We start from the raw sequence: 56,180 nt of genomic DNA, 5'->3' as shown, positions 1-56,180 counted from the left end.
CTTGCGACGTGCGGGCGGGATGTGTTCTTCGTAACGCCAGCGCAATCCCCCGAAGAAATCCAACTGGCGATCTTTTGGGTGGCCATGGTTTTCGATATCGGCACGGGCCAACGCATAGTATCCGGAACGGTCCAGATGTGCGGCATCCAGCGACACCGCATCGGGGTGCCTGTCCAGATCGTCGGCATATAAATCCAACACATATGTGAGCATCGCATCGCGGCGTTCTTCTGTGTGAAACGCCAACATTTCCCCGATGCTGCGGGTCTCGCAGAACGGATGGAACAGATATTCGGCGTTAAAGCAGTAGTAAATCCAGACGCCCGGTGTTGCCGCCGCAATCAAGCGGTTCATCGCTTCGGTGGCCGCTTCAGAGCTGGATAAGGCATGATCTATGCGGTGCACGGTGTTTTGCAAATCGCGCGGAAGGTCGAATTCAGGCGGCATCACGGCGATTATGTTCACAAATCCGGCTTGCTGGTTGTGGCGCAGTGTTGTGGCGACTTCCACCTCATCCTCAACCAAAACGATAGAAATAGGCCCTTTGGCCAAAATCTCTGCCCCGTCTTTGATGAATGTGTCTAAACTTTCGTACTGCATTGCCTGCCTGCTTTTCTTCTTATCGCCTAGAATCGGTTAATTTGCCGTGCATTGCAAGCGTCACACGCGCCTGATAAGTCGTGCCGCAATTGCGCCCACTCCCACATGACCGGATTGCCCCATGACCAGCTCCAAAATGACCGGCCCCAAAAAGCTATTCATTAAAACCTATGGCTGCCAGATGAATGTCTATGACAGCGAACGCATGTCCGAAGCATTGGGCGGGCAGGGTTATGTTGAAACGGACCGTCAGGAGGATGCCGATATGATCCTTTTGAACACCTGTCACATTCGTGAAAAGGCCGTCGAAAAAGTCTATTCCGATCTGGGGCGTTTGCGCAAATTCAAAGACGTGAAGCCGGATTTGAAAATTGGCGTTGCGGGCTGTGTGGCCCAGGCCGAGGGCGGCGAGATTATGCGCCGTCAGCCGCTTGTTGATTTGGTGGTGGGCCCGCAGTCTTACCACCGTTTGCCGGAAATGGAGGCGCAGACCCAAAAGGGCCAAAAAGCGCTGGATACCGATTTCCCCGAAGAGGATAAGTTCGAACACCTCAAGGCACGCCCAAAAGCAAAACGCGCCCCGTCGGCGTTTCTGACGGTGCAAGAGGGCTGCGACAAGTTCTGCGCGTTTTGTGTCGTGCCCTATACGCGCGGTGCAGAAGTCAGCCGGCCCGTGGACCGCATCCTGACCGAAGCCCGCGATCTGGTGGAACGCGGGGTACGCGAAATTACGCTTTTGGGTCAAAACGTCAACGCCTACCATGGTGCCGGACCAGGTGGGTCGGATTATACTTTGGCAAAGCTGATTTGGGACTTGGACAAAGTGGACGGGCTGGAACGTATCCGTTTCACCACATCGCATCCCAACGACATGACCGATGACCTGATCGAGGCACACGGCACCTGTGCCAAGCTGATGCCGTATCTGCATTTGCCGGTGCAATCGGGCAGTGACCGCATCTTGAAGCGCATGAACCGCAGCCACACAGCCGAAAGCTATTTACGACTGATCGAACGCATCCGCGAGGCCCGTCCCGATATCGTCATGTCTGGCGATTTCATCGTAGGCTTTCCCGAGGAAACAGAGGAAGATTTCCAAGCGACCATGGATTTGGTTGAAGAGGTCAAATACGGCTATGCTTATTCCTTCAAATACTCGACCCGTCCGGGCACACCCGCAGCCGAAAGGCCGCTTGTCGATGCGGCGGCCGCTGATGACCGGTTGCAACGCTTGCAAGGGCTGATCACGCATCACCAACGCGCTATTCAGGACGCGATGGTCGGGCGCACCGTTGGTGTTCTTTTTGAAAAGCCGGGCCGCATGGACGGCCAAATGGTGGGCAAATCCGATCATTTGCATGCGGTGCACGTCAAGGATTGCTCTGCTGCAATCGGAGAGGTGCGCCCGGTAAGAATCGTCTCGGCTGGGACCAATTCTCTGGCGGGTGAATTGATCCTGTAAGGTAATATTTTGCCCGATCAGCATGCAATTGTGTTAAATCAGCGGGTTATTGTGGTAACTGCCGCCAATTAAACCACAATATATGGTTAAAGTGACTTCACACGTCAGTCGTTTTTTCATATTGTGGCCCTTATCGTCGAAAGCCAATGACCAACTGGGACAGATGCGAGGCTTTTGTGGGGGGAATAATAAAAGGAACAGGGCTGTGGGATATTCGATTTCCAAAGCAGTGCGCAGGTGTCTAGCCGCAACAGCAACAATTGCTGTTGGCCTGACGGCTGTTGTCGATAGCGCGTCTGCTCAAGGCATTTTTGAGCGCAACAATGGCAAAACGAACGAACGGTATGTGCCAACCATCTGGGTTGATCCCGATGGATGCGAACATTGGGTTATGGACGACGGCTACGAAGGCTACATGTCACCGCACACAAACCGTCAGGGTATTCCGGTTTGCCGCCGAGGCAACGTGTGTGGCGTTATGAACTCCGACCAGTTCTTCAAAACGAACAGCGCACGCATCTCTGCGGATGGCAAAGCGCGTTTGGCCCAGTTCTTCCAGTCTGCCGATGCTGTCAGCTATATCATCGTAGGTCACACAGACAGCCGCGCCTCTGACCAATACAACATGCGCTTGTCCTTCAACCGCGCCTCTGCTGTGGCCGGTGTGGCGAAATCTGCCGGTGCACGTATCGCGGATGTTCGTGGTTACGGCGAACGTTTGCCCGCTGCATCCAATAAAACAGCTGGCGGGATGGCGAAAAACCGTCGCGTCGAAATCATTTGTATCCGCTAAGGGAGAGCTGACATGACATTTCTTAAAACAGCTCTGGTGCTGGGGTGTTGCGGCCTTATTTCCGCATGTGGTGAAGGCGGCGGTGGTAAAGTAAATACCAACAAGACCATCGATTACGGCTTTAAAAAGAAAGACCTGAGCCAGCTTGTGGCAGGTGTTTGGGTTGATCCGAATGGCTGTGACCACTGGATTATCGACGATGGCATCGAAGGTTACCTGTCCCAGCGTCTTGACCAATTTGGCAAGCCTGTATGTTCCGGCATTGCGCCGCCTAACACGGCAACCGGCCCCTACAAAGGCAACCAAACGATCAGCGATACGCTCTAAGCGTGCCGATATCCAAAAAATCGGGCTGGGGTGTTGTACACTCCGGCCCTTTTTGCGTTTTATGGACCTGATAACGGTTCATCCTATTTCCATGGCTGACACGTCTCTTGAGAGGACCTTGATTTGCCGACCAGCGATACGACAACATCCGCCACGACTGTGGCGCGCCCTATTTTGCTTGAATACGCCGACAACCGCCTGTTGATCGACCTATGCGGAGCGTATGATGCGCATCTTGCGGCTGTGGAAGCAGCACTTGAGGTGCAAATCATTCGCCGTGGGAACGAATTGGCGATTATGGGCGAAGATCCCAATCAATTACGCGCCGCCGAAGTGCTGAACGGGCTGTACCGCCGTCTTGAAGCGGGCAAAGACGTAGAACCTGCCGATGTGGACCGCGAGTTGCGCATGGGCACCTCCGAGGCCGGTACAGGCGTGCGGTCCGGTGACCAGCTTGAAATGCCGGTGGGCGCATCGATTGAAATCAAAACCCGCAAAAAGACAGTTGAGCCACGCACCGAGGCGCAAAAAGCCTATGTGCAGTCGCTGTTTGATAACGAACTGGCATTCGGGATCGGGCCGGCTGGTACAGGCAAAACCTATCTGGCGGTGGCTGTGGGCGTAAACATGTTCATCGGCGGACATGTGGACAAAATCATCCTGTCACGTCCCGCTGTAGAGGCTGGCGAAAAGCTTGGGTATTTGCCTGGGGACATGAAAGACAAAGTCGACCCCTACATGCAGCCGCTCTACGATGCATTGAACGACTTTTTACCGGGCAAGCAGTTGGCGAAACTGATCGAAGACAAAAAGATCGAAATCGCACCTTTGGCCTTCATGCGGGGGCGAACACTGGCCAATGCCTTTGTGGTGCTGGACGAAGCCCAAAACGCCACATCAATGCAGATGAAAATGTTCCTGACACGACTTGGCGAAGGGTCGCGTATGGTGATCACGGGTGACCGCACACAGATCGATTTGCCGCGTGGTGTACCATCTGGGCTGTCAGATGCGGAACGGTTGCTGAAAACGATCCCGAACATCAGCTTCAACTATTTCACATCTAAGGACGTGGTGCGGCACCCGCTTGTGGCCGCGATCATCGAAGCTTATGAGGCTGACGACTGAGGCCGACGACGCCTGATTTTCTTTTCGCTCAAAATATCCCGGGGGTCCGGGGGCTGGCCCCCGGGTAACACACCATGTCTATAACGCTCGACATCACGGTTGAAGACACACGCTGGGATGCGCTGTCTTTGGACAGCTTGGCACATAAGGCAGCGCATGAAACTCTGGGGCATTTGGGATTGTCCATGGGCGAAATTTCGCTTTTGGCATGCAATGACAGCCGGATTGCTGAACTGAACAGCGCATTTCGTGAAAAACCGACAGCGACAAATGTACTCAGTTGGCCCTACGCCGAACTGGGGACCGAGATTGCGGGGGGGGCGCCCCTTGCGCCGACGCCGGATTTTGACGGCACGCTTGAATTGGGCGATATTGCGATCAGCTATGATACCTGCGCATCTGAAGCCGCTCTGGCGGGCAAACCAATGTCCGATCATGTGACGCATTTGCTGGTTCATGGAATGTTACATCTTCTGGGGTACGACCATATCCGTGACCTTGATGCCACGTTGATGGAACGAACTGAGGTCGAGATACTTGGCAAACTGGGGTTGGATGACCCATATTGCCTACCACCGGCAGGGTAATCTGCCTTAAGCCACCAAAGGACCCAATGGGCGACACAACTGACGGATCGTCTGACGCGGCGCAACGCGCGCAGCCAGACACAGGCATGACAAACAATGCGATGCACAACGCGCAGGACACTGCGACGACTTCGGACGAATTGGCCCCTGCCTCACAAGGTGAGAAACCGGGCGGTTTCTTTTCGCGCGTCATCGGGGCGCTTAGCCCGACGGATGTCGGTGAAACCATAGCACCGGAACAAGCGCCAGCAATGGGACGCGAAGACCACGGCATGATGAACTTGCGCCGTATGCGTGTGGAAGACGTGGCCATTCCCAAAGCTGACATAACGGCAATTGCGGTCACGGCGTCGCTGGACGAACTGGTTGCGGTGTTCAAAGACAGTGGCATGACACGGTTGCCTGTTTACGATGGGACGCTGGATACGCCTTTGGGGTTTGCGCACCTCAAGGATCTGGCGCTGAACCATGGGTTTAACGGCGGCGGCAAGGGTTTTGATATGCAGGCCATGCTGCGCCCGCTGTTGTTTGTGCCGCCTTCCATGACCATCGGGGTATTGTTGACAAAAATGCAGGCGGAACGTCGCCATATGGCTTTGGTGATTGACGAATACGGTGGTGTTGACGGGCTTTTGACGATCGAAGATCTGATCGAACAGGTTGTGGGGGAAATCGAAGACGAACACGACGTGGATGAAGGCCAGTTCTGGAGCCTTGAAAAAACCGGTTGCTATCTGGCGTTGGCAAAAACGCCGTTGAAAGACTTTGAGGCCGAAATCGGCCGGTCGCTGACCGACCACGAAGACGTGGATGAAGAAGAAATAGGGACGCTGGGCGGGCTGGTCTTTATGCTTGCAGGGCGTGTGCCAACACGAGGTGAGGTTGTTATTCATCCCGAAGGCCCCGAATTCGAAGTCATTGACGCCGACCCACGCCGCATCAAGCGGCTGCGGGTCCGACTGAGCGGTCAAAGCGCGTGATCCAAAGCTTTCGCGCTAAGATCGCGCGGCTGCCTCGAACCCTACAGATGTGTGTGGCTCTGTTGTGTGGCGCCGTTGGCGGGTTGGCGCAGGAACCTTACAATATCCCGGGGACATTGTTGGTGTGCCTGTGTGCGGGGTTCTTTTTACATGCGGGCACCAAAAATCACTGGCACGCCGCCCGCACAGGCTGGTTGTTTGGCACGGGATATTTCCTTCTGTGTCTGACTTGGATCACCGAACCTTTCATGGTGGACGCAGGGCGACACGGCTGGATGGCGCCGTTTGCTCTTGTGCTTCTCGGCGCGGGGCTGGCCCTTTTTTGGGGGTTCGCATTTGGCGTGGCGCGTGCATTTGGGTCATCATGGGCCTTGGTGCTGACTTGGCCTTTGGCCGAAATCAGCCGCGCTTATATTTTTACCGGATTTCCTTGGGCCATGCCGCCACAGGCCACTGTTGATGTGGTGGCGGGACAAGCGCTGGCATGGGTTGGCCCCCATGGGCTGATGCTGGGGGGGTGTTTTGCCGCGTGGGGCATTGTCTGTGTCGGCCATTGGGTGCGTTGGGGTCTTTTGGCGGCATCGTTTGGCGTATTGATAGCACCTGTGCCGAACACGGACATCGCATTGACAGATCATACGGTGCGCCTTGTTCAACCAAATGCACCGCAGCACGAAAAATGGGACGCAGACAAATTTCCGGTCTTCACCAACCGTCTGCTTGACGCCACGGCTGCGGGCGATGCCCCGGATCTGGTGATCTGGCCCGAAACGGCCTTGCCTTATCTTGCCCGACACGCAGGCCCTGTATTTGCCGCTGCAGCGGAACGCGCACGCGGCGCCCCCGTTGTGACAGGTTTGCAGCGCTACGAGGACGGCAAGTACTTCAACAGTCTGGTGGTTGTGCAAACCGGCGGAATTGTATCGCATACATATGACAAACATCATCTGGTGCCCTTCGGTGAATACTTGCCTTTGGCCCCCCTGATGGAACGTTTGGGGCTGCGTGGTTTGGCCGAAAATTTCGGATCGGGGTTCGGCGCGGGGCCGGGGCCTCAGGTTCTGGATTTGGGGGAGCTTGGCAAAGCATTGCCCTTGATCTGTTACGAGGCCGTTTTTGCCCATGACGTGTCAGGTGCGCCGTCGCGGCCCGACTTCTTGGTGCAAGTTACAAACGACGCATGGTTTGGCGCGGGCAAAGGACCGCTTCAACATCTGGCGCAAGCACGGATGCGCAGCATCGAACAAGGCCTGCCAATGGCGCGTGCTGCCAACACTGGCATTTCGGCCATGATCGGGCCAAAGGGCCAGGTTTTGGCATCATTGCCTTTGAACCAGGCGGGTTTTGTGGATGCGCGTCTGCCCGTGCCATTGCCGCCGACCCTGTACAGCCGCACAGGCGATTTGCCGGTTACTTTGACGTTGTTGGTGTTGCTTGTACTCACAGCAGGTTTGAAAAGACGAAAGGCCACCCTATCTAGACGTTGACGCGGACGCTTTGGCCAAGTACCGCAGATGAAACGCGCCACAACGGCTTCCTGACGTGGCGCTTATTTTATATTTGGAGCACTTCATGTCCCGTCAAAACTATACTTTCACCTCGGAATCCGTCTCTGAGGGGCACCCTGATAAGGTCTGTGACCGCATTTCTGATGCAGTTTTGGACGCCTTCTTGGCCGAAGAGCCAGAAGCGCGTGTTGCCGCTGAAACCTTTGCCACAACCAACCGCGTTGTCATCGGGGGCGAAGTGGGCCTGTCTGACCAAGACAAGCTGAAAGACTACATGGGCCGCATTGATCAGATCGCACGCGATTGCATCAAAGACATCGGGTATGAGCAGGACAAGTTCCACTGGAAAACTGTCGAGGTCACGAACCTGTTGCACGAACAATCCGCGCATATCGCCCAAGGTGTGGATGCGTCTGGTGACAAAGATGAGGGCGCAGGCGACCAAGGTATCATGTTTGGCTATGCCACAAATGAAACCGATGCGTTGATGCCAGCGCCGATCCAATATTCCCACGCGATCCTGCGCCGCTTGGCCGAAGTGCGCAAAGACGGCACCGAACCCACGCTTGGCCCAGATGCTAAATCGCAACTGTCTGTACGCTACGAGAATGGCAAGCCTGTGGGCGTGTCATCCATCGTGTTGTCCACGCAGCACCTGGACGAAAACATGACCAGCGCGGATGTGCGCGCGGTTGTAGAACCCTACATTTTGGAAGTTCTGCCTGAAGGCTGGGTCTCTGCGGACACGGCATGGCACGTTAATCCAACAGGCAAGTTCGTTATTGGCGGACCGGACGGTGATGCGGGCCTGACGGGCCGCAAGATCATCGTGGACACCTACGGCGGTGCGGCCCCACACGGCGGCGGCGCGTTTTCGGGCAAAGATCCAACCAAAGTGGACCGTTCGGCGGCGTATGTGGCGCGCTATCTGGCCAAAAACGTGGTTGCGGCTGGCATGGCTGACAAATGCACCATCCAGCTGAGCTATGCCATTGGTGTGTCCAAGCCGTTGTCGATTTATTGCGACACATTCGGCACCGGCGAAGTTCCTCCGGCTGTGATTGAGGCGGCCATCGACAGCGTCATGGACCTGACCCCGCGCGGCATTCGTTCGCATCTGGGCATGAACAAGCCGATCTACGCCCGCACGGCAGCTTACGGTCACTTTGGGCGCGCACCTGAGGCTGATGGTGGCTTTTCATGGGAAAAAGTCGATCTGGTCGAGGCGCTCAAAGCGGCCCTCTGATCGTCAGCTTCTCATCTAGAATGAAAACGGGGCCTTTGGGCCCCGTTTTTGCGGGTGACTGCCACGTGTTTAACGGGCCAAAAGTATCTCGATTACGGCCGCGCCCAATGTACTGACAGCTGCATTACGCGTGTCCCAGTCAGCGGGTGTGTCAGACACGAAAATCGCGACAAGCACCGGTGGTTCTCCGGGTGGCGTGACCATCGCCATAAGGTTGCGTGTGTGGTGGCGACCGCCGCCAGATTTATCTAAAACCTGCCAGCCTTGCGGTGCATGCGCACGGATGAATTGCCCCGTAACGCCGCCATGACTTAACCATGCAGCCAATTGCATGGCGCTTTTTGGCTGCAGAGCATCCCCCAAAAGCAAAGTCGCCCAGCTGCGCGTCATAGCGATTGGGGATGTGGTGTCGCGGGGATCGTTTGGCACAAAGGTGTTCACGTCGGGTTCCAGCCGATCAAGTCGCGTGACGTCATCCCCGATAGTTTGCAAAAACGCCGTCACGTTTTGCGGCCCGCCCAAACGGTTGGTGAGCAGGTTGGCCGCAGTGTTGTCACTTAGATCAAGCGTCGCGAAACACAGATCATGGATGGACATTGAGTGGCCGACATGTGTTTCGGTAACGGGTGCATAGGGCACCATGTCTTGTTCGCGGACGTCAATACGATCTTCAAGGCTGAGTGCCCCTGCATCGGCTTGTGCCAAAATTGCGCCACACAACAAGGGCTTGAAGGTGCTGGCCATCAAGAAACGTTCGGTTTCGCGGTGTCCCCACTGCCACCCTGTGCCGCTGTCGAACAGATAAACACCAACGCGTGCATCCAGCGTCTTCTCTAAGGTTGCGACGGTCCGCGCCACCATAGCCGGATCAGGCACAGTTTGCGCCTGAACCTGAGACACCAAAGGATATGTAAAAGCGAAAGCCGCCCAAAGGACCTTGTTGAACAGACAGCGCAGCAACGACACGATATTTGCGGTTGTCATGATACACAGGCTTCAGGCGTTTTGCATGATATGGATTTTGCGATCCGCCAACATGTCTTTGGTTTGTGCGCCATAAGCCTGCATGTGCGGGGCTGCGGCATGTGCGCCAAGGGCTGCCATGGATGCCCATTTTTCGACCACCACAAATGTGTCTTCACCGTAGGGCGTCTGGAAGGGGCCTGCGTTTGGCACATCAACGGTCGCGCCGTATTCAATGCACCCGTCTTCCGCCAAAACAGCAGGGACGTTGGCGTTGAACATCTCAAGAACCGTGGCGCGTTGACCGGGGTTTGTGGTGATGACGGCGATCACGTGGACCATATCTGACATTGGGTTGCTCCTGTTGTGATGGTGTCAGCTTAACCTTTGACGCGGGCATTACCAGAGCTGGCGCAAGGGACGTTACGGCGCGACGGTGTTCCAAAATCTTGTCAAATTGGTTGTTTAACGACTGAGAAAAAATGTGCGTAATCCAAACGGGGCTACGGCTGCGCCCGCATTGGAATTGATGGAGAACACGCATGGCGGCGGGGTATCAGGCAACGGCGACCGTGTTGAAGCAGGTGCTGGCGATGACATGTCTTTTCAGGTGATGACAACGATACAGTTTACGCAGGCAAAGGCAACGACACGGTTCAAAGTGGCAGCGGCGACGATGAGATTTACGGTCAGGCTGGCAATAATGGTCTTGACGCAAGTGATGGGGCCGGCGTTGTCCATGGCGGGGAGGGTGCAGACATTATCAATGCGGGCCAGGGCAACGATACGATTGATGGCGATGCGGATAACAATGAGATACATGGCGGCACAGGGGCCGATATGTCATCGGGGGGCATGGTTATGACCCGCGATTTTGGTCAACAGCCGGTGCTATGTGCGACACAAACCACCGTTCTGACCAAAGGTGCCAGCCGCGCTGTGCAATTTGCGCCGGGGGCCTGGGGCAACAAAGACACCATTGTCTTGTCGCAAAACCACCGCGTCGTTTTGGCGGGGGCACAAGCGCAGTTGTTGTATGGCACCGAAGATGTGTTGATCCCGGCCGCAGCGCTGTTGGGGCGGCCTGGCATAAGCTTGGGTTCCAGCGGAAGTATCATGAGCTATTATCACTTTGTGCTGCCGCAGCATTCTGTCGTTTTCTCGGACGGTTTGCTGAGCGACAGCTTTTATCCCACCCGTCGCAATCTGCTGAACATCGGGGATCATGCCAGACAGGTGATATTGTCGTCGATGGTAAAGCATGGTCTTGATCCCGACACCTACGGCGACACGGTGCGCCAGACTGCCAAAACGTATGAAGTGTTTTGTCTGGCGGGGTGATCTACAACTCTATGGGCATCTTGCGTCAAACAGATTGCACCGCTACACCCCGCGCCATGACACATCCTGAACGCCCGCATCGCAATTTCTATGGCCGCCTTAAAGGCAAACATCTTAAGAACAGCCAGCGTGGCTATCTGGATGAAGACCTTTCCGCGTTGTCGCCCGGTCTTGTGGACTGGGATGTGAACCCGGATCGCACGCCGCTTGACCTGCAAACCCGCTTTGACGGAAAACCCGTTTGGCTGGAAATCGGATTTGGTGGTGGTGAGCACATGGTGCATCAAGCCGCACAAAACCCTGATGTGGGTATCATCGGCTGTGAGCCGTACATCAACGGTGTTGCGATGCTGTTGGGGAAAATTCGCCGCGCTGGCACAGATGGTGTCGCAGTCTACCCCGGTGATGTGCGTGATATGTTTGATGTTTTGCCGGACGCTTCAATTGATCGTGCGTTTTTGCTGTATCCTGACCCTTGGCCCAAATCACGCCACCATCGCCGTCGCTTTGTCACCGAAGAACATTTGCAGCCCTTGGCCCGTGTTTTGAAACCGGGGGCGACGTTTCGTGTGGCTACGGACATTCCCGATTATGTGCGCCAAACCATGCAAGAGGTGCCGCGCCACGGATTTACTTGGACCGCGCAAGGCCCCGAAGACTGGCGCGTGGCATGGGACGACTGGATTTCGACCCGCTACGAGCAAAAGGCACTGCGCGAAGGCCGCACACCGCACTACATGACTTTTACGCGTGATCCGGATTGAGTTTGGCTGCGTCTCTTTCTAGCGTTGCGCCAAGGAGATTCAGATGAAACGAAGAGACGTGAAAACCCGGTTCGGGGACTTGTGCGTCGTCGAGGAAGACGGCGCGATTGTGGCCTTGGACTGGAAACTGTCCGGCTGCGTTGATCGTTCGGATGTATTGGACGCAGCAGCGTGTCAGCTTCAGCGTTACGATGCAGGCACGCTAGAGGTTTTTGAACTGCCGTTGCGCATCAAAGGCAGCGACTTTCAGCAAGCTGTATGCGCCCAGATGTCGGCCATTCCTTTTGGATATACGGTCACATATGGTGAGATCGCCAAAGCGCTTGGTGCGCCCGCGCAGGCCGTCGGTGGCGCCTGTGGTGGAAACCCCATTCCTATCATTGTCCCGTGCCACCGCGTTATGGGCGCTAAGGGGCTGACGGGATTTTCTGGCGCGGGGGGGATTGAGACCAAGGTGGCCCTGTTGCGTCACGAAGGTGCGGCGGGTTTGTTGATTTGATGTGGCGTGGGGGCGCTGCCCCCGCCTGCGGGCCCCTGTGGCATCTTTAGGAAAAAGACAGGGTTAATCCGCCTTTTCGGTCATTTGCTGTGCAATGCCTGCACCCAACAAGTAGACAGATGTCACGATCAGCCCCCAATGCGCCCAGCTTTCAGGGTGGAAATCCACCCAAGCGGCCCATCCCGCAAAGAAGGTCCACGCCAATGCCATTGGCAAAGTTATGGTGCGCCAGCGTTCCGTGCGCACTGGATGTACAAACTTCAACGGCAAGAACATGGCCACGGCAAGGATTGTGACAAGCCCCAGTGAAACCCAAAAATTCGGCTCCAGTGCAAAGATCACCAGCACCAGCATGTTCCAGCATCCGGGAAACCCCGAGAATGAATTGTCTTTTGTTTTCATGCGGGTATCTGCGAAATACATCGCCGAGGCGAAGGTGATCACGATGATCGCAAACCATCCTGTCCACCCGTCCATCAGCCCGGATTTGAACAAAGCAAAGGCTGGGATAAACACATAGGTCAGGTAGTCGATGATCAGGTCCAGCAGAACCCCGTCGAATTCCGGCGCGTTGTCTTTGACATTGTAGTGTCGCGCCAATGGCCCATCAATTCCGTCCACCGCAAAAGCGACAACGAGCCACAAAAACATAAGATCATATTTTGCATCAACCGCAGCCAGCATCGCCAACATGGCAAAGACAGCGCCTGTGGCGGTAAGCAGGTGAACACTGAGGGCTTTGAATTTTGGTGTCATGTCGCCTTACATGCCGCAACGGCAGGGCGGATGCAAAGCAAAACCTGCCAGTGAAACTGGCAGGCTTGAGATTCTCATGATGCAGGCCTTTGTAACAAGCCTTGCGCGTGCATGCGTGACTTACTGCCCCAAACGCACTTCTTCGATTGGATATGCCAGAAAATCGCTATCCTCATAGGGTTCATGGCAATCATGGCAGAAGGACTGTTTGACCTTCATGGTTTTGCCGTTGGGCTGAATGCCTGTGTACAACCAGTCATTGGTTTCGGGGATAGAACCCGCTTCCATTTTGGTCATCATCAACAAGGGGCCGGGACGCGCCTTTTTCTTTTTGATCGACACTGTGATGCTTTCTTTGGCCAGAATGGAGCCAACAGGCATCGTAAAGCCTTCTTCTTGATACTTCAGATACTGTTCGGCTGCGACGTCATTGGCGAAGGTGTTCAAAATCCGGTTGCCGTGTGCGCCTTGGACTGCAGGGCGCGTTGAGGTTGCGGCCCAACTGCGGAAATTGCTGCCGATTTCGTCGCCTTCCTTGGCGTATCCGGTGGCCATTTTTTCGTTCAGGCAGTCGTACAGGGCAACAATGGCATCTGGTTCCAGATCAAACGAATCTTCGACGGTGATGGCTGCACAGTCTTCTGCGAAGGCTGTTGTGGCGGTCAGTGTAAGCCCGATGGCGGCGGCGCTCAGGCGCGTGAAAAGTGTCATTGATATTTCCTGTGTTTGGCGCATGTTTTTATGCCGCATGTGGCATACTGCGACAAACTGGCACAGAAGGGATCACATTTCATTTAACGGTATTGCACGTTTTCGTGATGTGCGTCTGTCATCCCGCTTTGGGGTGCGCACGATCATAAACTTCCATCAAACGTGCGGTATCCACAGCCGTATAGGCCTGGGTTGTCGACAAGGATGCGTGTCCTAACAGTTCTTGGATTGATCGCAAATCGCCGCCTGCATTCAGCAGATGCGTCGCAAAGCTGTGCCGCATGGCATGGGGCGTGGCTGTGGCTGGCAAGCCAAGTTGCATACGGGCCGAAGCCATCACCTTTTGAATGGCCCGAGGGGACAAGGCGCCGCCCCGAACGCCCCGAAACATTGGCTGATCGTCTTTCAGAGCAAAAGGACAAAGGTTTATGTAAGCGCTGATAGCATCCCGCGCGGCGTCGACCACGGGCACGATCCGTTCTTTCCCACCTTTACCGATGATGCGCATGACTTGTGGCAGGGGGGCGTCGCCGGCAGTAAGCCCCAAGGCTTCGGATATCCGCAAACCGCACCCCCACAGCAGCGTGACCACGGCCACATCACGGGCTGCAATCCAGGGTGTTTGCGATTGTAGCTCGACACAGTCGATGAGGTCTTGCGCGGCATCCACAGCCAAAGGCCGCGGCAGTTTTTGGGTGAACTTTGGACTGCGCGTCAGCAAAACAGCCGTGGGTTCAAACCCTTCACGCGCGGCCAACCACCGATAGAAGGCTTTCACCGCGGACAGTTTGCGTGCCAAAGACCGTGGGCCCACATCTGCAGATCGTGTGTTGGCCATCCACGCCCGCATATCGCTGACTGTTACATCGGACAGGGCCGTCAAACCCTGAGGGGCGGCTTTGTGACCCGTGATAAACGCCAGAAACTCAGTCACATCCCCCTGATAGGCGGTGATTGTGTTGCTCGCAGCGCCTTTCAAAGATTTTTGATGTTCCAGCCACGTTTGCAAAGCATCACGTGCAGCCGGAGAAATCAGGCTCATGACAACCAGCGGCGCATTGCGCGTTCAAAGACGCCCGCAAAGAAGGCCAAAAGGTCTGTGCCTTGTTGTGGGCCAAACATATGCGGGTCTTCTGCGCCCAGAACCAACAATCCGGGCAAACGTCTGTCGCCAAAATCCAGTTTCAAGCAGGATTCTGATCTTATCCAGTCTGCTTTGTCGCCGTAAATTGTTCCTGATGCGTCTTGGACCTGTCGCAAAGTAACTTGGCGGACATGACCACCACGCCCGAACGTCAGATAATCGTCGATGAACCCGGGTTCTGCGACACTCAGGACTTCGCCCAGACGCTGAACTGCCGGATCGTTGTCGTTTTGCACGGATTCCAAGACCAGACGCACGGCATCCACGCGTAGGATCTCGCCCACTTCTCCTGACAGGTTGCGCAAGAAAGGTTCGAATTCGATAGGGTCCAGCATGCGCAAGATGGCGCGATGCACCTGATTTGTGCCAGCCAGGTTTTCATACGCGGCGGCAATCACCGACCGATGTGTGTCTTCAAGCCGGTCAAGACGGCTTTCCAAACGCTCCATCGCGATGCCACGCAGGTCGACGATGTTGCCGCCCATCGCACGTTCATTCGCCGCGATCAAAGCGTGCATGACGTCTTTGTCGTCCAGAATAACGCCGGGCTGCGAAATAATCGCCTCGCGGAGAGTGTCTTCTATTTTCGGGCTACTGCTCATAATGCGCCTCTTTAAATTTGCTAAGTTTTAACATGGCTGTCATTTGAAAGCTGCCCTTTTTTTGTAAGCGCACCGCAAATTCGCCTGTTTTTGTTGTTATTGCGCGTCAGGGTGGAAGAATTGGCGGTTTTTCCCCATCACTTAGGCGTCATATGTGCGGTATTGACAGGCCATGGAACACGTAAATCAAAAAAATGGCGGGGCCGAAGCCCCGCACAACGATCTTTTTCCCCTAAGCCCATCGGCGTTGAAGGACTTGCTAAAAACGCTTTAGACGATGGATTGACCGGTTTTGGCCCAGTCTTTCATGAATTGATCCAGACCGGCTTGGGTCAGCGGGTGTGTCGCCAACTTCTTGATGACTTCTGGTGGGGCCGTGATCACGTCGGCGCCGACAAGTGCACATTGCTGCACGTGGTTCACAGAGCGGATCGAGGCTGCCAGAATTTCCGTTTCAAAACCGTAGTTGTCATAGATTGTGCGGATGTCCTCAATCAGGTCCATGCCATCCAGATTGATGTCGTCCAAACGGCCAATAAAGGGCGAGATGAACGTGGCACCGGCTTTGGCCGCCAGCAGCGCCTGGTTGGCCGAGAAACACAATGTGACGTTGATCATATTGCCTTCACCGGACAGCACTTTGCAGGCTTTCAAGCCGTCCCACGTCAAGGGCAGCTTGATGGTGACGTTGTCGGCGATCTTGGCCAGTTTGCGGCCTTCTTCGATCATGGCGTCTGATTCAAGTGCGACCACTTCAGCGGAAACAGGACCGTCTACAAGGTCGCAAATTTCCTTTGTGACTTCCAGAATGTCGCGGCCGGATTTCAGGATCAGAGACGGGTTTGTTGTGACCCCGTCGACCATTCCAAGGTCGTTCAGTTCGGCGATTGCATCGATTTCGGCGGTGTCGACGAAGAATTTCATAGGGTGGCATCCTTGTGATTGCGCACGGTAACATCTGTCACCGCGTGGTGGTATTGCGTTGGCGATGCGTGTACCTCATTGAGATGAAATCAGCAAACCCCGAAAATCTGTGAAAGCCGCGCTGTGAGTGACCCTGAATTCTTCCATGAAGGTGCCTTGATTGGTGTACTGACAACACAGCCGTTGGACCGGATGTTGGATTACAAAGCCCCCGAAGGCGGTTGCCATTTAGGGGCATTTGTCGAAGTGCCTCTGGGGCCCCGTAAAGTTTTGGGCGTCGTTTGGGGCGCGGGGCAAGGCAATTGGGACATCAACAAGGTGCGCAGCGCATACCGTGTTTTGGATGCGGCCCCCATGCGTTTGGAGATGCGCGAATTTCTGCGCCGTGCCGCAGATTATACGCTGACCCCCATGTCTGCGATGCTTCGGCTGGCCACCCGTGCGCCGGGTCTTGGTGATCCACCGTCGATGCGCAAAATTTACAGACGCGGTGAAGGGGAACCTGACCGCGTGACCGACGCGCGCAAGCGCGTTCTTGAGACTTTGGCAGAGTACGGTGATCTGTCCTTTACCCTAAAAGAACTGGCCGAAATGGCGGGGGTGACGTCATCTGTCATCAAGGGTTTGGTAAAGCAAAACGTGGTCGCCGAAGAAGACAGCCCGCGCGATCTGCCTTTTGCGCGACTGGATCCGTCGCGGCCCAGCAAAACGCTGACCGAAGATCAGGCCGCGGCATCCACCTATCTTGCGTCCGAGATTGCGGGCGCACGGTACGGCACAACCTTGCTGCGTGGTGTGACCGGCTCTGGCAAAACCGAAGTCTATCTTGAAGCCGTGGCCGCTGCACTGAAAGCCGGCCGGCAAGCTTTGGTGTTGCTGCCCGAGATTGCCTTGACTGCCGAGTTTTTGAAACGTGTCGAAGAACGTTTTGGTGCGCGGCCTGCGGAATGGCACTCAGGGGCCACCATGACCGAACGCCGCCGGATCTGGCGTATGGTCGGGCAGGGGCAAGCGCAGCTTGTGATCGGGGCGCGATCGGCGTTGTTCTTGCCCTACCAGAACCTTGGTCTGATCGTTGTCGATGAAGAACACGACACATCCTACAAACAAGAAGAAGGGGTGTTGTACAACGCCCGTGATATGACGGTGCTGCGGGCGTCCATTTGCAGCGCACATGTTGTGCTGGCCTCTGCCACCCCGTCATTGGAAAGCTGGGCCAACGCCGAAAATGGCAAGTACAAGCGCCTTGATCTGACGTCGCGGTTTGGCCCTGCGGTCATGCCCACAATGAAAACCATCGATATGCGGTTGGACAAGCTGCCGTCGGATCGATGGGTGTCGGATCGCTTGAAGGCGGAAGTGGACAAGCGCATCGCATTGGGTGAACAGGCGATGTTGTTCATCAACCGTCGGGGCTATGCGCCGATCACCCTGTGCCGCGCTTGCGGGCATCAGGTCGGCTGCGATGATTGTGACGCACGTATGGTGGAACACCGGTTCCAGAACCGGCTTGTGTGCCATCAATGTGGTGAATCCAAACCAATTCCAGACAAGTGCCCGTCCTGTGATGCGGAAGGGCGCATGGCACCTGTTGGGCCAGGGGTCGAGCGTTTGGGCGAAGAGGCCGCAAAGCTGTTTCCGGATGCGCGTATCGCCACGCTGTCGTCCGATATGTACGGATCTGCGCGTGCGTTGAAAGCCGAGATCGAAGCGATTGCGGCGGGCGGGGCCGACATCGTGATTGGCACACAATTGGTGGCCAAAGGGCACAACTTTCCCAACTTGACCCTTGTGGGTGTGATTGATGCGGATCTGGGCCTGCAAGGATCGGACCTGCGGGCGGCTGAACGCACATTCCAGTTGATGCGGCAAGTTGCGGGCCGTGCGGGCCGTGCCGAAAAACCGGGGACGGCCCTGTTGCAGACCTATCAGCCTGAACACCCTGTCATTCGCGCGATTTTGGCTGGGGACGAAGAAGGGTTTTGGCGTGCAGAAGCCGCAGAGCGCGAACAGGCGGGGGTGCCGCCTTATGGACGCATGGCGGGCATCATTGTCAGTGGGCCAGATGTGGCCCAAGTTTTTGATATTGCCAATGAACTGGCGCGCCGCGACAAGCCGCTTAGAGCGATTGGGGCGCAAGTGTACGGCCCGGCCCCCGCCCCGATTGCACGGGTGCGCGGGCGTCACCGTGTTCGGTTGCTGGTCAAAGCCGGAAAAGGGGTCGCACTGCAAGCCGCCATTGCGCGGTGGACATCGCAGGTGCAGGTCAAAGGCGACTTGCGGCTGGCTGTGGACATTGATCCGCAAAGTTTCTACTGAACCGGCCTCTTTTTCTAAGCGTTCGCGATCTCAACTATGGGTGTGCGTGATTGCTCTATCGCCTTTTTAAGCAATTGGGCGTAAGCGAAGGGCATGCGTATCCTTCCAGTCTCTGACACTCAACATTTGCCGTTCTGGCGTCGTCCCATCGCATTGCTGTTGCTGATGGCCATTGCCATGCCGATTGCGCTGAACACATGGTTTGCGCTTTTGAACAATTTTGTCGTTGAAGTCGCAGCGTTTGACGGCGCGGACATCGGCCTGCTGCATACAGTGCGCGAGATTCCCGGATTTCTGGCTGTGGGCGTCATCGCCATCATTATATTTGTGCGTGAACAGATTTTGGGGCTGGTGTCGTTGATTTTGCTGGGCGTGGCGTCTGCCATCACGGCGCAATACCCCAGTTTGGGTGGAATTTTGACGCTGACGATGCTCAGTTCGATCGGGTTTCACTATTACGAGACGGTCAACCAGTCCTTACAACTGCAATGGATCCCGAAAGACCGCGCCCCACAGACCCTTGGGTGGTTGATTGCCGCCGGGTCGGCCGCGACCTTTGCTGTGTATCTTGTGATCATGGTGTTCTGGGAGGCATGGAGCCTGACCTACAACATGGTCTTTATGGCCGGTGGTCTGATCACTGCTGCTATTGCACTGTTTTGCATGGTTTTTTACCCCCAATTCGAGGGCGCCACGCCGCAAACCAAAAAGATGGTCCTGCGCAAACGCTACTGGTTGTACTACGCATTGCAGTTCATGGCGGGCGCACGGCGACAGATTTTCATGGTGTTTGCAGGCTTTATGATGGTCGAAAAATTTGGCTATGAGGTGCATGATCTGACAGCCCTGTTCTTGGTCAACTTGTTGATCAATATGGCCGTGGCGCCGGTATTGGGCCGCGTCGTGTTCAAGTTCGGGGAACGCAACACACTGATGTTTGAATACACCGGGTTGGTTGCGGTGTTTTTGGCCTATGGCGGCGTCTATTACCTTGGGTGGGGCGTGGCCGTGGCGGCATTTCTGTATGTTGTAGACCATATATTCTTTGGGTTGGCGCTGGCTTTGAAAACATACTTTCAAAAAATCGCGGACCCCGCCGATATCGCCCCAACGGCAGCAGTGGCCTTTACCATTAACCACATAGCGGCGGTGTTTTTGCCGGTGGTTTTGGGGCTTTTGTGGCTGGTTTCGCCGTTGTTGGTCTTTTTGATTGCGGCAGGCATGGCGGGGGTGTCGCTGATATTGGCCATGCTCATTCCGCGCAATCCGGAACCGGGCCATGAAACCGTATTTTCAAATGTGGCTCCGGCGCCTGCAGAATAGATGCAGCAGGGGCGCTTTCTAACTGGCTCGACCATGGGGCATGTGGCGCGTATGACGGCCACGGGCGCTTTTGGCATCACCTTCGTGTTCTTGGTCGACGCCGCCAACCTGTTGTGGTTGTCGCAACTGGGTGATCCTAAAATCGTCGCGGCCATTGGCTTTGCTTACGCGATCCAGTTCTTTTCGGTCTCCGTCGGCGTGGGGCTGATGATTGGGGCCACGGCGCTTATCTCGCGCAGCATCGGACAGGGCGACCGCGCGCTTGCACGGCAACAAGCGGGTGCTGCCACGGCTATGGCGACGCTTGTTCAGGGGGCGGTGGCGGTGCTGATCTTTGTTTTTCGCCACGATCTGGTCGTGCTGGCCGGCGCCACAGGCGACACGGCAGAGATGGCTGCGGATTACTTGGCGTTGACGATATTTTCGCTGATGCCCATGGCCGTGGCATTGGTGTGTTCTGGCGTTCTGCGGGCGGATGGTTACGGGGCCAAAGCAATGTATGTGACACTGGTGTCCGGTCTGGTGCTGATGGTCGTGGACCCGTTCTTGATCCTTTGGCTGGAATGGGGGCTGGCGGGGGCGGGTGTCGGACTGGTTCTGTTTCGCTTCGTTCTGATGGGGCTGGGGCTGTATTTTGCGGTGTATCAAACCGATTTGATCGGGCGCCCGTCTTTGCAGACCATGCAGGCAGCAGCGCGTCCGTTTCTGTGGATTGCGGCGCCCGCCATCGCCACGCAGATGTCGACACCTGTCGGCAATTACATCCTGACGTCGATCATGGCCCCCTTCGGAGACGAAGCCGTGGCTGCCTGGGCTGTTGCCAGCCGTTTGACAGTGCTTGCCTTTGGGGGGATTTTTGCACTTTCGGGGGCCATTGGCGGTATTTTCGGCCAGAACTATGGGGCGGGCCAGTATGATCGATTGCGCAGCACCTATGCAAATGCGCTCGTGTTTTGCTTGATCTATACATTGGTCACTTGGGCCGTTCTGGCCAGTGCGACGCCCTATATCATCGCAGGGTTCGGGTTGACGGGTCAGGGGGCCGATGTCATTCGCGCCTTCACCTCTGTTGGGGTGGGCGGTTTTGTTTTTGTCGGTGCATTGTTTGCCTCCAACGCCGCCTTTAACAACCTTGGCCAGCCGGGACGGTCGACCTTTGTGAACTGGATCAAGGATGGCGCGTTGATGTGGCCTATCGCGACGTGGATGGCGGCCAGTTTTGGCCCGGCAGGCGTCATTTACGGGCAAGCCATGGCAGGTGTCGTTGTTGGGGCGCTTGCAGCGCTTTGGGGCTGGCGTTATGTGGCATCCTTAACACCCGACATGGCGGCACAGTCTGCGCCACCCAAACCCTATCCGAACCCAGACCGCTACAGGAGCCGTTAGATGCCCACATTCACCGCTTTGACCACGCTTGAAGGCAAAGACGCCGCCGAAAAACTGGGCGAGGCGATGGAACGTCTTGTGCCCGAGCCCACAGGTATTGGCGTGTTCGAGGTCGAAGACGGATCGGGGCTTTGGGAGATCGGTGGATACTTTACCGAAGCGCCCGACACTGCCAGCTTGGCTTTGTTGACAACGGCTTTTGGCGCGAAACCCTTTGTGATTTCGGAATTGCCCGAAACCGACTGGGTGGCCCATGTGCGCCGCGAATTGGCACCGGTCGAGGCCGGGCGTTTCTTTGTGTACGGGTCGCATGATGCCGACAAGGTGCCTGAAGGGTGTGAACCTTTGTTGATTGAAGCCGCGATGGCGTTTGGGACGGGCCACCACGGCACGACATTGGGCTGTCTGCGGGCTTTGGATCGTTTGGCAAGCGATGGATTTGTCGGTGAAAGCGTGGTGGACATTGGCTGCGGTACTGCAGTTCTGGCGATGGGTGCTGCACGGATTTGGCCCAACACGGTGTTGGCCAGTGATATCGATCAGGTTGCAGTTGATGTGGCCGAGGTTAACGTGCGGGCAAACGGCCTTGAAGGGCGCGTGACATGTGTAGAGGCGGCAGGATTTGATGCGCCTGCACTGGCTGAAAGTGCGCCATTTGATCTGGTCTTTGCCAATATCCTCAAAGGACCGTTGATTGCGCTGTCACCTGATATGGCGGGGCGACTCAAAAAAGGCGGCTTTGCCATTTTGTCCGGCATCCTGAATGAGCAAGCGGATGAAATCATTGAGGTTTATGCACAAAACGGTATCAATCTTGTTCACCGCGAAGAGATTGTTGAATGGACAACGTTAATGCTGCAAAAACCCGCGTAATTCATGCCGTGTTTTAACCGCATTTGACGGGTTTGCCCAGATTTTGCCACATTTTCAGTGCAAACAGTTTTATGAAAGTTGGTGGGGGTACTGATTTTCGAGGCTGCTATGATTGATGCAAAAACACAATTTGACCACCGCTTACGCGATTTGGGCCGTAAGCATGCTGCAATGGCCAATGGCTATACGCCGAAGATGCGTGCCGACGGTTTGATCGTTATCCAACCAAAGCGCAAAAATGCCTTTATGCCATTCAAGTTTGCGATGTTTGCGATTGCGGCGTTGCTGCTGTTCAAAACCTTTTTGTTGGCGGCGGTCGGGCCAGATGCCTATTCGGATCGCTTGGGCAAGCTGGAAACCGGAACAGTATTTGAGCAAGCTGGCGCTTTGGCCATGCAAATCGATCCGGCCACCCAATATGCTGCCGGAATGATTGGTCCCATCCTGCGCTGATCCCGGAATTTATACTGGCAACGCTACGGGGTTTATTTTGACCCCGTTGGCGTGAACCAGTTCGGCGCCTGCACGTCGATGCATCCACAGACACAGTTTACAGGCACAGTTTACAGGCACAAAAAAGCCGCGCATCCGTTGGGACACGCGGCTTTTGCCGTCTCAATCAAGGTAAACTCACGGGGAGGATCGCCGACCTTGAGAGATCGTTCTGCTTGTGTCGCGATTAGCGACCGATGAATGTTTCGATAGAGCCGCGTGACAAGCCGATGTCTTCCAGCTCGCGGTCAGTCAAAGCGGACAGTGCATTGCGTGTGATGCGTGCTTCGTTCCAGTTCTGAACTGAAGACAGTGCATTGTGGAAGAAACGGGTAACTTGGCCTGCTACTGTAGCTGAGCCGTATGTTGTGCGTGTTGTGTCGAAAGTTGCCATTGTAGCAGTCCTTTAAAGTGTTGGCCGGGACGTTCCGGTCTTTGTGTGAGAGGCATCTATGCTCAAATATTACGCGCTACAAGAATGTTTCTTTGCATGTGTGATATGCATTCTGTGCATGGGTCCGAAATGTGGTTAACATACCGTAAATAAGGCAAAAAATTGACCTATGGCAGTGTCGATTTTGGCAGTTTAGGGGGCAAGGAAGGTATTGAATGTCGTCTTTGATCGCCTTGTGTCGCTTTTATGCCGCAATGCAGCATTTCAATCCGCGCTTGGCGGATGTTCGCCTTTCGTGCTACAGGCTTAACAAATAGATAAAAGAGCAGGGCGCAGTGGTGAAAATACGTGTTTTGGGCATTGATCCCGGACTTCGGAACATGGGGTGGGGCATTATCGATGTCGAAGGGCCCCGTCTAAGCCATGTAGCGAACGGGGTCATCCATTCAACGGGGCCGGATTTGGCCGCGCGTCTTCTGGCTTTGCATGAAGGGTTGAGTGGTGTTGTTGCGCAGTATCGCCCGCGCACCGCCGCGGTTGAACAAACATTTGTCAACAAAGACGGCGCAGGCACTTTGAAACTGGGGCAAGCCCGGGGCATTGCCATGCTGGTGCCGGCTCAAGCGGGGTTGCCTGTTGGCGAATATGCCCCGAACAAGGTCAAAAAAACCGTTGTTGGTGTTGGCCACGCGGAAAAACAACAAGTGCTGCATATGGTCAAACTGCAATTGCCCGGCGTGGTGATTGACAGCCCCGATGCTGCGGACGCCTTGGCCATTGCCATTTGCCACGCCCATCACGGTGGTGCCGCAGGTTTGGCCGCAGCCGTGGAAAGGGCCATCGCATGATTGGAAAGATCACGGGTCGTATCGACTATCGCAGCACCGACCACGTTTTGGTCGATGTGCGCGGGGTGGGCTACATTGTGTTTGTCTCGGAACGCACAATGGCTGGTTTGCCAGGGACGGGGGAAATCTGCGCGTTGTTCACTGATTTGGTGGTGCGCGAGGATTTAATGCAGCTTTATGGCTTCCCGACATTGGCAGAAAAGGAATGGCACCGCCTGCTGACGTCTGTGCAGGGGGTCGGGGCGAAAGCGTCCTTGGCCATCCTGGGCACGTTGGGCGTCGATGGTGTCAGCCGTGCCATTGCGCTGGGTGATTGGAATTCGGTGAAAGCGGCCAAAGGCATCGGTCCCAAAATTGCGCAACGGGTTGTGTTGGACCTGAAGGACAAAGCCCCAAGCGTGATGGCAATGGGTGGCACAGTGGCGCAAGCGCTGGGCGATGCCGATGCAGAGGTGATCGAGGCCCCAACTGCCCCCGTTCCGCCGCAAAATCCATCTGCACAGGCCGAAGCGCTGTCAGCTTTGGGCAATCTTGGGTATGGTCCCGGTGACGCTGCAGGCGCAGTTGCACAAGCCGCAGGCGAAGACCCAAGCGCCGAAACACCCGCCTTGATCCGCGCGGCCTTGAAGTTGCTGGCCCCTAAAGGCTAGGTGAAGCCATGAGCGAACCTGACCCAACTTTGCGCCCCGAGGCACAACCCGAAGATTTCGACCGCGCTTTGCGTCCGCAGGCTTTGGACGAGTTTGTCGGGCAGGCAGAGGCGCGTGCAAATCTGAAGGTGTTTATCCAGTCCGCCAAGCAACGCGGCGAGGCGATGGATCACACCTTGTTTCACGGCCCTCCGGGGTTGGGCAAAACCACACTTGCACAGATTATGTCGCGCGAGTTGGGTGTGAATTTTCGCATGACCTCTGGTCCGGTTTTGGCCAAGGCGGGGGATTTGGCCGCGATCCTGACAAACCTCGAGGCGCGCGATGTTCTGTTCATCGACGAAATCCACCGTCTTAATCCAGCCGTCGAGGAAGTTCTTTATCCTGCGCTTGAGGACTTTGAACTTGATCTGGTTATAGGCGAAGGTCCTGCCGCGCGGACTGTCCGCATCGAATTGCAGCCCTTTACACTTGTCGGAGCGACGACACGTATGGGGCTTTTGACAACGCCCTTGCGCGATCGCTTTGGCATTCCGACGCGGTTGCAGTTTTACACCGAAGACGAGTTGTTTGTGATTGTTGAGCGCAACGCCCGCAAACTTGGCGCACCTGCGGATGAGGCGGGGGCACGCGAAATTGCCCGTCGCGCCCGCGGCACCCCGCGTATTGCTGGCCGTCTTTTGCGCCGTGTTGTTGATTTTGCCGTGGTGGAAGGCGACGGGCGCGTCACGAAAGCACTTGCGGACCGTGCCCTGACCCGCCTTGGTGTGGATCACTTGGGGCTTGATGGTGCGGATCGGCGGTATCTGTCTTTGATTGCCGAGAACTATGGTGGCGGTCCAGTTGGGATTGAAACCATGAGTGCCGCCCTGAGTGAAAGCCGTGATGCTTTGGAGGAGGTGATTGAGCCTTATCTTTTGCAGCAAGGCTTGATCCAGCGCACCCCGCGCGGTCGTATGTTGGCGGCCAAGGCTTGGGCGCATTTGGGGCTAGAGCCACCTAAGTCGCAGAGCGATTTGTTTGGCTGATCCTTGGGGACCCTCCGGGGGAGGTTTATTGAGCGAGATGAAGATGGATCATTCCGAGATAGAGCCGTTGTTTACGCGTGGCGATGGTGCGTTTGTGTTTGCGCGTTGGGGCCGTCCGATGGCCCCTGTGGTATTTGGCGTGCAAGAAGAGACCTTATCCGTTGTGAAAGGCGCGATTGAGGCTGTCTCAAACCTTGCGGGCTTGGAAGTGGTTGAGACCGACCCAGAGCTTGGTAGCAATTTCATGTGGTTTTTCTTTTCCGAATGGGACGAACTGCCCGAGGTTCCGGGGTTGGATGGGTTGGTGCCGGATCTGGTGCCTTTGGTGAATCGCTTGAAGGCGGCAGAGGCCAATCAATACCGTGTGTTTCGATTTGATGAGGCGGGCGCGATCAAGTGCTGTTTTGTGTTTTTACGCATGGATCAGCATTTAGGGGATGTCCCTGCCGAGACGTTGGCGTTGTCGCAAGTGGTGCAATCGGTGTTGTTGTGGTCGGATATGGCGTTTCGCACGCAGTCGCCTTTGGCGGTGGCGGGTGAGGTGACGGTTTTGCGCCCCGAGATCGGCGCGTTGATCCGCGCGGCGTATGATCCAATATTGCCCGGCGCATCAATAGACAAAACACATGCGCTGCGTCTGGCGGCAAGGGTAGGAGTTGCACAATGATCCACCAATTCCCCGTCACCGTATTCTACGAAGACACCGATATGGCGGGCGTTGTCTATTACGCCAACTATCTGAAGTTTATCGAACGGGCGCGTTCTACCATCGTGGAAGATATGGGTGTCGACCAACGGGCAATGCGCGAAGACGAGATTGTCTTCGTCGTGACCCGTGTGGAGGCTGATTACCTTGGGTCGGCCCGCCTTGGGGATCGTCTGGTTGTGAAAAGCACGCATTACGGTCAAGGCGCTGTGCGTTGGGTGTTCGACCAAGAGGTGCTGTTGGGCGAAAAGGTTATTTTCCGTGCCAAAGTCACTGCGGCTTGCATGTCCACAGCCGGAAAACCGACCCGTTTGCCTGCAAAAATCCGCGCATCCCTGCCTAAACAAGGCTGATATGACACCATAGTGATAGCTTTCCCCGTGTTCTTTGGTTAGAATCGGGTGCAATAATGGTTCGAAAAACGAACCGCAACGAGAGCAGGCATATGGAAAATGAGGCGCTGGCCCTTGCGCAGGAGATTGATTTCTCCATGTGGGCCCTATTCGCACGTGCGACGTTCACTGTAAAACTTGTGATGATCATGCTGATCGTGGCCTCGTTCTGGGCATGGTCCATAATCGTGCAAAAGCTGATCCAGTACCGCAAGGCGCGGTCCGAGGCGCAGGCCTTTGATGAACGCTTTTGGTCGGGGGAGCCTTTGGACGGACTTTTTGATCAGATCGGTGCAACACCTGATGGCCAATCCGAAAAGATTTTTGCATCCGGAATGATGGAATGGCGCCGGTCGCACCGTGATGATGGTGGTTTGATTGCAGGTGCCACAGCCCGCATCGACCGGTCTATGGATGTGGCGATCAACAAAGAGGCGGAGAACCTGCAAAAGGGTTTGACGGTTCTGGCGACGGTTGGATCGTCCGCGCCGTTCATCGGTTTGTTTGGGACAGTCATCGGCATCATGAATGCCTTCATCGAGATTGCAGAACAGCAAAACACGAACTTGGCTGTCGTGGCCCCGGGCATCGCCGAGGCACTTTTGGCCACGGGGTTGGGTCTGCTGGCCGCGATTCCAGCTGTGATCTTTTATAACAAGCTAAGCGCGGACAGTGATCGCATTGTTGCCAGCTATGAGGCGTTTTCAGACGAATTCGCCACCATCCTCAGCCGCCAGTTGGACAGCTGATCATGGGCGCAGGGGTTGTTCAAAAAGAGGGCGGCGGGCGACGCAGGCGGCGCGGAGGGCGTACGCGGCCTATGGCCGAGATCAACGTCACGCCGTTTGTCGACGTGATGCTGGTGCTGTTGATCATTTTCATGGTCGCAGCCCCCTTGTTGACGGTGGGCGTGCCAGTTGAACTGCCCAAAACCGCAGCTGGTGCGTTAGACGTGGAACAAGAAGAACCGCTGACAGTGACCATTACGGCCGAGGGTGAAGTGCAAATCCAGACCACCGCCACGGCGCGTGATGATCTGGTGCCAAAACTGCGTGCCATCGCGTCAGAGCGCGACAGCGACAAAGTGTTTTTGCGTGCCGATGGTGCGGTGCCTTACGAACTGGTCATGCAGGTTATGGGCGCGTTGAACGCAGGCGGATTTTCAAACATCGGTTTGGTGACGGATATTGGTGGACCGACCCTTGATGGGACAGTTGAGCAATAGCGCATGGATGTGGGCCAAGTCATATCCGGGACCGGCCATGTGGCACTGATTGGGTGGGTGCTGCTGGGCGGCGTCTTTCAATCAGAGCCTTTGCCGATTGAAGCGACAGAAGTGTCGGTGATCTCTGGTGCAGATTTTGCAGCGCTTATAGCGGGGCAAGAAGCGCCGTCTTCCGCCACCGATGTGGCACAACCTGCGCAGCCTGACCCCGTTGATGATGCCCCCGATGTGCCGCAAACATCTGATTCTGTGGCAGAAACACCGGTTCCGCAAGCGGTTGAAACACCCCCTGCGGATCTGGTTCCTGACGTCACCGAATTGGCCCCGCCCCCTGAGGCAGACGTGGATGATGTGGCGCCTGAGCTGCCCACGCCCCCGGCAGAGACTGCCGTTTTGGTGCCTGAACAAGCCGAAGAGGCGGTGCCACTGCCATCGGACCGCGTGGCCCCGGATCCTGTCGCGCAGCCCGACCCCGAAGCCGCACTTGATCCTGTGCAACAAGATGCGGTGACCGAAAGCGATACGGGCGAAACCCCGCAAGAGACGCAAGAGGCCACAGCACCCGAAGCGGCCTCTGACCAGATTGTAACGGAAGCGGAAAAACCCGCCGCTGCACCGAATGCGTCGCTGAGACCGCCGTCGCGTCCGTCGCGCCCTGTTCCTGCGGCTCAGCCCCCGCAGCCGGAAACGCAGCCACAGACGCAAACCACGCAGGACGACAATAGCTCTGATACGGACGCGGCCGTTCAGGCGGCGCTGGATGCGGCGTTGAACGCCACCAATGATACACCGACTGCGCCAAGCGGCCCGCCAATGTCGGCAGGTGAAAAGGATGCATTGCGTGTTGCTGTATCCAGCTGTTGGAACGTCGGGTCTTTATCATCGGATGCCTTGCAGACCACCGTTACGGTCAGTGTTGCGATGTCCCAAGACGGCAAACCGATAGCAAGCTCTGTTCGAATGCTATCGTCGGAAGGTGGCACGGCGTCGGCGACGAAACAGGCTTATGAGACCGCACGACGCGCGATAATTCGCTGTGGTGCACGCGGTTTTCCGCTGCCTGCTGACAAATACGATCAATGGAAAGAGATTGAGATGACCTTCAATCCTGAAAGGATGCGGATCAAATGATACTTCGAGTTCTCCTGGCCTGTGCCGTGATGCTGATCAGCATGAGTGTTTTGCCGGTGCGCGCGGAACCCTTGCGCATTGTCATTGACGAAGGTGTGATTGAGCCGTTGCCGTTCGCGTCCCCCAACTTTGTCGCTGAAAATGCGGGCAGCGCCGAGATGGGCGCACAGTTGGCCCGTGTTGTGGCGGCGGATTTGCAAGGGTCGGGGTTGTTTCGTGAAATCCCGTCCAGCGCCTATATCAGCCAGGTCAGTGATTTTGGGGCAGCCGTGCAATTCGCCGACTGGAAGGCGATCAATGCGCAAGCTTTGGTCACAGGCGCCGTCAACGTGTCCGGCAACAATCTGACAGTCAAATTTCGCCTTTACGATGTGTTTTCGGGCGGAGAATTGGGCAGCGGATTGCAATTTCAAGGCACCACAGATGGTTGGCGGCGTATGGCCCATAAGGTGGCCGATGCGGTTTACAGCCGCATTACAGGCGAGACCGGCTATTTCGACAGTCGCGTGGTCTATGTGTCCCAAAGTGGACCAAAGGGCGACCGCAAGAAGCGCTTGGCAATCATGGATTATGACGGCGCGAATGTGAAATATCTGACAGACAGCCGCGCGATTGTTCTTGCGCCGCGGTTCAGCCCTACGGGTGATCGTGTGCTATATACCTCTTATGAAACGGGGTTTCCGCGTATTTACGTGTTGGATGTAGGATCGGTTCAAAGGCGCGTTCTGGAAAGCCAAGACGGTGTCATGAGCTTTGCACCGCGCTTTGCCCCCAACGGGCAGACGGTGGTTTACAGCCAGGCTTCGGGGTCCAACACCGATCTGTTTGCGATGAACATCGGCAACGGATCCACAACCCGCCTGACGTCTGCGCCATCCATTGAAACGGCCCCCAGTTTTTCCCCCGATGGCACGAAGATCGTGTTTGAAAGTGACCGCTCAGGCAGCCCGCAGTTGTATGTCATGCCCGCAAGCGGCGGTGAGGCGAAACGCATTTCCTTCGGGCAAGGCCGCTACGGCACACCAGTGTGGTCGCCGCGCGGCGATCTGGTTGCCTTCACCAAGCAATCCAAAGGCCGCTTTCATATTGGTGTGATGCGATTGGACGGATCCGAAGAGCGGTTGCTGACCGCATCGTTTCTGGACGAGGGGCCAACCTGGTCGCCAAACGGGCGCGTGATCATGTTCCACCGCGAGACCCAAGGCGCGTCTGGCACATCGACGTTGTATTCGGTTGATATTTCGGGGCGGAACCTGCGTCCCGTGCGCACGCCCGAAGGCGGGTCAGAGCCGTCTTGGTCGCCGCTGCAGAAATGATATGGGCCTTGCCCGAAACGTGTTAAGAGCCATTAATAATTCAGTCCAAAAGAGGCAGAGCAGATGAATACCAAAGTTAAAATGATACTGGTTGCAGGGGCCTTGGCGCTGTCTGCTTGTACAAACCCCGCAGGTCTGGGGGGCGGTGGTGTCACGGATGGCACAGCCGGCGCAGGGACCGGAGGGGTCATTCCGGGATCAGTGTCCGATCCCACATCTGTTGCCTATTTCCAGCAAGCGGTCGGGGACCGTGTTTTGTTCGTGGTGGATCAATCCACCCTGACAGACCAAGGGCGCGCAATTCTGGATGGTCAGGCGCAATGGCTGATCACGAACACCGATTACACAGCTGTCATTGAAGGTCATGCCGACGAACAGGGCACAACAGCCTACAACCTGGCCTTGGGTGCACGACGTGCCGATGCGGCCCGGTCGTATTTGATTTCAAAGGGAATTTCAGGTGCTCGCCTTAAGGTAGTCTCTTATGGCAAAGAGCGACCAGCTGAGGTATGCAGTGATGAAGCGTGCTATGCGAAGAACCGCCGCGCCGTCACTGTTTTGGCGGGTGGCCTGACAGGTTAGGACCGAAATGCGTTACAAAGTGCTTTTTGCGGTGTGCTTGATGGCGCTGCCTTTTGAGGCGGCGGCGCAAGACGAACAGACTTTGGCTGACATTCGCCAAGAACTGACCGTGCTGAATGTGGAAATTCAGAAACTAAAGCGTGAATTGAACACCACGGGCAGCGCCACAGGCGGTGTTGCCAGTGGATCTGTATTACAGCGTATCGAAAGCATCGAGTTTGCCTTGCAGTCGCTGACCGGCAAAACAGAGCAACTTGAATTTCGCATCAACCGTGTTGTGACAGACGGTACAAACCGAATTGGCGATCTGGAATTCCGTCTTGTTGAACTGGAAGGCGGCGACATTGGCGCTTTGGGTGAAACATCGACACTTGGGGGAGAAACTGGCGCGGCACCAACCCCCACGCAGCCAATCCCAACGCAACCTGAAACGCAATTGGCAGGCACAGAACAAGCAGACTTCGAGCGGGCGTCGGAGGCGCTCGCATCCGGTGACTTTCGCGGCGCCGCGGACCAGTTTGCGACCTTTAATCAAACCTATCCCGGCGGACCGTTAGCGGTTCAGGCTGATTTCAAGCGCGGTGAAGCTTTGGAAGGGCTGGGCGATATCCGCGCCGCTGCCCGCGCCTATCTGGACAGTTTCAGCGCTGACCAAACCGGACCGACAGCGCCAGACGCGCTTTTCCGGTTGGGGGCGGCTTTGGGGCGCCTCAACCAAGTCGACGAAGCCTGCGTGATGCTATCGGAAGTGTCAGTCCGCTTTCCAACCGCAGATGCAGCACTGCAAGCCAATGCGCAAATGCGCAACATCGGGTGTTCTTCATAATGAACAAGGCAGACCTTTCGGACGCCTTCGCACAACAGCTTTTGCCCAAACCACCTAGCAAACTAGGGGTCGCTGTATCGGGTGGGGGTGATTCCATGGCCTTGCTATCTTTGGCGGCCATATTCGCCGAAGAACACGGGATTGAATTGCACGTCATCAGCATCGATCACGGCCTACGGGCAGATGCCTATCAGGAATTGAAGCTGGTGACACAAATGTGCGCAGACATCGGCTGTCAGCACCATTTGGAATATTGGTCGGGTTGGGATGGCGGCGGCAATCTTCAGGATCGGGCGCGTGTTGCGCGGTACGAATTGATGGGGGATTGGGCCGCAGGTAATGGCATTTCTGTGGTGTTGTTGGGCCATACCGCCAACGATCAGGCGGAAACGCTGATGATGCGGTTGGCCCGTGGTGCGGGTGTGGATGGATTGTCCGCGATGTCCGCGCGCCGTATGCAAAACGGAGTCACGTGGGTGCGCCCGCTTTTGGGGATCACACGGCGTGATTTGCGCAGCTATTTGCAAAGCGAAGGTTTGGTGTGGGCAGAAGACCCGTCCAATGAAGATCGAGATTACGAACGCATTCGCATGCGCGATGCACTGCGCATTCTGGAGCCCTTGGGGTTTTCGACAGAAAACCTGACTGCGGTGGCCGATCAAATGTCTCAAGCGCGTGCCGCGTTGAATTGGCAAACTTTTTTGGCGGCCCGTGAGGTTGTCGAAGTGTCGCACGGTGCGGTGTGTTTTAACATGAAAGTCTATCGCACTTTGCCGGTTGAAATCTCGCGTCGGTTGTTGGTGCATGCTTTGGGATGGCTTAGCAATGCGGAGTACCCGCCGCGCCGTAATGCGGTTGAAGTGGCCCGTCATTCCATCCGTGAGGGGGTCGGACATACCCTGCATGGCTGCCAGATTCAGCGCGAAGGCAATACACTTTGGATTTACCGGGAATTCAATGCAATCAAAGACTTAACGTCAGATATTGGCGATGCATGGGACGATCGCTGGTATGTCGAGGGCGAAGAAGAAGACCCCGTTTACCGGGTGCGCGCCCTTGGGGCGGACGGGCTTGCACAGATCAAAGACTGGCGCGAATTGGGTGTGCCACGTGCGGCTTTGATGGTGACGCCGGGTGTGTTCTTGAACGGCGAATTGATCGCTGCCCCTGCGGTTGAGGACACGGATGAATGGTCCGTTGAATTGGAAGGTGGGGCCAATGGGTTCTTTGGTGCGCTATTATCGCATTGAACACAGCCGTTTCATCTCTATCTTATAGAAAAGCCCGACGCATATCGCGCCGGTAATCCGTATTTAGGAGAGTTTCCTTGGGAAATGCACGCAACATCGCCTTTTGGGTGGTCCTGTTCCTTCTGGTTTTCACAATGTTCCAGATGTACAATGGCAGCAGTGGCTCTATGCAAAGCCAAACCGTCAGCTATTCAACGTTTGTTGATGATGTCGAGGGCGGCAACGTCAGTGATGTGACCTTGGATGGCGAACAGGTTCGTTTCGTCAAAGGCGGCAAGGAATATGTAACGATCAAACCCGGTGATGCCGAAGTCACCGACCTGTTGATCGCCAACGACGTGCCTGTCGAAGCCGAACAGCAAGCGCAATCCGGCTTTCAGGCCTTCTTGATGACAATTTTACCGTTCTTGCTGCTGATCGGAGTGTGGATTTACTTTATGAACCGCATGCAAGGCGGCGGCAAAGGTGGCGCGATGGGCTTTGGCAAATCCAAAGCCAAGATGCTGACCGAGAAACACGGGCGTGTCACCTTTGATGACGTGGCTGGCATCGATGAAGCCAAAGAAGAACTGGAAGAGATCGTTGAATTCCTGCGCAACCCGCAGAAGTTTTCGCGTCTTGGCGGTAAAATCCCGAAAGGTGCCTTGCTTGAGGGCCCTCCCGGTACCGGTAAAACCTTGCTGGCACGCGCGATTGCTGGTGAAGCGGGTGTACCGTTTTTTACAATTTCCGGTTCCGACTTTGTTGAAATGTTCGTGGGCGTTGGTGCATCACGGGTGCGCGATATGTTCGAACAGGCGAAGAAAAACGCACCTTGCATCGTGTTTATCGATGAAATCGACGCTGTGGGCCGATCGCGTGGCGCAGGCTACGGTGGCGGCAACGATGAACGTGAGCAAACGTTGAACCAGTTGCTGGTCGAAATGGACGGCTTTGAGGCCAACGAAGGCGTCATCATCATCGCGGCGACCAACCGCAAAGACGTGTTGGACCCTGCATTGCTGCGTCCGGGTCGCTTTGACCGTCAGGTCACCGTTGGCAATCCCGACATCAAAGGCCGTGAAAAGATCCTGAATGTACACGCACGTAAAACACCGCTTGGTCCGGACGTTGACCTGCGCATCATTGCACGGGGTACGCCCGGCTTTTCCGGTGCGGATCTTGCGAACCTCGTCAATGAAGCGGCCTTGATGGCGGCCCGCGTCGGGCGTCGCTTTGTGGCGATGCACGACTTTGAGCAGGCGAAAGACAAGATCATGATGGGCGCTGAACGCCGGTCCATGGTGCTGACGCAGGATCAAAAGGAAAAAACCGCCTACCATGAAGCGGGCCATGCCATTGTGGGCATCAATCTTGATAAATGCGATCCAGTCTACAAGGCGACGATCATTCCGCGCGGTGGTGCGTTGGGCATGGTGATGAGCCTGCCTGAAATGGACAAACTGCAGATGTTCAAAGATGAAGCCGAACAGCGCATTGCCATGACAATGGCGGGCAAAGCCGCTGAAATCATCAAATATGGCGCGGATTCTGTGTCCTCTGGTCCTGTGGGCGACATCATGCAGGCCAGCCAATTGGCACGCGCCATGGTGATGCGCTACGGCATGTCCGACAAGGTCGGCAACATCGACTATCAAGAAGCAGCAGCTGGCTATCAGGGTGGTGGTGGTGCAGGGGGTTTTTCTGTCTCTGCAGCGACCAAGGAGCTGATCGAAAGCGAAGTGAAGCGTATCATCGACGAAGGCTATGATCTGGCCTACAAAATCATCGAAGAAAAGAACGTGGAGTTTGAACGCCTTGCCCAAGGTCTGCTGGAATATGAAACGCTGACGGGCGAAGAAATCGCACGTGTCGTGAAGGGGGAACCACCCCATATCGACGAGGACGATGACAGCAATAAACCCGACGAAGGCAACGCCAGTGTCACAGCGATCCCGAAGGCAAAGGGCAAAAAATCCGGCCCATCTGGTGATGGTGGGATGGAACCCGAACCGACCTAAGTGGGGATCATTGCCCGAAATGGGCTGCTCACAAAATATCATGGGGCTCCGCTGCGGCGGGGCCTTTTCTTTTGGAGGATGACAGATCAGGCTGTCCGGATACACCACATCCGGAGTCTTCATAAATGCCAGCCCTTAAACCGACCAGCTTTCGCGCCACGATCACTTGGTTGGGACGTGTGTCTCCGGATCAAGGCTTGCGGTCCCAAGCCTTGCAGACGGCCTTCGCCAGTTTCGACGGGATAGAAGGCGAAGCACATGGTGGGGCCACGCGGCCATCGTGTTCGCGCGTACTTGCGCAACATCCGCAGGGCACTGAAATCCGGAACACTCGGCAATTAAGCATCGTCAGCGCAGAAGAACTTGCCAAAACAGCGCAGGCAATAGGGCTGGATGCGATTGATCCAGAATGGATCGGGGCATCCATGATCGTTGAAGGGCTGCCCGACTTCACCCATGTTCCCCCGTCTTCGCGCTTGCAAGGACCAAGCGGCGTGACCTTGGTGGTTGATATGGAAAACCGCCCTTGCATCCTTCCGGGGCGCGAAATTGAGATAGAGGCGGCCGGGTTCGGTGGTCGCTACAAACCTGCCGCAAAGGACCGGCGCGGCGTCACGGCTTGGGTGGAACGCGAAGGGGATCTAAACCTTGGTGACAGTCTTACCCTTCACGTGGCAGATCAACGCCTGTGGGCCCATCACGAAGCGCTGTGACGGATCATTTTACTGCCGCACATCACTTGCGTGTCTTTTTCCCTAAGAATGTCGAGGGAGGCGCCGTAAGGCGGCAGGGGCTGGCCCCCGAATGCAGGCTGACCATTACGCACAACGGTTTCCGAAAAGAAACGCACCTGCGACATTTCGACGTAACCACTCGTCGAAATGTCGGAAATGCCACCTGTCTTTGCAAGGGTCGGGCTGTAGAGAGGACGCAGCATTTTGCCAGACCGCCGACGTAAGGAATTACCATGGGCTATAAATCAGACATCGAAATCGCGCGTGAAGCCGATAAAAAGCCGATCCAAGAGATCGGCGCCAAGCTGGGCATCGAAAGCAAAGATTTGCTGCCCTACGGGCACGACAAGGCCAAAGTCAGCCAGTCTTTCATCAACTCCGTTCAGGACCGCGAAGATGGCAAGCTAATCCTTGTGACCGCGATCAACCCCACGCCTGCGGGCGAAGGCAAGACCACAACAACAGTCGGCTTGGGTGATGGTCTGAACCGGATCGGCAAAAAGGCATGCGTTTGCATCCGTGAAGCATCCCTGGGGCCAAACTTCGGTATGAAGGGTGGTGCTGCCGGTGGCGGTTACGCGCAAGTTGTGCCCATGGAAGAAATGAACCTGCACTTCACAGGCGACTTCCACGCAATCACGTCTGCGCATTCGCTTTTGTCTGCAATGATCGACAACCACATCTATTGGGGCAACGAGCTTGAAATCGACGTGCGCCGCGTGGTGTGGCGTCGTGTTGTCGACATGAACGACCGCGCTTTGCGTCAGATCACAGCGTCTTTGGGTGGTGTTGCGAACGGCTTCCCTCGTGAAGCGGGCTTTGACATCACGGTGGCCTCTGAGGTCATGGCGATCTTGTGCTTGGCCAACAACCTGCAAGATTTGCAGAAACGTTTGGGCGATATGATCGTGGCCTATCGCCGCGACCGCAGCCCTGTGTTTGCACGCGACATTAAAGCCGACGGTGCAATGACGGTTCTGCTGAAAGACGCGATGCAGCCAAACATCGTACAAACGCTGGAAAACAACCCCGCCTTCGTACACGGCGGCCCGTTCGCCAACATCGCGCACGGCTGTAACTCTGTCATTGCGACAACCACCGCACTGAAACTGGCGGATTACGTTGTGACTGAGGCTGGCTTTGGTGCGGATTTGGGCGCTGAGAAGTTCTTGAACATCAAGTGCCGCAAAGCCGGTCTGTCCCCGTCCGTTGTTGTTTGTGTGGCCACTGTGCGTGCCATGAAAATGAACGGTGGCGTGGCTAAAGCTGACTTGGGCGCTGAAAACGTTGATGCGGTGAAAGCCGGTTGCCCGAACTTGGGTCGTCACATCGAAAACCTGAAATCCTTTGGTGTTCCGGTTGTTGTCGCCATCAACCACTTTGTCACAGACACGGATGCCGAAGTGCAAGCGGTCAAAGACTTTGTTGCGGCACAAGGCGCAGAAGCGGTCCTGTCGCGTCACTGGGAATTGGGATCAGAAGGCTCTGCTGATTTGGCAACCAAAGTTGCAGAACTGGCCGATTCCGGTGTTGCGAACTTTGCACCGATCTATCCGGACGAGATGTCTTTGGCGGATAAAATCCAAACCATTGCCAAACGCATCTACCGCGCCGACGAGGCCCTTATGGACCAGAAAATCCGCGATCAGCTGAAGCTTTGGGAAGAGCAGGGATATGGCAATTTGCCGGTGTGCATGGCCAAAACCCAATACAGCTTCTCAACGGATCCGTCTTTACGTGGCGCGCCCACCGGTTTCTCTGTGCCAGTGCGTGAAGTTCGCCTGAGCGCCGGTGCAGGGTTTATTGTCGCGGTCTGCGGTGAGATCATGACAATGCCCGGTTTGCCACGTACCCCATCTGCTGAAAGCATTATGTTGAACGAAGACGGTCAGATCGAAGGCCTGTTCTAAACAAACATGTCGGGCGCAAGGGGCTTCGAACCCCTTGCGCCCGATCGCGCCTTTGGGCGCTTCATGCCTCCCGGCGGGAGGTTTATTTTGCGAGATGAATGAAGGAAGAACGTCATGGCGGCGACGGTGATTGATGGGAAGGCCTTTGCGGCCACGGTACGCGGTAAAGTTGGCGAGCATGTTGCCCGTTTGAAAGCTGATCATGGCATCACGCCCGGTTTGGCCGTTGTTTTGGTTGGCGAAGACCCTGCCAGCCAAGTCTATGTTCGTTCCAAAGGTAAGATGACCGTCGAAGTTGGCATGAAATCTGTTGAGCATCGCTTGGATGTGGACACTTCTGAAGTCGATTTGCTGGCCTTGATTGATCAGTTGAACAATGATCCTGAAATCCACGGTATCTTGTGCCAATTGCCTTTGCCGAAACACCTGGACGAAGATTTGGTGATCAATTCCATTTCGCCCGCCAAGGATGTGGATGGCTTTCATATTTCTAATGTGGGTTTGTTGGGCACCGGGCAGAAGTCTATGGTGCCGTGCACGCCGCTTGGGTGTTTGATGATGTTGCGTGATCACCATGGGTCCATCTCTGGTATGGACGCCGTTGTTGTGGGCCGGTCCAACATTGTCGGCAAACCTATGGCGCAATTGTTGTTGAACGACAGCTGCACTGTGACAATCGCCCATTCGCGGACCAAAGACCTGCCTGATGTTGTGCGCCGTGCCGATATCGTTGTGGCTGCTGTTGGACGCCCAGAGATGATCCCCGGCGACTGGATCAAGGAAGGCGCCACTGTCATTGATGTTGGCATCAATCGCCTTGATGCCCCTGAAAAAGGCGAAGGCAAAACCAAACTGGTCGGCGACGTACATTACGAAAGCTGTGCCGCGCACGCCGGTGCCATCACCCCGGTGCCCGGTGGTGTAGGTCCTATGACCATCGCCTGCCTGTTGGCAAACACAGTCACTGCATGTTGCCGTGCCAATGGGCTGGACGAGCCTGAAGGGTTGACCGCCTAACCCCCCGTCACCACATCAAACATGATGCGGCCGGGCATTAAGGTAAACAGCCCAGCCAGAACAAGCGCACCGAACACAAGGGATTTCATCCCTGTTCGGTGCGCTTTTACGTTGTGTGCCCGCGCGGCGCGCACATTCGCTACAATCGAAAACAATGTATAGACTGACAACACATGTATTGCACTGAACGGGCCGATGTGGCGCAAACCGCTGATCCAGAAACTGCTTATTGCGACAAACCCCATACCGATGACCCACACCCAACCCAGGGTACGATGCATACGATTGCCTTTTTGCAAGGTGAACATCACGATGGTCAGCAAACACAGCGCCAATGCAACAATTGCGTGAAAGATCACAGGCATAGAAGCGGAGAGGAGTGGCGAAAACGACATGGCGCACCTATAGTTGAAGCATGATACGTTTGCTTTCCACTGCATCGGCCACCGATCAACGCATGTTGCGTCAACGCGCCATTTCCTTCGTCAATCACGAGGTTTCTTATGCCTGAACCATTGACGCATCGCCAATTGCCCAACTATGCCCTGCCGGTTTTGATCTGGTTGGTGCTGACTCTGATGGCCGCCGTTGCCGGACCGTTTGCAACGTTTGACGCCTTTAGCTTTTCGCAACGCTTGATGTATTGGGCAGCCATTATTGGCGCGTCTGTGGGGCTAAGCTGTGTTGTGTCTGCGATCAGCAGCCGTGAGGAACCGATGCGTTGGGTCTTGTGTTGGATCGTTTACGTTCTGGCGATTACGTCCATTGTGCACATCATAAATTCGCTTGTTTTTACAGTTTGGAGCGGATGGGGCCAGTTTTTCTATCTATTGGGTGTCGTCGCTCTTGTCGCGGCTATGGTGCACAGTCTGATTTGGGTTCTGGAACGTGGACAACCGACTGTAGAACAAAGTGGTGACGTCGATCCGATTGATAAATTTTTGCGGCGGTTGCCGTTGGACAAACGCGGCCCGCTTGTACGGATAGAAGCACAGGACCACTATCTGAATGTCGTGACCGACGCAGGAGAGGCCTTGATTTTGATGCGCTTAAGCGATGCTATCGGGGCGCTTGGCCCTGATATTGGGTTGCGTGTGCATCGATCGCACTGGGTGCACAAAAAGGCTGTTGCACGGTCTGCAAAACAGGACCGGCGTGATGTTTTGGTTATGCGTGATGACAGTATTGTGCCTGTCAGCAGGGGACATAAACAGGCGGCAAAAGCGGCGGGTTTGTTGTGACTTTGATTTTACACGCACAGCACGGCGTGTGGTGTTTGCAACATGAGGTTGTGTAGAATTTTTCTAATTGCGTTTTAGATTGAAATGGATGCGCTTTAGCATCAACTTTATCCGACCAACCGACGGATCTTTGCTTTTGACATTCGACCCTTACCAGACCTCTGCCACAGGCGGATCGTCATTCACTCAAAAAATAGCGCGGGTGCTGCCGCAATGCATGGCCTGCGTTTTTATTGCCATTGCTGCTGCGGTCGTTTTAACCGTGGCCGGACCATTTGGCACACTTGGTATGGCCAATTTCTGGACAAGCGTTGCAAATTGGCTTGGTTTGCTTGCGACCAGCCTTGTCATCGCGCTGATGAGCAAGCGCATCATTTCAATTTTGTTGGGAACGCAATCCGCTTTGGTGCGTGAGTTTGTCGTGGTTGTGATGACAACGTGTGTGTTCACACCCGTTTTGCACCTTTGGTTGATAACGCTGTTTTCGCCCGCCGAAGATGCTGTTCCAAGCATGGGTTATCTCTTTTTGTTGGTGTTTTTGATTTGCCTTAGCCTAAGTGTGTTGATGATGACGGTGTCTTTGTCATTGCAAGGCCGGGCAACGCCAGAAACCCCTGAAGTACAACCAAGACTATCCAAGCGTTTGCCAGACGCATTTTCCGGCAGGATTCTGCGACTGACTGCACAAGGGCACAGTGTCATGATCCAAACCACTGAGGGCACATTTGATGTCCGGATGCGCCTGGCGGACGCCATTGACGAGATGACGGATGTTCATGGATTTAGCACCCACAGGTCGCATTGGGTTGTGGCGGATGCTGTTGCGGATGCGGTATGCGATACGTCGGGCAAGCCCCATTTGCGCATGGTCGATGGGGCGCTGGTTCCAGTGTCACGCAGCTATGTTGCGGCGCTGGAAGACGAAGGTGTGATCTAGGCTCAGGGCCCTAGCGCGGCATCGGCACGCGATGGGGCACCGGCCCTGTCATGATGGCCGTTGCATCTGATGCCATAAGCGCTGTGATCACAGGATCGGTTGTACGCAATCCGCCTGTGTAAGTGCCATAGGCCGGCATAATCAGGCGCAGGCTGTCCATCAAAAACGCGGCCCTCGAGATCACGCGACCTCGCAACGCCACTTGCACTTTGGGGTGATAGTGCCCCGAAATTTCGTCACGTTCGTCAGGGTTCGCAATGTGCCGGAATGTGATGCCTGCCAATGTGTAGCTGTCCATATGCGTGCCCCCCAGATCAATGGGGCCGGGATCGTGGTTGCCTTCGATCCAGATCCATTTGCGCCCGGCTTGAAGCTTTGTAATCCAAAGGCGGTTGTCTTCGGACAAAGCGCCTGCTGCGGCCAGGTCATCGAAGCTGTCCCCAAGGCACACAACTGTCCGTGGGGCTGTCCGATCCAGATCCTGTGACAACCGCAGCAGGGTATCGCGTGTGTCGTAGGGCGGGACTTGGACGCCCGTGCGTCGCGCCATACGGTCGGATTTTCCCAGATGCAGGTCAGAAACACACAAAAGACTTTGGTCCGCCCACCACAAAGCACCGGACCCTAACGCCGTCAATCGGGCTTGATTAAGTTGTGCTGCACATCCGTTCATGTTTTGTTTCTTAGTGCCCAACCCATTAAACCGCCAGCGATTTATTCAGCTTGTGATGGGGGGCAATCCGGCCGTTGCCATAAGACGCGCGGCTTCTTCGGCCAAGAGCTTTTCCTCTGCCATACCTTTTACGGGCACGCGCCCAACTTCTAGAAAAAGCGGGGCCGCCAACGGGGTGACGCGCTTATGTGCGATCAGATCAATCCGCCCGCCCACACGTGCCACCATATCTTCGATGCGATTAAAATCGATCAGGCCTTTCATGGCCTCTTCGCGGGTGATGTGCATCATGACGTGATCGGGGTCATATTTATGCAATGTGTCGTAAAGTATGTCGGATGAAAACGTGGCCTGTCGCCCTGATTTTTTCTGTTGCGGGGTGTTGCGCTGGATCAGCCCTGCGATGGTGGCAGAGGCCCGAAAAGTGCGCTTCATCACAGCATTGCCAGCCAACCATGTATCCAAGCCATCGCGCAAAGCGTCAATGTCGAACAAGGGGGCGGGGTCGGTGACGGGATCAAGCCCCCAAATCAGGATGGCGTAATCTGTCGCCAAAAACCCAAGCGGGTTCAGCCCCAATTCCTCCATCCGTTTTGTCAAAAGCAAGCCCAGCGTTTGCATGGCGTTGCGTCCAGCAAACCCGTAGACGGCTGTGTGTGCGCGACCATCGTGGGGGAAGCTTTCGATCAACAAACGTCCGGGTTCAGGCAGGCGGGACACCTTGCGTTGCAACGCCAACCATTCAGCGGTGTGGCCGGGCAGATCGGGCCAGGTGTCTTGCTGGAATTTGTGTAGTATCCGTTCGCTCAATTGTGTGGACGTGGCAAACTTGGTGCCCATGAACGTGGCAATCTTGGGCTTTTTGCCTTTGTCCCGGCTGACTTCGACCGTCATTTCGCGCAGCCCTTCATACCGCACGATCTGACCGCCAATCAAAAACGTGTCGCCGGGGGTTAGGGTGGCTGCAAAGCCTTCTTCAATTTCGCCCAATGGCTTGCCGCCACGTGCACGTTTCATGCGCACTTTCAAAGTGTCGGTGTCTTGAATTGTGCCAATATTCATACGGATATTCTGCGTGGCACGCGGATCGCGCAGCTGCCATGTCCCATCCGGGCGCTGCAAAAGGCGTTTCCATTGGTCGTAGGCGCGCAGCGCGTAACCGCCTGTAGCGCAAAAATCGAGGCAATCGTCAAAGTCAGCCCGGGACAGTGCACTGTAGGCGCCCACGCTTTTGATTTCGGCAAACAGCGTGTCTGCATCAAAGGGACCGGCGCAGGCGGTGATCAGGATATGTTGACACAGAACGTCACGCGGCCCCGGGCTGCGCGGTTCACCGTCCAATTGCCCTTCGCGCACCGCGTCTAGTGCTGCCACACACTCCACAACCTCAAAGCGGTTGGCAGGCACCAAAAGGGCTTTGGATGGGGCGTTGTAGCGGTGGTTTGCACGACCAATGCGCTGCACCAGACGTTTGACGTTTTTGGGGGCGCCAATCTGGATGACCAGATCCACATCCCCCCAGTCGATGCCCAGGTCCAGCGATCCGGTGCACACGATGGCCCGCAAATCGCCTCGTACCATGGCCTGTTCGACTTTTTCGCGCTGCACCTTGTCCAAAGACCCGTGGTGGATGCCAATGGGCAAAGCGTCCTCGTTGGCAAGCCATATGTTGTGAAAATACAGCTCTGCCTGTGCGCGGGTGTTGTGAAAGATAAGCGTTGTTTTGTGTTTTTTGATTTCTTCCAACACCGCGGGAATTGCGTATTTCCCACCAGAGCCAGACCAAGGGGGGGCTTCGTCGGTGGTCAGCATCTGGATGTCGGGGGCAGGACCGGGATCTGCCAGCAGAATGTCACAGGGGTCGGGATGGCGGGCCAGCACATGGGCGATGGCTGCTGGGTCTTCCACCGTAGCAGACAGGCCTACGCGCTTCATGTCCGGGCACAGGGTTTGCAACCGCGCCAGTGCCAGAAACAACTGGTCGCCGCGCTTACTTTCGGCCAGCGCGTGGATTTCGTCGACAATGACGCGTTTGAGACCGCGAAACATGCGCGGTGCATCGTCAAAGCTTGTCAAAAGAGCCAAGGATTCAGGTGTCGTGAGCAGGATGTGGGGCGGGTCCGCCCGCTGCCGCCTTTTGCGACTGGCGGGGGTGTCTCCGGTACGATCCTCTACGCGGATATCCAGACCCATCTCTTCTATGGGCGTTGACAGGTTACGTTTGATATCTGCGGCCAGCGCTTTTAGCGGAGAGATATACAGCGTGTGGATACCATCATGTGGTGACGTTGCCAAATCGGCCAATGTTGGCAAAAAGCCCGCCAAAGTTTTGCCCCCGCCCGTCGGCGCAATAAGCAGCAGCGCGGGATCCGCCGCGCGGTCCAGCATGGCCTGTTGGTGGGGGTGTACTGCCCAGCCTTTGGTGGCAAACCAGTCATGAAAGCGCTGTGGAAGTTGAACCATAGCGCATAGTTAACGCAGCTTGCGCCCATGGCCAGAGGTGGATTTCGGGAATTTTGATTTAGAAGGCGGTCAGTTGCGCGGTTTGAGGGTGCGAATGGTATCTTGTACTTGTCGGGGCAGGCGCGTGTCGGCGCTTTGTGGTGCCCCATCCAAAGCGGATGCGACGTCTTTAACCAATATGCCGATGGTGTTGTCGTCTTGCAGCCCGTCGCGTGCGAATTCGATGTCGTTGAACCCGCTTGCGAACCAGTTTTGTCCCGAAGACGTATGTATCAAACGCAACAGCTTGCCTTCATCCAGCCCCGCTTGATCCGCCCAATCCAGAACCAACCGTGTCATGGCGGTGTTTGAGGCCGCCAGCAAATTGTTGAGCACCTTGGCCTGCATGCCTGCGCCAAAGTCACCCATATGATGCATATGTTTGCCCATGGCCAAAAACAGGGGCTGCGCCGTTTCTATGTCGTCTTTGCTGCCCCCCAACATAAAACTGAGGCTGGCGCGTTCGGCAGCAACTTGTGCGCCAGACATAGGCGCATCAATCAAGGTTATATGGCTTGGAACGCGGTCGCGCAGGTTCCGCACATAGCGGGGCGACAGGGTCGAACTGATGATGATACGCGTCAGCTTCGGGGCTGTTGTGACAAAGTTCTGCGATCCAAAAAGCACTTCATCGGTTTGCGGTTGATCGCGTACCACGGTGATCAGAGTTTCAAGGTCTTGGGCAAAGCGTGCAGCATCTTGCGTCACCCAGGCAGACCCGACATCGGCAACATCAAACCCTTTCGCACGCACGCCCATGTTGCGCAGGCTGTCCAGCATGGGACGGCCCATGCGCCCGCATCCTGCGACACCGATCATTTCACAATCGTTTCATCTTTGACAAACATGTTTGCCCAAGCACGGTCGATCAACTCTGGTGTCATTTGGTACGGCATGCCTTCAAACTCGCATATTGAGATCATCTGATCGATCAGAAAGATTGGCTGATAGTTCGCATAGACGTTGTCAATAGTGGGATATTTCACTTTGAGCAAATGGACCAATGCCTTTTCGTTCAGCGGCATATTGCGTTTGCGTGCGACCATCGCAAAGATTTTGAGGAAGTTTTCCTGATTTGGCCCGTCAATTTTGATCTTGAAGAAAATCCGGCGCAAAGCCGCTTGGTCAAAGATTTCATTGGGGTGGAAGTTGGTCGAAAAGATCACCAGCGTGTCGAAGGGCACTTCGAATTTTTCACCTGATTGCAGGGCAAGGATGTCTTTGCTTTCTTCTAAAGGCACAATCCAGCGGTTGACCAAGGCTTGGGGCGGTTCGGCTTGGCGGCCAAGGTCATCCACGATGAAGATGCCACCGGTGGATTTCAATTGCAGCGGGGCCTGATAGGTTTTGGCTGTCGGATTGTAGACCAGATCCAACATGTTCAACGACAGCTCACCCCCGGTGATCACTGTGGGCCGTTCGCATTTCACGTAACGTGTGTCGAACTTGCCGGATGTTTTCCGCAAGACATTGGGATCGTCAACTTCGTCGGCCACAGCATTGTGCACGATAGGGTCGTAAACGGTGATCACCTGACCCGCGTATTCAATGGCGTGGGGCACATAAACCATATCCCCAAGCGCGTCACGGATGCCGTTGGAAATACTGGATTTGCCATTGCCGGGGGGGCCATACATCAAAATGGAGCGCCCTGCCGAGACAGCAGGCCCAAGATTGCCAATCAACGCATCAGGCAGAACCAGATGCCCCATAGCGTTGGTCAATTGGGCGCGCGTGACCATCAGGTTACGAATGGACTGGCGTTTGACCTGTTCGCGGTACACATCCAAAGGCACCGGCATCGCCCCGAAGTATTCCGATTGCGCCAAAGCGTCCAAAGCACGGGCCTTGCCGGCGTCTGTCAGCTGATAGCCCATTTCATTGCCGTTGTTGGCGTTTAATGTACCTGTGGCCTCAAGCAAACGCTGTTCACGGGCCATATCGATCAGCTCTTGCGTCACTGGGATCGGCAAGCGAAGCGCCTTTGCCAGATCAGATACCATATCAACATTTTTACGGAAGATCGTTTTCAAAAGGATGTCGCGCATCATAACGATGGGCAGCTTCATCTCTTCGATGCGTTTCGGGGCAGGGGGGGCCATTACGGCGCTGGTCTGCATGTTCATCTGATAGGGCCTCGGGCGATTTTGGGTCACCTTTCAACCTGAACGATTAATGCGCCCAGATTGTGACCGGGTGCGGGAATTAGCAGGGCAATTGCCGATGGAACGGTGCCGGATTTTGGGGCATTTACGCGCCCCAGATTGCGCCCATGATCAGGTAAATCGCCAATGTGCAGCCCAAGGCCAGACCCATTGGGAATTTCTTGCCAAGGGCGTCATCCCAGCTTTGCCAATGGGGGGCTATGTTGCGCAATCGTGTATGTTTGGCCAACCGGTGTGTCGCCCAGGCTGCCAGAAGATTGGCGGCGGCGATTGCCATAACCAGACGCAAGTCGCCCACAAAAATGAAAGGGGATGCGGCCGCTATGAACTTGGAATCTCCGGCCCCCATGGCGCCAACTGCGTTTAGTAACACGCAGATCACAAACACAACCACCATATAAACAAGGTGCCACGCGTAGACATCAAAGGGCAATGCAACCAGTCCCACGACCACAAAAACCAAAGCCAGTGCGATCACCGTTTGGTTTGTGATCCGCATTTCGCGCATGTCTGTGAAGGCTGTGTACAGGCACAATGGCAGCACGAATGGCAAAAACCACATCGCGGCAGAGGCAGGAATATACAGCATTTAACCGTTAGAATTGTCGAGTGCGTTCAGCGCACGCACAGCGGCTTCAAAGTGCTGCGGATGGGTTTCAATGGCGTCACGCAACAGGGTCTTGCCCGTTTCGACGTCGCCTTGTTTCACCGCTGACAAAGCCATGGTGTGCAACAACTGGGCGCGTTCCGTTTGGTCCATAGGAACAACAGGCAGAGCATAGTTGCGCTGGGCTGCGCGGGCCAACACAAGGTTGTTCTTGGCCGTGAACAGCGACGGATCCTGACGGATGGCATCGCCAAACAAGCGTTCGGCCGCCTTGTAGTCACCGCGTGTCAATTTGGAGTAGCCCCAGTTGTTCATGATACCGGCAGGGCGGGTCGTTAGGCCCACGGCGGTTTCATAAAAGCTGTCGGACTTGGTCCATTCCTTGTTGCTGTCGGCCACCATCGCTTCCAGACGGTAGCGTTTGAAGGTCTCAAAGGTCGGGGGCACGGTATCAAGGATTTTTTCGGCCTTGGCCCAGTCACCGGACCGGATCAGCGCGTCGGCGTAATCGACGGTGTCGGATTGTGTGGCGCCTTCCATCTTGATGACTTTGGTGTAGGCCGCGGCCGCTTCGGTATAGCGTTTCGCGCGCACCAGACTGACGGCCAAACCGCGTTGGAATTCCAAACGGTCGGGGTCTTCGCCAACGGAGCGTGTGAAATACGCGACGGCCTCGTTGGGATCGGCCACAGTCAACATGACATCGGTCAGATTGGTTTCATCCACCACATTGACGTCCTGAAACGCGCGTTCGACGGTGTCTTCGGCGTTCTTTTGGGCGCACGCGGACAGGAATACTGCCCCTGCCAAAACGGTAGGTACAACGAAAGAATGGCGCATTTTTGCGTCCTTTACTGCTCTGCCTCGGTTATGGCGTCGGGCGGATCAGATAATCACTGGACCCGCGTCGCACCAATTTATAGTTATCGTTTTGTCCAGCAGTATTAACAGTATTTTCCGATTTTGCGAGTGCTAAGCGCAGATTATCGCGGATTAGTGCACTTTCGCCATTGTCTAGGGCAAAGGCTTTGCGAAAGATTTGCTGCGCTTCGGCGGTTTTGCCGCGTTCCATCAACACAACGCCAAGATTGTTATAGATTTCCGGCCATGCGTCATCTTGGGCTGTGGCGCGCCTCAGAAGGGTTTCGGCTTGACCCAAACGGCCCAGTTCAAGGTTTGCCGTGCCAAGGCCGGACAGGATTTCTGCGTCCAGTCCATTTGCCAACGCTGCACGGTTAAAGGCACGAATGGCCAATTCATATTCGCCTGCAGCAATCAACCGGTGTCCGACTTCTACACCGTCAACGGCTTGTTTGGATCTGTCGACGCCCGGCGCATAAGGCCCGCTGTCAGACGTAGAAATGCCGCCCGTTCCGCAGGCGGCAAGTCCAAAAAGAAGGGCTCCGGCACAGATGCGCCGAAGCTTTGTTAAAATGCGGTCAATTGCCACCAGCACTTAAGCTCCCCATTTTCGTAATCCCCATCACCGATGGACCGACAAGGATGATCAGCAACGGCGGTACGGTTAACATCATTGTGGCAAGTGTCATTTTGGTTGGCAACTTATTTGCGGCTTCTTCCGCACGCATAACGCGTTTGTCACGCATTTCCCCCGCATAAACGCGCAAAGCGTCAGCGATAGAGGTACCAAAGCTGGTGGATTGCACCAAAACAGTCACAAAGCTGGCCACGTCCTGCACGCCGCAGCGTTCGCCCATGTCGTTCAGAACAGTGGCTTTGTCTTTACCGGCTTTCATCTCATAGGCAATCACGTCGAATTCGTCGGCCAAAGCCGGAAACGAGGCCCGCAATTCACGGGCGACGCGCACAATTGATTGCTCAAGTGACTGGCCGGCTTCGACGCAGACCAGCATCATGTCCAAGCTGTCGGGAAAGCCTTGAGTGATCTGTTCTTTGCGTTCTTCGACACGGCGCGTTACCCAATATTGGGGCAGGTAATAGCCAATGCCGCCCGGACCGACCGTATACATGATCATTTTCTGGGTCGAAACTTCGGCCCCGTCCACGTTCATGTAGAAGGTGTAATAGAACACGCCAAGACCAAGGCCAAGCAATCCCAAAAGCATCTGGGCCGCGTGGAACATGCGCACCGCATCTTTGGACTGGTAGCCCGCCTGGCGCAGTTGCAGTTGTTTGGCGCTCAGTTCGGCCACGTCTTTGGGTTCAAGAAAGCTGGCAAACCGGTCCAACTGTTCGTTGTGCCCGCCTTGACGCAGTCTTTCGCGATGTACAGAACCACCGTTTCGGTTGGCAGCGTCGCGCTTAAGCTTGTTCAGCGGGTCCTCGGGCTGACGCAGCATAATGATCACGGTCAAAACAACCATCACCGTGCCCAAAGCACCCACCAGGATCATCGGGCCAAGCGGGCCTAAAACGTTTTGAATGGCAGTGTTTACAGAGTTGAAGAATTCCATGCAGCAGGGCTCCCTTTCATTATACTTTGATGTTGGTGAGGACACGCATCACCACAAGGTTGACGGCCAGAAACAGGCCCACCGCGATACAAGCGGGGATGAAATACGCATGTTCGCGCACTTCGTCGTAGTAATGCGGATCGGCAATGTTGATGACGATCAAGGCCACAATCGGGAAGGCAGACAGGAACTTGCCTGACCATTTTGCTTCCGCAGTGATCGCTTTCACACGGCGGAACAGGCGGAAGCGGGCGCGGATCACCGATGCAAGGCCAGCCAGAATTTCGGCGAGGTTACCACCGGATTGGGATTGGATTGTCACGGCCACGGCCAAAAAGCGCATGTCTTGCATGTCCAGACGTTCTGCCATGTCTTTAAGGGCTTCGCCCATATCGCGACCATAGGCAGCTTCATCCGCGATGACGCCAAATTCGGATGCCAACGGATCTTGGACTTCCTTGGACACGATCTGGATGGCAGAGGAAAACGGGTGTCCCACTTTCAACGACCGCACCATCAGTTCCACAGCGTCGGGCAGCTGTTCTTCGATCATCGCCAACCGTTTGCTGGCCTTTGAGCTGATCCAGAAATATACCGCCCCGATACCGATGCCGACAGACAACAGCAGACGCAAAGGAACCTCGGTTTCGGTCCCAATCGACAATCCAATGAACGCGACAAAGGCCAAACCGCCCATCACCATCATCAATTGCTGTGGTGTAAAGGCGATGGCACCTTTTTGGGCCTTGTCCGCCAGAAGCGAATACAAGGGAATAGATTTCGCGCTCATGTGCTGGCGCATTTCCTTGCGCAGCTGGTCCAGCACTTCTTCGCGCTTTCCGCCTTTGTTCAGCATTTCAAGACGGCGGTTCACACGGCTGTTCAGGCTGATCGATTTGCCAAAAGCGACCAGATAAAGCCCCTCGACCAACACCAATACGCCGATGAAGATGAGACCGTAAATAATGGGTTCCGCGCTCATAGTTTCATTTCCTCAATATTAACTGGGATGGTGGGACACATATCGTTTACTCGGCTGCGATGGGTTCGTAGATGGCGGAGGGCAGATCGTAGCCCCACATGCGGAAGCGTTCCGCATAGTGGCTGCGCACGCCAGTCGCAGTGAAGTGACCGATGATTTTATTGTCAGGGGTCAGGCCCACGCGCTGGTAGCGAAAGATTTCCTGCATCGAGATCACATCGCCTTCCATCCCGGTGATTTCGGTGATGGATGTCATGCGGCGAGAGCCGTCTTGCAAACGCGATGCCTGCACAATCAGGTTCACAGCGCTAGAGATCTGGGACCGAACGGCTTTCAAAGGCATCTCAATGCCCGCCATTGCGATCATGTTCTCCAAACGGCTGACGCCATCACGGGCAGAGTTGGCGTGAATGGTGGTCATCGAGCCGTCGTGGCCGGTGTTCATCGCCTGCAACATGTCGATCACTTCTTCGCCACGCGTTTCACCGACGATGATCCGGTCAGGTCGCATCCGAAGGGCGTTTTTCAGACAGTCACGCGGAGATACTTCGCCTTTGCCTTCCACGTTGGGGGGGCGGCTTTCCATCCGTCCCACGTGGGTCTGTTGAAGCTGAAGTTCGGCGGTGTCTTCGATGGTTAGGATGCGTTCGGCGTTGTCGATGAACGACGACAATGCGTTCAGGGTCGTTGTTTTACCCGAACCCGTACCGCCGGAGACGATGACATTCAGACGTGTGGCGACTGCGGCTTGCAAATATGCAGCCATTTCTTCTGTGAATGCGCCGAAATTAACTAAATCGTCGATGCCCAGCTTGTCTTTTTTGAACTTCCGGATGGAAACCAGGCTGCCGTCTACGGCGACAGGGGGGACCATCGCGTTGAAACGTGACCCGTCTTTCAGCCGCGCATCCACATAGGGGTTGGATTCATCGACGCGACGACCCACAGCAGACACGATTTTATCAATGATTCGAAGCAGATGCTTTTCGTCTTTAAACGTGACATCGGTCAATTCCAGTTTGCCAGAGCGTTCCACAAAGATCTGTTGTGGGCCGTTGACCAGAATATCGTTGACGGATTCGTCTTGCAGCAAGGTTTCCAAGGGGCCAAGGCCCGTAACCTCATCATAAAGTTCCTGGTTCAGCGTCTGACGGTCTTCGCGGTTCAGCACAATGTTGTTGTCTTGCAGAAATTCGCTGGCAATGGCCTGAATTTCCGACCGCAGATCGCTTTCCGTGGCGTTTTCCAAAGCTGCAAGGTTCAAGTTGTCCAGCAAAGCGCGGTGCAGTTCCAGCTTCAGCTCGCCCATGCGTTCCTTGCGTTTGCGTTCCTTGTCCATGGGGACCGGGGCTGCCGCCGCTTTGTTGGACGCTTTGCGCGATACCGATGCAGGGGCCGCTGCCGTTGGCAGTTCGGTGACTTTTGCCTGAGGTTCAGGGGCCGCAGCCTGTGGTGTGGCAGCGGCGGTGGGTGCGGCCTTGGATGGCTTTTTGTATTTGGAAAACATTGCTTTACCCTTAGGTTCGATCAGGCAGCGTTGGCTTGATCGTCTTTAATTTCATGAAGCGATGCGGCCAGTTTGGCAATTTCGCGGCGCAAGGGGTTTTTAGGTGCAGATGTCGCCAAGGGCAGACCGTGGTCGGCGCCTTGTGTGATGGGCTTGCCACCGTCCGGCAGCTGCACGTCTATGGAAATGTCCAGGCTTTCGGCCATGCGTTTGATGCGGCTTTTGCCGCTTAGATCCGTGAATTTTGGCGCACGGTTCATGACATAGCGCAGCTTTTCAACGGGTAATTCTTCGGACTGCAGCGCACGCTTGAAACGCATCGTGTTTTGCGCAGACCGCATGTCCAGCTCAAGTGTCGCGAAATAGACATGGGCGGCGGTCAGAACTGTTTCGGACCAATGCACCAGAGTGGATGGCATGTCGATCACGACAAAATCAAAATGGTTGCGGGCCATGTCCAACACGCGTTGGATGTCCTCGGGGCTGATAAGATCCAAAGGCAGCATGTCACCGGGGGCTGTCAGCACCTGAAGCTTGTCTTCAAAGGTCAACAATGCCTGGCTGAACATGTCGGAATCCATGCTGTCTGTGTCTGACAGCATTTCGTAGACAACATCGCGGCGGGCCAAATCCAGGAACGTGGATATGGCGCCGAACTGCAAATCGAAGTCCAAAAGGCACACACTTGGCGCATTGTCGGATGCAACATTTGCCAATTCCCACCCGAGGTTAACGGCCAAAGTTGTTGCGCCAGTTCCACCTGCCAAGCCGTGACATACGATGACGGCACCTTGTTTGTTGGCACCGCTTTTCAACTGCGGACCCGTTGGTTCAGATACAACCGGCACATCCGCTGTGCGCACGCGATCAATCGCCTGTTGCAATTCCCCTTCCGGCAACGGGTAGGGGACAAATTCATCAGCACCCTTACGCAGCAACGAATGCAGCGACGCAGGTGTCATATCCTCAGCGATCAAAATGACTTTGATGTCGCGTTTCTTGGCTTGAACGATAATTTCGCCCATCAAAACAAGGTTGTCTTCGTCGATGTCGTCCATGGCAAGGGCCACAAATTCCATTGCACTTGCTTCAGGTTGCCCGAAGAAGGCCAAAGCCTCTGCGAAACCAAGGTCACCCCAGGATTCTCCCATGGCGGTTTCCATGTCTTCAATCAACAGATCAAAGTTCTGCACATCACGACTGATGGTGCAGGCCACGATGGGCGCGGTCTCGGGTTGTGGCATCACACTGCTCATTGCCAAATCGTCCTTTTCTCAGGGGCTTGGCGGATGAGTCTTATCTAAGGCTTTAACCTCTTCTTAACCCATTCGCGGAAGCCCATGCCCAGCCATTTTAGCCAGACACACGTGTCCTATTGGATCAACTATCGCTGTGAAGTGGGGCGAGATTGGGGCCAAAAAACTTCTATTGTTGGGTCTTTTGATACGGTAAGGGGGAAATCCCCCTTACTGTTATTCTTCTGTACGCAAGTCAGAACCCTGAATGCCATCCAATTGGGACGGTGGCACGGCACTGTTGATATAGTCGCGGTACACGATCTGTGCGTATTTGCCGTCCAGAACATTCTGGTGACCGCGCACAAATCCGGTGACTTCAGTCACGGTGCGGCGGTTGCGGCGTTCGCGGCCCTGGGTCACGATCAAAGGTTGGGTTTCCCCAAAGGATGCAACCGCTTCAAGACGTTTGCGGCTGATGCCTTGGGTCGTCAGGTAATGGACAACTGCGTTTGCGCGTTGTTGGCCCAAGCGTTTGTTGTAGCTGCTGCTGCCCACGGCATCTGCGTGGCCATAAACCCGGAACCGGATTTCGGGGAATTGTTTGATCCAACGGGCCTGTTCGCGCAGGGTGTCGCGGGCACCACCGTCTAACTGTGCAGAATTAAACGCAAAATTGACTGTGGTGAGAACCTCAGAGGAAAACCGATTTGCCAGATCAAAGGTGTATTGGCGTTCGCCTGTCAACACGAGTGTGTTGTTCAAGGTGGCGTTGCCGAATTCGCCTGTGTCGGTCAAAGCGCCCGCTTCCCGGTAGAACTGCGTGTAAACTGGATCACTGCTGGTGCCACAGGCGGCCAACGTACCCAAAAGGGCAGACATTCCGGCGATTTGGCCAACAATATGTCGTGTGTTTCGCATGTGGGCTCGCATGATATTAATCCAGTACATAGCCATATGACCCGGAGAAGTCCTGTTTGGCAACCTCGCCAGCGGCCCCTTTCTTGGGGGTGCGGGTGCCCGCAGCTGTGCGGCCGTACAAAAACAGATCTTTTTCGGTGGGTGGTTTGATCCGGTCGGTGGGCAAAGACAAAGCTTCTCCACGTGTGGGCGACACCAAATGCGCTGTGATGATGATTACCAGTTCCGTCTGCTGCCGTTGGTAGCTGGCGGAGCGGAACAAAGCGCCCAAGACCGGCACATCGCCAAGCCATGGCAGTTGCGAATTGTCGTCGGTGAAGTCGTCTTGCAGCAAACCTGCAATCGCAAAGCTTTCGCCGTCGCGCATCTCGACCGTGGTCGAGGTTTCGCGGCGCGAAAAGGCGTCGATTTCAAAGCCGTTGACCGAAAACCCGTTTGTGGGGTCGATAGCTGACACCGCGGCTTCCAGTTCCAAATTGATCAAGTCTTTGTCGACGACGCGGGGAATAAAGTTCAATTCAATCCCGAAAGGTTTGAATTCAACTGTGATGGCGCCGTTGTCTTGGCTGACAGGGACGGGGTATTCACCACCGGCCAGAAATTTGGCTTCTTGCCCTGACAACGCCACCAGATTTGGTTCTGCCAAGGTGCGCACAACACCTTTGGTTTCCAGGGCCTCAAGCAGCAGACCCACTTGCGTGTTGCCTGCGCTGAACCCGAACAGCAATGCGCCTGCGTTTTCGTTCACCGATGGAACACTGCCACCCAGCGCGGTGCCGACACCGCCCGAGGAATTCAATGTGCCTGATCCGCCGTTGACGCCCACGCTATTGCCCAGAACAGATCCGTTCAAAGCCAAGGAAGACGACAAGGACTTTGACACAGAGCGCTGCATTTCGGCAAAACGGACTTTCAACATGACCTGTTGAATGCCTCCGACGCTCATAAGGTTGGAAACGCGGTCCGGCGCGTAGCGTTCGGCCAAATCAAGCGCGCGTTGCAAACGGGCAGAGCTGGACACGATGCCAGACAAAACGATCCCATCGTTTGCTGTGCGCACCTCAATTTTTTCGCCGGGCAGAATTTGACGCAGGCGTTCTTTGAATTCGGATACATCGGCTGCGACACGCACATCGACGTTGGTGATCAGCTTGCCGGCTGCATCCAAAAGGGTCAGCGTGGTCAGGCCAGGCGCTTTGCCCAAAACATAAATTGTACGATCCGACAGGGACGAAATATCCGCGATACCGGGGTTTGCGATGCTCAGTTCCGCGAAAGGGACGTCGCTTTCGACCACAACAGCGCGGTTCATCGGCACATCCAGCGTCCGCGAGGTGCCTTGTTTAACCACACGCAAGTTGTTGGCCGCCGCATCCGTGGCGAACATCATCGCAACAGGCGATGCACTTACAGCCAGCCCCAGAAGGGCTGCTTTTAGAAATCTGTCAATTTTCATGTGACCTGCCTTTTGTGATCACGCCTCAATATTGGGTCTTTTTGCCCACGTTTGGATCACCATGCGTCAATTCAGTTTTTTTTGCAAGAATCAATGGGTTGATGGTGTTTGTGTATGTGGATAAAGGGCAACAGCCCCAAAAGACAAAAGGCGCTGCGGGGATGCAGCGCCTTTCAACCGGTTGATATTGCTTAGTTTGTGCAAGGGATCGGGATTTCCAGAACCTCTGCGCCACGGCGGGTGCGGATGGTGCAGACTTCTTCCTTTTTGGCTTGGACCTTGACGGTTTCTGTCGCCAAACCCAACAAAGACTGTTGGTTTACTTCGATCTCGCCCGCAACGGTGTCGTCGTCAGCGCCGACCAAAGACAGGGACAACGATCCTGTCGATTGGGCCTGTGCCAATGCGGCGACCTGATTGGGGCGCAAGGCGACAGTTACCGTGCGTGCAATGACAGCTCCCTCCAAATCGCCTGTGGCGCTTTGGTCAATGGCGATCAATTTGATGCCCGGTTCGATCAGTTTTGTGATTTCAGAGCGGTCACGGCCACCATCGGTGACAACCTGACCTGTCCAGTAGACGTCGACCCGGTCACCGGGGCGCAAGAAGCCGGACACGCCAGATGCCACGTCAACACGCAAAGCAAAGGCACGCATACCGCGTTCCAACCTTGACGTCAGGCCAGCTTCTTCGCCCGGAAGTGTAACTTTGATGGCCATCACGGCCTCGTCTTTTTCCATGGCGCGCAAAACAACGCGTTTTTCGTCTTTGCCTTCTGGAAA

Annotated in this window: 60 protein-coding genes and 1 riboswitch (2 of these 61 cut by a window edge); of the genes, 34 read left to right on the top strand and 26 right to left on the bottom strand. The window is 55.5% G+C overall.

Annotated features, from left to right (window positions below; all coding sequences use genetic code 11):
* Positions 1-600, bottom strand: partial view of a hypothetical protein gene (locus tag ABJL60_RS11605; protein WP_348375517.1) — the 5' portion only. 273 nt of this gene lie to the left of the window's left edge; only the first 600 of its 873 coding nucleotides appear in the window; the start codon lies at positions 598-600; its stop codon lies off the left edge, out of view.
* 136 nt (positions 601-736) lie between these two features.
* Between ABJL60_RS11605 and miaB the strand changes: the two genes are divergently transcribed.
* The 8 genes from miaB (at position 737) to metK (ending at position 8,631) form a co-directional block, all read left to right on the top strand.
* Positions 737-2,062: a tRNA (N6-isopentenyl adenosine(37)-C2)-methylthiotransferase MiaB gene (gene miaB, locus ABJL60_RS11600; RefSeq protein ID WP_348290541.1), complete on the top strand. Its 1,326-nt coding sequence runs from the start codon at positions 737-739 to the stop codon at positions 2,060-2,062.
* Positions 2,063-2,267: 205 nt separating this feature from the next.
* Complete coding sequence (locus tag ABJL60_RS11595; protein WP_348290524.1) at positions 2,268-2,855, top strand: OmpA family protein; 588 nt, start codon at positions 2,268-2,270, stop codon at positions 2,853-2,855.
* 12 nt (positions 2,856-2,867) lie between these two features.
* Positions 2,868-3,182: a hypothetical protein gene (locus ABJL60_RS11590; protein WP_348290523.1), complete on the top strand. Its 315-nt coding sequence runs from the start codon at positions 2,868-2,870 to the stop codon at positions 3,180-3,182.
* Positions 3,183-3,305: 123 nt separating this feature from the next.
* Positions 3,306-4,310 carry a PhoH family protein gene (locus ABJL60_RS11585; RefSeq protein ID WP_348290518.1) on the top strand — a complete coding sequence of 335 codons (1,005 nt, stop codon included), beginning with the start codon at positions 3,306-3,308 and terminating at the stop codon, positions 4,308-4,310.
* A 74-nt stretch (positions 4,311-4,384) separates the two neighbouring features.
* Positions 4,385-4,897, top strand: coding sequence for an rRNA maturation RNase YbeY (gene ybeY / locus ABJL60_RS11580; RefSeq protein ID WP_348375515.1), 513 nt, complete (start codon positions 4,385-4,387; stop codon positions 4,895-4,897).
* 26 nt (positions 4,898-4,923) lie between these two features.
* Positions 4,924-5,877, top strand: coding sequence for a hemolysin family protein (locus tag ABJL60_RS11575; RefSeq protein WP_348375513.1), 954 nt, complete (start codon positions 4,924-4,926; stop codon positions 5,875-5,877).
* 47 nt (positions 5,878-5,924) lie between these two features.
* Positions 5,925-7,364 (top strand): apolipoprotein N-acyltransferase, encoded by a 1,440-nt coding sequence (lnt, locus tag ABJL60_RS11570; RefSeq protein WP_348375511.1) that lies wholly within the window; start codon positions 5,925-5,927, stop codon positions 7,362-7,364.
* A gap of 31 nt (positions 7,365-7,395) precedes the next feature.
* A riboswitch (SAM-SAH riboswitch) is annotated at positions 7,396-7,445 on the top strand.
* Between the two features lie 4 nt (positions 7,446-7,449).
* Complete coding sequence (gene metK, locus ABJL60_RS11565) at positions 7,450-8,631, top strand: methionine adenosyltransferase (RefSeq protein WP_348375510.1); 1,182 nt, start codon at positions 7,450-7,452, stop codon at positions 8,629-8,631.
* 69 nt (positions 8,632-8,700) lie between these two features.
* Here metK and bla read toward each other — a convergent pair whose 3' ends face one another.
* The 3 genes from bla to ABJL60_RS11550 form a co-directional block, all read right to left on the bottom strand.
* On the bottom strand, positions 8,701-9,615 hold the full coding sequence (bla, locus tag ABJL60_RS11560) for a class A beta-lactamase (RefSeq protein WP_348375508.1): 915 nt from the start codon (positions 9,613-9,615) through the stop codon (positions 8,701-8,703).
* Positions 9,616-9,627: 12 nt separating this feature from the next.
* On the bottom strand, positions 9,628-9,945 hold the full coding sequence (locus ABJL60_RS11555) for a putative quinol monooxygenase (RefSeq protein ID WP_348290506.1): 318 nt from the start codon (positions 9,943-9,945) through the stop codon (positions 9,628-9,630).
* 255 nt (positions 9,946-10,200) lie between these two features.
* Positions 10,201-10,416, bottom strand: coding sequence for a hypothetical protein (locus ABJL60_RS11550; protein ID WP_348375506.1), 216 nt, complete (start codon positions 10,414-10,416; stop codon positions 10,201-10,203).
* Positions 10,417-10,434: 18 nt separating this feature from the next.
* Between ABJL60_RS11550 and ABJL60_RS11545 the strand changes: the two genes are divergently transcribed.
* From ABJL60_RS11545 to ABJL60_RS11535, 3 genes are read left to right on the top strand one after another with little or no spacing between them, the layout of a single operon-like run.
* Positions 10,435-10,935 (top strand): Hint domain-containing protein, encoded by a 501-nt coding sequence (locus tag ABJL60_RS11545; protein WP_348375504.1) that lies wholly within the window; start codon positions 10,435-10,437, stop codon positions 10,933-10,935.
* Positions 10,936-10,991: 56 nt separating this feature from the next.
* Positions 10,992-11,699: a tRNA (guanine(46)-N(7))-methyltransferase TrmB gene (locus ABJL60_RS11540; RefSeq protein ID WP_348375595.1), complete on the top strand. Its 708-nt coding sequence runs from the start codon at positions 10,992-10,994 to the stop codon at positions 11,697-11,699.
* A 43-nt stretch (positions 11,700-11,742) separates the two neighbouring features.
* Positions 11,743-12,198 carry a methylated-DNA--[protein]-cysteine S-methyltransferase gene (locus ABJL60_RS11535; protein ID WP_108827704.1) on the top strand — a complete coding sequence of 152 codons (456 nt, stop codon included), beginning with the start codon at positions 11,743-11,745 and terminating at the stop codon, positions 12,196-12,198.
* A gap of 63 nt (positions 12,199-12,261) precedes the next feature.
* Here the strand turns inward: ABJL60_RS11535 and ABJL60_RS11530 are convergent, their stop codons facing one another.
* The 5 genes from ABJL60_RS11530 to fsa form a co-directional block, all read right to left on the bottom strand.
* Positions 12,262-12,954, bottom strand: coding sequence for a phosphatidylcholine synthase (locus ABJL60_RS11530; protein WP_348290496.1), 693 nt, complete (start codon positions 12,952-12,954; stop codon positions 12,262-12,264).
* Between the two features lie 120 nt (positions 12,955-13,074).
* Complete coding sequence (locus ABJL60_RS11525) at positions 13,075-13,665, bottom strand: cytochrome P460 family protein (RefSeq protein ID WP_348290494.1); 591 nt, start codon at positions 13,663-13,665, stop codon at positions 13,075-13,077.
* Between the two features lie 118 nt (positions 13,666-13,783).
* A complete protein-coding gene (locus ABJL60_RS11520) occupies positions 13,784-14,707 on the bottom strand; it encodes a tyrosine recombinase XerC (protein WP_348375502.1) in 924 nt (307 codons plus the stop codon).
* The gene (locus ABJL60_RS11515; RefSeq protein WP_348375500.1) at positions 14,704-15,411 is read right to left on the bottom strand and encodes a DUF484 family protein; all 708 of its coding nucleotides are present in this window, start codon (positions 15,409-15,411) and stop codon (positions 14,704-14,706) included. Before ABJL60_RS11515 ends, ABJL60_RS11520 begins: the two co-directional genes overlap by 4 nt.
* Before the next feature lie 270 nt (positions 15,412-15,681).
* Positions 15,682-16,335 carry a fructose-6-phosphate aldolase gene (gene fsa / locus ABJL60_RS11510; protein WP_108827709.1) on the bottom strand — a complete coding sequence of 218 codons (654 nt, stop codon included), beginning with the start codon at positions 16,333-16,335 and terminating at the stop codon, positions 15,682-15,684.
* 192 nt (positions 16,336-16,527) lie between these two features.
* Here fsa and ABJL60_RS11505 point away from each other — a divergent pair, with 192 nt between their 5' ends.
* The 5 genes from ABJL60_RS11505 (at position 16,528) to ABJL60_RS11485 (ending at position 22,689) form a co-directional block, all read left to right on the top strand.
* On the top strand, positions 16,528-18,654 hold the full coding sequence (locus ABJL60_RS11505; RefSeq protein ID WP_348375593.1) for a primosomal protein N': 2,127 nt from the start codon (positions 16,528-16,530) through the stop codon (positions 18,652-18,654).
* A 93-nt stretch (positions 18,655-18,747) separates the two neighbouring features.
* Complete coding sequence (locus ABJL60_RS11500) at positions 18,748-19,977, top strand: MFS transporter (RefSeq protein WP_348375498.1); 1,230 nt, start codon at positions 18,748-18,750, stop codon at positions 19,975-19,977.
* Positions 19,978-21,363 (top strand): MATE family efflux transporter, encoded by a 1,386-nt coding sequence (locus ABJL60_RS11495; RefSeq protein ID WP_348375496.1) that lies wholly within the window; start codon positions 19,978-19,980, stop codon positions 21,361-21,363. It abuts the gene before it with no gap.
* The gene (locus ABJL60_RS11490) at positions 21,364-22,236 is read left to right on the top strand and encodes a 50S ribosomal protein L11 methyltransferase (RefSeq protein ID WP_348375494.1); all 873 of its coding nucleotides are present in this window, start codon (positions 21,364-21,366) and stop codon (positions 22,234-22,236) included.
* A gap of 108 nt (positions 22,237-22,344) precedes the next feature.
* A complete protein-coding gene (locus ABJL60_RS11485) occupies positions 22,345-22,689 on the top strand; it encodes a hypothetical protein (protein ID WP_348375492.1) in 345 nt (114 codons plus the stop codon).
* A 226-nt stretch (positions 22,690-22,915) separates the two neighbouring features.
* Here ABJL60_RS11485 and ABJL60_RS11480 read toward each other — a convergent pair whose 3' ends face one another.
* Positions 22,916-23,122, bottom strand: coding sequence for a DUF1127 domain-containing protein (locus ABJL60_RS11480; RefSeq protein ID WP_348375490.1), 207 nt, complete (start codon positions 23,120-23,122; stop codon positions 22,916-22,918).
* Between the two features lie 344 nt (positions 23,123-23,466).
* Here ABJL60_RS11480 and ruvC point away from each other — a divergent pair, with 344 nt between their 5' ends.
* The 14 genes from ruvC (at position 23,467) to ABJL60_RS11410 (ending at position 35,789) form a co-directional block, all read left to right on the top strand.
* Positions 23,467-23,970 (top strand): crossover junction endodeoxyribonuclease RuvC, encoded by a 504-nt coding sequence (ruvC, locus tag ABJL60_RS11475; RefSeq protein WP_348375591.1) that lies wholly within the window; start codon positions 23,467-23,469, stop codon positions 23,968-23,970.
* Complete coding sequence (gene ruvA, locus ABJL60_RS11470; RefSeq protein ID WP_348289516.1) at positions 23,967-24,620, top strand: Holliday junction branch migration protein RuvA; 654 nt, start codon at positions 23,967-23,969, stop codon at positions 24,618-24,620. The genes ruvC and ruvA overlap by 4 nt, the downstream gene beginning before the upstream one ends.
* Before the next feature lie 8 nt (positions 24,621-24,628).
* Positions 24,629-25,648 (top strand): Holliday junction branch migration DNA helicase RuvB, encoded by a 1,020-nt coding sequence (gene ruvB, locus ABJL60_RS11465; protein WP_108827716.1) that lies wholly within the window; start codon positions 24,629-24,631, stop codon positions 25,646-25,648.
* Between the two features lie 43 nt (positions 25,649-25,691).
* Positions 25,692-26,315 carry a hypothetical protein gene (locus ABJL60_RS11460; protein WP_348289523.1) on the top strand — a complete coding sequence of 208 codons (624 nt, stop codon included), beginning with the start codon at positions 25,692-25,694 and terminating at the stop codon, positions 26,313-26,315.
* Complete coding sequence (locus ABJL60_RS11455) at positions 26,312-26,707, top strand: YbgC/FadM family acyl-CoA thioesterase (RefSeq protein ID WP_348375488.1); 396 nt, start codon at positions 26,312-26,314, stop codon at positions 26,705-26,707. The genes ABJL60_RS11460 and ABJL60_RS11455 overlap by 4 nt, the downstream gene beginning before the upstream one ends.
* A gap of 92 nt (positions 26,708-26,799) precedes the next feature.
* Positions 26,800-27,495 (top strand): protein TolQ, encoded by a 696-nt coding sequence (tolQ, locus tag ABJL60_RS11450; RefSeq protein ID WP_348289512.1) that lies wholly within the window; start codon positions 26,800-26,802, stop codon positions 27,493-27,495.
* A gap of 2 nt (positions 27,496-27,497) precedes the next feature.
* Positions 27,498-27,971: a protein TolR gene (gene tolR / locus ABJL60_RS11445; RefSeq protein WP_348289511.1), complete on the top strand. Its 474-nt coding sequence runs from the start codon at positions 27,498-27,500 to the stop codon at positions 27,969-27,971.
* Between the two features lie 3 nt (positions 27,972-27,974).
* The gene (locus ABJL60_RS11440) at positions 27,975-29,102 is read left to right on the top strand and encodes an energy transducer TonB (protein WP_348375486.1); all 1,128 of its coding nucleotides are present in this window, start codon (positions 27,975-27,977) and stop codon (positions 29,100-29,102) included.
* Positions 29,099-30,418: a Tol-Pal system beta propeller repeat protein TolB gene (gene tolB / locus ABJL60_RS11435; RefSeq protein WP_348289507.1), complete on the top strand. Its 1,320-nt coding sequence runs from the start codon at positions 29,099-29,101 to the stop codon at positions 30,416-30,418. The genes ABJL60_RS11440 and tolB overlap by 4 nt, the downstream gene beginning before the upstream one ends.
* A gap of 63 nt (positions 30,419-30,481) precedes the next feature.
* Positions 30,482-31,000 carry a peptidoglycan-associated lipoprotein Pal gene (pal, locus tag ABJL60_RS11430; RefSeq protein WP_348289505.1) on the top strand — a complete coding sequence of 173 codons (519 nt, stop codon included), beginning with the start codon at positions 30,482-30,484 and terminating at the stop codon, positions 30,998-31,000.
* Between the two features lie 7 nt (positions 31,001-31,007).
* Positions 31,008-31,826 carry a tol-pal system protein YbgF gene (gene ybgF, locus ABJL60_RS11425; protein ID WP_348375484.1) on the top strand — a complete coding sequence of 273 codons (819 nt, stop codon included), beginning with the start codon at positions 31,008-31,010 and terminating at the stop codon, positions 31,824-31,826.
* A complete protein-coding gene (tilS, locus tag ABJL60_RS11420; RefSeq protein ID WP_348375482.1) occupies positions 31,826-33,076 on the top strand; it encodes a tRNA lysidine(34) synthetase TilS in 1,251 nt (416 codons plus the stop codon). Before ybgF ends, tilS begins: the two co-directional genes overlap by 1 nt.
* Before the next feature lie 77 nt (positions 33,077-33,153).
* Positions 33,154-35,076: an ATP-dependent zinc metalloprotease FtsH gene (ftsH, locus tag ABJL60_RS11415; protein WP_348289498.1), complete on the top strand. Its 1,923-nt coding sequence runs from the start codon at positions 33,154-33,156 to the stop codon at positions 35,074-35,076.
* 125 nt (positions 35,077-35,201) lie between these two features.
* A complete protein-coding gene (locus ABJL60_RS11410) occupies positions 35,202-35,789 on the top strand; it encodes a sulfurase (RefSeq protein WP_348375480.1) in 588 nt (195 codons plus the stop codon).
* Here ABJL60_RS11410 and ABJL60_RS11405 read toward each other — a convergent pair.
* Positions 35,774-36,013: a hypothetical protein gene (locus ABJL60_RS11405; RefSeq protein ID WP_348375478.1), complete on the bottom strand. Its 240-nt coding sequence runs from the start codon at positions 36,011-36,013 to the stop codon at positions 35,774-35,776. The genes ABJL60_RS11410 and ABJL60_RS11405 overlap by 16 nt on opposite strands.
* A gap of 30 nt (positions 36,014-36,043) precedes the next feature.
* Here ABJL60_RS11405 and ABJL60_RS11400 point away from each other — a divergent pair, with 30 nt between their 5' ends.
* Positions 36,044-37,720: a formate--tetrahydrofolate ligase gene (locus tag ABJL60_RS11400; RefSeq protein ID WP_348375476.1), complete on the top strand. Its 1,677-nt coding sequence runs from the start codon at positions 36,044-36,046 to the stop codon at positions 37,718-37,720.
* A gap of 114 nt (positions 37,721-37,834) precedes the next feature.
* Entirely contained in the window at positions 37,835-38,737 is a 903-nt protein-coding gene (gene folD / locus ABJL60_RS11395; RefSeq protein ID WP_348375474.1) for a bifunctional methylenetetrahydrofolate dehydrogenase/methenyltetrahydrofolate cyclohydrolase FolD, read from the top strand.
* Here the strand turns inward: folD and ABJL60_RS11390 are convergent.
* Entirely contained in the window at positions 38,734-39,132 is a 399-nt protein-coding gene (locus ABJL60_RS11390) for a DUF2306 domain-containing protein (protein WP_348375472.1), read from the bottom strand. The two genes, folD and ABJL60_RS11390, sit on opposite strands and share 4 nt — an antisense overlap.
* 108 nt (positions 39,133-39,240) lie before the next feature.
* On the opposite strand from ABJL60_RS11390, the gene ABJL60_RS11385 reads away from it, so the two are divergent.
* Positions 39,241-39,978, top strand: coding sequence for a LytTR family DNA-binding domain-containing protein (locus tag ABJL60_RS11385; protein ID WP_348289489.1), 738 nt, complete (start codon positions 39,241-39,243; stop codon positions 39,976-39,978).
* An 88-nt stretch (positions 39,979-40,066) separates the two neighbouring features.
* Positions 40,067-40,915 (top strand): LytTR family transcriptional regulator DNA-binding domain-containing protein, encoded by an 849-nt coding sequence (locus tag ABJL60_RS11380; RefSeq protein ID WP_348375470.1) that lies wholly within the window; start codon positions 40,067-40,069, stop codon positions 40,913-40,915.
* A 10-nt stretch (positions 40,916-40,925) separates the two neighbouring features.
* Here ABJL60_RS11380 and pdeM read toward each other — a convergent pair whose 3' ends face one another.
* The 14 genes from pdeM to cpaB all read right to left on the bottom strand — a co-directional run.
* Positions 40,926-41,588 carry a ligase-associated DNA damage response endonuclease PdeM gene (gene pdeM / locus ABJL60_RS11375; protein WP_348375468.1) on the bottom strand — a complete coding sequence of 221 codons (663 nt, stop codon included), beginning with the start codon at positions 41,586-41,588 and terminating at the stop codon, positions 40,926-40,928.
* A 45-nt stretch (positions 41,589-41,633) separates the two neighbouring features.
* Positions 41,634-44,051, bottom strand: coding sequence for a ligase-associated DNA damage response DEXH box helicase (locus tag ABJL60_RS11370; protein ID WP_348375466.1), 2,418 nt, complete (start codon positions 44,049-44,051; stop codon positions 41,634-41,636).
* A gap of 69 nt (positions 44,052-44,120) precedes the next feature.
* Positions 44,121-44,909 carry an NAD(P)-binding domain-containing protein gene (locus tag ABJL60_RS11365; RefSeq protein ID WP_348375464.1) on the bottom strand — a complete coding sequence of 263 codons (789 nt, stop codon included), beginning with the start codon at positions 44,907-44,909 and terminating at the stop codon, positions 44,121-44,123.
* Positions 44,906-46,216 carry an ATPase gene (locus ABJL60_RS11360; protein WP_348289479.1) on the bottom strand — a complete coding sequence of 437 codons (1,311 nt, stop codon included), beginning with the start codon at positions 46,214-46,216 and terminating at the stop codon, positions 44,906-44,908. The genes ABJL60_RS11365 and ABJL60_RS11360 overlap by 4 nt, the downstream gene beginning before the upstream one ends.
* Before the next feature lie 124 nt (positions 46,217-46,340).
* Positions 46,341-46,844 (bottom strand): prepilin peptidase, encoded by a 504-nt coding sequence (locus ABJL60_RS11355; protein WP_348375462.1) that lies wholly within the window; start codon positions 46,842-46,844, stop codon positions 46,341-46,343.
* Complete coding sequence (locus ABJL60_RS11350; RefSeq protein WP_348289475.1) at positions 46,845-47,702, bottom strand: tetratricopeptide repeat protein; 858 nt, start codon at positions 47,700-47,702, stop codon at positions 46,845-46,847.
* A 28-nt stretch (positions 47,703-47,730) separates the two neighbouring features.
* A complete protein-coding gene (locus ABJL60_RS11345; protein WP_348375589.1) occupies positions 47,731-48,225 on the bottom strand; it encodes a tetratricopeptide repeat protein in 495 nt (164 codons plus the stop codon).
* 76 nt (positions 48,226-48,301) lie between these two features.
* Complete coding sequence (locus ABJL60_RS11340; protein WP_348289471.1) at positions 48,302-49,297, bottom strand: type II secretion system F family protein; 996 nt, start codon at positions 49,295-49,297, stop codon at positions 48,302-48,304.
* Between the two features lie 19 nt (positions 49,298-49,316).
* Positions 49,317-50,279 carry a type II secretion system F family protein gene (locus tag ABJL60_RS11335; protein ID WP_348289470.1) on the bottom strand — a complete coding sequence of 321 codons (963 nt, stop codon included), beginning with the start codon at positions 50,277-50,279 and terminating at the stop codon, positions 49,317-49,319.
* A 46-nt stretch (positions 50,280-50,325) separates the two neighbouring features.
* Complete coding sequence (locus ABJL60_RS11330; protein ID WP_348375460.1) at positions 50,326-51,786, bottom strand: CpaF family protein; 1,461 nt, start codon at positions 51,784-51,786, stop codon at positions 50,326-50,328.
* 20 nt (positions 51,787-51,806) lie between these two features.
* Positions 51,807-53,042, bottom strand: coding sequence for an AAA family ATPase (locus ABJL60_RS11325; protein ID WP_348375458.1), 1,236 nt, complete (start codon positions 53,040-53,042; stop codon positions 51,807-51,809).
* Between the two features lie 216 nt (positions 53,043-53,258).
* The gene (locus ABJL60_RS11320) at positions 53,259-53,972 is read right to left on the bottom strand and encodes an OmpA family protein (RefSeq protein WP_348289466.1); all 714 of its coding nucleotides are present in this window, start codon (positions 53,970-53,972) and stop codon (positions 53,259-53,261) included.
* Entirely contained in the window at positions 53,959-55,398 is a 1,440-nt protein-coding gene (locus ABJL60_RS11315) for a type II and III secretion system protein family protein (protein WP_348289464.1), read from the bottom strand. The genes ABJL60_RS11320 and ABJL60_RS11315 overlap by 14 nt, the downstream gene beginning before the upstream one ends.
* 191 nt (positions 55,399-55,589) lie before the next feature.
* A protein-coding gene (gene cpaB / locus ABJL60_RS11310; RefSeq protein WP_348289462.1) for a Flp pilus assembly protein CpaB crosses the window boundary here: on the bottom strand, positions 55,590-56,180 show its 3' portion. It continues 267 nt past the right edge of the window; only the last 591 of its 858 coding nucleotides appear in the window; the start codon falls outside the window, past its right edge; the stop codon is at positions 55,590-55,592.

This window comes from Ascidiaceihabitans sp., from assembly GCF_039986515.1.
Taxonomy (GTDB): domain Bacteria; phylum Pseudomonadota; class Alphaproteobacteria; order Rhodobacterales; family Rhodobacteraceae; genus Ascidiaceihabitans.
Note: the sequence above shows the minus strand (reverse complement) of the source record. Positions and strands in the feature narration are given on the sequence as shown.

Coding starts and splice junctions, on each gene's coding strand:
- ABJL60_RS11370 (WP_348375466.1), bottom strand. CDS start 44,051: ATGGTTCAACTTCCACAGCGCTTTCATGACTGGTTTGCCACCAAAGGC.
- pdeM (WP_348375468.1), bottom strand. CDS start 41,588: ATGAACGGATGTGCAGCACAACTTAATCAAGCCCGATTGACGGCGTTA.
- ABJL60_RS11460 (WP_348289523.1), top strand. CDS start 25,692: ATGGATCATTCCGAGATAGAGCCGTTGTTTACGCGTGGCGATGGTGCG.
- ABJL60_RS11455 (WP_348375488.1), top strand. CDS start 26,312: ATGATCCACCAATTCCCCGTCACCGTATTCTACGAAGACACCGATATG.
- ABJL60_RS11525 (WP_348290494.1), bottom strand. CDS start 13,665: ATGACACTTTTCACGCGCCTGAGCGCCGCCGCCATCGGGCTTACACTG.
- pal (WP_348289505.1), top strand. CDS start 30,482: ATGAATACCAAAGTTAAAATGATACTGGTTGCAGGGGCCTTGGCGCTG.
- ABJL60_RS11350 (WP_348289475.1), bottom strand. CDS start 47,702: ATGCGCCATTCTTTCGTTGTACCTACCGTTTTGGCAGGGGCAGTATTC.
- ABJL60_RS11575 (WP_348375513.1), top strand. CDS start 4,924: ATGGGCGACACAACTGACGGATCGTCTGACGCGGCGCAACGCGCGCAG.
- ABJL60_RS11440 (WP_348375486.1), top strand. CDS start 27,975: ATGGATGTGGGCCAAGTCATATCCGGGACCGGCCATGTGGCACTGATT.
- ABJL60_RS11410 (WP_348375480.1), top strand. CDS start 35,202: ATGCCAGCCCTTAAACCGACCAGCTTTCGCGCCACGATCACTTGGTTG.
- ABJL60_RS11365 (WP_348375464.1), bottom strand. CDS start 44,909: ATGATCGGTGTCGCAGGATGCGGGCGCATGGGCCGTCCCATGCTGGAC.
- tolR (WP_348289511.1), top strand. CDS start 27,498: ATGGGCGCAGGGGTTGTTCAAAAAGAGGGCGGCGGGCGACGCAGGCGG.
- lnt (WP_348375511.1), top strand. CDS start 5,925: ATGTGTGTGGCTCTGTTGTGTGGCGCCGTTGGCGGGTTGGCGCAGGAA.
- ABJL60_RS11505 (WP_348375593.1), top strand. CDS start 16,528: ATGTTGGATTACAAAGCCCCCGAAGGCGGTTGCCATTTAGGGGCATTT.
- ABJL60_RS11555 (WP_348290506.1), bottom strand. CDS start 9,945: ATGTCAGATATGGTCCACGTGATCGCCGTCATCACCACAAACCCCGGT.
- ABJL60_RS11400 (WP_348375476.1), top strand. CDS start 36,044: ATGGGCTATAAATCAGACATCGAAATCGCGCGTGAAGCCGATAAAAAG.
- ABJL60_RS11520 (WP_348375502.1), bottom strand. CDS start 14,707: ATGAGCCTGATTTCTCCGGCTGCACGTGATGCTTTGCAAACGTGGCTG.
- ABJL60_RS11385 (WP_348289489.1), top strand. CDS start 39,241: ATGCCTGAACCATTGACGCATCGCCAATTGCCCAACTATGCCCTGCCG.
- ABJL60_RS11405 (WP_348375478.1), bottom strand. CDS start 36,013: ATGCTGCGTCCTCTCTACAGCCCGACCCTTGCAAAGACAGGTGGCATT.
- bla (WP_348375508.1), bottom strand. CDS start 9,615: ATGACAACCGCAAATATCGTGTCGTTGCTGCGCTGTCTGTTCAACAAG.
- ABJL60_RS11320 (WP_348289466.1), bottom strand. CDS start 53,972: ATGTACTGGATTAATATCATGCGAGCCCACATGCGAAACACACGACAT.
- ABJL60_RS11315 (WP_348289464.1), bottom strand. CDS start 55,398: ATGAAAATTGACAGATTTCTAAAAGCAGCCCTTCTGGGGCTGGCTGTA.
- tilS (WP_348375482.1), top strand. CDS start 31,826: ATGAACAAGGCAGACCTTTCGGACGCCTTCGCACAACAGCTTTTGCCC.
- ABJL60_RS11340 (WP_348289471.1), bottom strand. CDS start 49,297: ATGGAATTCTTCAACTCTGTAAACACTGCCATTCAAAACGTTTTAGGC.
- ABJL60_RS11390 (WP_348375472.1), bottom strand. CDS start 39,132: ATGTCGTTTTCGCCACTCCTCTCCGCTTCTATGCCTGTGATCTTTCAC.
- ruvB (WP_108827716.1), top strand. CDS start 24,629: ATGAGCGAACCTGACCCAACTTTGCGCCCCGAGGCACAACCCGAAGAT.
- ABJL60_RS11530 (WP_348290496.1), bottom strand. CDS start 12,954: ATGACACCAAAATTCAAAGCCCTCAGTGTTCACCTGCTTACCGCCACA.
- ybgF (WP_348375484.1), top strand. CDS start 31,008: ATGCGTTACAAAGTGCTTTTTGCGGTGTGCTTGATGGCGCTGCCTTTT.
- ABJL60_RS11490 (WP_348375494.1), top strand. CDS start 21,364: ATGCCCACATTCACCGCTTTGACCACGCTTGAAGGCAAAGACGCCGCC.
- ABJL60_RS11485 (WP_348375492.1), top strand. CDS start 22,345: ATGATTGATGCAAAAACACAATTTGACCACCGCTTACGCGATTTGGGC.
- ABJL60_RS11330 (WP_348375460.1), bottom strand. CDS start 51,786: ATGTTTTCCAAATACAAAAAGCCATCCAAGGCCGCACCCACCGCCGCT.
- ABJL60_RS11535 (WP_108827704.1), top strand. CDS start 11,743: ATGAAACGAAGAGACGTGAAAACCCGGTTCGGGGACTTGTGCGTCGTC.
- ABJL60_RS11380 (WP_348375470.1), top strand. CDS start 40,067: ATGCGCTTTAGCATCAACTTTATCCGACCAACCGACGGATCTTTGCTT.
- tolB (WP_348289507.1), top strand. CDS start 29,099: ATGATACTTCGAGTTCTCCTGGCCTGTGCCGTGATGCTGATCAGCATG.
- fsa (WP_108827709.1), bottom strand. CDS start 16,335: ATGAAATTCTTCGTCGACACCGCCGAAATCGATGCAATCGCCGAACTG.
- ABJL60_RS11590 (WP_348290523.1), top strand. CDS start 2,868: ATGACATTTCTTAAAACAGCTCTGGTGCTGGGGTGTTGCGGCCTTATT.
- ABJL60_RS11540 (WP_348375595.1), top strand. CDS start 10,992: ATGACACATCCTGAACGCCCGCATCGCAATTTCTATGGCCGCCTTAAA.
- ABJL60_RS11545 (WP_348375504.1), top strand. CDS start 10,435: ATGTCATCGGGGGGCATGGTTATGACCCGCGATTTTGGTCAACAGCCG.
- miaB (WP_348290541.1), top strand. CDS start 737: ATGACCGGCCCCAAAAAGCTATTCATTAAAACCTATGGCTGCCAGATG.
- ABJL60_RS11550 (WP_348375506.1), bottom strand. CDS start 10,416: ATGTATCTCATTGTTATCCGCATCGCCATCAATCGTATCGTTGCCCTG.
- ruvA (WP_348289516.1), top strand. CDS start 23,967: ATGATTGGAAAGATCACGGGTCGTATCGACTATCGCAGCACCGACCAC.
- ABJL60_RS11495 (WP_348375496.1), top strand. CDS start 19,978: ATGCAGCAGGGGCGCTTTCTAACTGGCTCGACCATGGGGCATGTGGCG.
- ABJL60_RS11335 (WP_348289470.1), bottom strand. CDS start 50,279: ATGAGCGCGGAACCCATTATTTACGGTCTCATCTTCATCGGCGTATTG.
- ABJL60_RS11325 (WP_348375458.1), bottom strand. CDS start 53,042: ATGAGCAGTGTGATGCCACAACCCGAGACCGCGCCCATCGTGGCCTGC.
- ABJL60_RS11515 (WP_348375500.1), bottom strand. CDS start 15,411: ATGAGCAGTAGCCCGAAAATAGAAGACACTCTCCGCGAGGCGATTATT.
- ABJL60_RS11355 (WP_348375462.1), bottom strand. CDS start 46,844: ATGCTGTATATTCCTGCCTCTGCCGCGATGTGGTTTTTGCCATTCGTG.
- ABJL60_RS11500 (WP_348375498.1), top strand. CDS start 18,748: ATGCGTATCCTTCCAGTCTCTGACACTCAACATTTGCCGTTCTGGCGT.
- folD (WP_348375474.1), top strand. CDS start 37,835: ATGGCGGCGACGGTGATTGATGGGAAGGCCTTTGCGGCCACGGTACGC.
- ybeY (WP_348375515.1), top strand. CDS start 4,385: ATGTCTATAACGCTCGACATCACGGTTGAAGACACACGCTGGGATGCG.
- ABJL60_RS11360 (WP_348289479.1), bottom strand. CDS start 46,216: ATGAACATGCAGACCAGCGCCGTAATGGCCCCCCCTGCCCCGAAACGC.
- tolQ (WP_348289512.1), top strand. CDS start 26,800: ATGGAAAATGAGGCGCTGGCCCTTGCGCAGGAGATTGATTTCTCCATG.
- metK (WP_348375510.1), top strand. CDS start 7,450: ATGTCCCGTCAAAACTATACTTTCACCTCGGAATCCGTCTCTGAGGGG.
- ABJL60_RS11480 (WP_348375490.1), bottom strand. CDS start 23,122: ATGGCAACTTTCGACACAACACGCACAACATACGGCTCAGCTACAGTA.